Origin of the sequence: Staphylococcus sp. HMSC34G04 (genome assembly GCF_001838765.1) — a bacterium.
GTDB lineage: Bacteria > Bacillota > Bacilli > Staphylococcales > Staphylococcaceae > Staphylococcus > Staphylococcus epidermidis.
In genome coordinates this window covers 1-57,671 of the sequence record NZ_KV838685.1, presented here as the reverse complement: position 1 = coordinate 57,671, position 57,671 = coordinate 1, and the positions used below count along the sequence as shown (strand labels likewise).

Annotated in this window: 49 protein-coding genes, 1 pseudogene, 1 riboswitch and 1 other annotated feature; of the genes and pseudogenes, 8 read left to right on the top strand and 42 right to left on the bottom strand. The window is 33.3% G+C overall.

Going from position 1 to position 57,671, the window contains the following annotated elements; genetic code table 11:
* Positions 1-235: 235 nt before the first annotated feature.
* The 4 genes from sdrG to tadA form a co-directional block, all read right to left on the bottom strand.
* Complete coding sequence (sdrG, locus tag HMPREF3241_RS00255; protein WP_083324145.1) at positions 236-2,953, bottom strand: MSCRAMM family adhesin SdrG; 2,718 nt, start codon at positions 2,951-2,953, stop codon at positions 236-238.
* Positions 2,954-3,435: 482 nt separating this feature from the next.
* Positions 3,436-4,002 carry an NADPH-dependent FMN reductase gene (locus tag HMPREF3241_RS00250; protein ID WP_070853369.1) on the bottom strand — a complete coding sequence of 189 codons (567 nt, stop codon included), beginning with the start codon at positions 4,000-4,002 and terminating at the stop codon, positions 3,436-3,438.
* Between the two features lie 4 nt (positions 4,003-4,006).
* A complete protein-coding gene (locus HMPREF3241_RS00245) occupies positions 4,007-4,885 on the bottom strand; it encodes a Cof-type HAD-IIB family hydrolase (RefSeq protein WP_070853368.1) in 879 nt (292 codons plus the stop codon).
* A 167-nt stretch (positions 4,886-5,052) separates the two neighbouring features.
* Positions 5,053-5,559: a tRNA adenosine(34) deaminase TadA gene (gene tadA, locus HMPREF3241_RS00240; protein WP_002438711.1), complete on the bottom strand. Its 507-nt coding sequence runs from the start codon at positions 5,557-5,559 to the stop codon at positions 5,053-5,055.
* Positions 5,560-5,625: 66 nt separating this feature from the next.
* Here tadA and HMPREF3241_RS00235 point away from each other — a divergent pair, with 66 nt between their 5' ends.
* From HMPREF3241_RS00235 to HMPREF3241_RS00220, 4 genes are all read left to right on the top strand, one after another.
* Entirely contained in the window at positions 5,626-6,243 is a 618-nt protein-coding gene (locus HMPREF3241_RS00235) for a deoxynucleoside kinase (protein WP_002456016.1), read from the top strand.
* On the top strand, positions 6,236-6,898 hold the full coding sequence (locus HMPREF3241_RS00230; RefSeq protein ID WP_002438709.1) for a deoxynucleoside kinase: 663 nt from the start codon (positions 6,236-6,238) through the stop codon (positions 6,896-6,898). The genes HMPREF3241_RS00235 and HMPREF3241_RS00230 overlap by 8 nt, the downstream gene beginning before the upstream one ends.
* A 154-nt stretch (positions 6,899-7,052) precedes the next feature.
* A riboswitch (TPP riboswitch) is annotated at positions 7,053-7,152 on the top strand.
* Between the two features lie 101 nt (positions 7,153-7,253).
* Entirely contained in the window at positions 7,254-8,006 is a 753-nt protein-coding gene (locus HMPREF3241_RS00225) for a 3-oxoacyl-ACP reductase (protein WP_002456017.1), read from the top strand.
* Positions 8,007-8,054: 48 nt separating this feature from the next.
* Complete coding sequence (locus tag HMPREF3241_RS00220; protein WP_002438706.1) at positions 8,055-9,359, top strand: NtaA/DmoA family FMN-dependent monooxygenase; 1,305 nt, start codon at positions 8,055-8,057, stop codon at positions 9,357-9,359.
* An 89-nt stretch (positions 9,360-9,448) separates the two neighbouring features.
* Here HMPREF3241_RS00220 and HMPREF3241_RS00215 read toward each other — a convergent pair whose 3' ends face one another.
* The 6 genes and pseudogenes from HMPREF3241_RS00215 to HMPREF3241_RS00185 form a co-directional block, all read right to left on the bottom strand.
* Positions 9,449-10,144 carry an HAD family hydrolase gene (locus HMPREF3241_RS00215; protein ID WP_002438704.1) on the bottom strand — a complete coding sequence of 232 codons (696 nt, stop codon included), beginning with the start codon at positions 10,142-10,144 and terminating at the stop codon, positions 9,449-9,451.
* 368 nt (positions 10,145-10,512) lie between these two features.
* Positions 10,513-12,206, bottom strand: a pseudogene (locus tag HMPREF3241_RS00210) (CDP-glycerol glycerophosphotransferase family protein).
* A 16-nt stretch (positions 12,207-12,222) separates the two neighbouring features.
* A complete protein-coding gene (locus tag HMPREF3241_RS00200) occupies positions 12,223-13,254 on the bottom strand; it encodes an alcohol dehydrogenase catalytic domain-containing protein (RefSeq protein WP_002445745.1) in 1,032 nt (343 codons plus the stop codon).
* A complete protein-coding gene (locus HMPREF3241_RS00195) occupies positions 13,247-13,963 on the bottom strand; it encodes an IspD/TarI family cytidylyltransferase (protein WP_002445744.1) in 717 nt (238 codons plus the stop codon). Before HMPREF3241_RS00195 ends, HMPREF3241_RS00200 begins: the two co-directional genes overlap by 8 nt.
* Before the next feature lie 271 nt (positions 13,964-14,234).
* Positions 14,235-15,311 (bottom strand): branched-chain amino acid aminotransferase, encoded by a 1,077-nt coding sequence (locus HMPREF3241_RS00190; protein ID WP_002445743.1) that lies wholly within the window; start codon positions 15,309-15,311, stop codon positions 14,235-14,237.
* A gap of 458 nt (positions 15,312-15,769) precedes the next feature.
* Entirely contained in the window at positions 15,770-16,726 is a 957-nt protein-coding gene (locus HMPREF3241_RS00185; protein ID WP_002445742.1) for an NAD-dependent epimerase/dehydratase family protein, read from the bottom strand.
* A 260-nt stretch (positions 16,727-16,986) separates the two neighbouring features.
* On the opposite strand from HMPREF3241_RS00185, the gene HMPREF3241_RS00180 reads away from it, so the two are divergent.
* Positions 16,987-17,196, top strand: a complete 210-nt coding sequence (locus HMPREF3241_RS00180; RefSeq protein ID WP_002475516.1) for a hypothetical protein — start codon at positions 16,987-16,989, stop codon at positions 17,194-17,196.
* Positions 17,197-17,283: 87 nt separating this feature from the next.
* On the opposite strand, the gene HMPREF3241_RS00175 is transcribed toward HMPREF3241_RS00180, so the two are convergent.
* Positions 17,284-18,234, bottom strand: a complete 951-nt coding sequence (locus tag HMPREF3241_RS00175; protein WP_002475595.1) for an ornithine cyclodeaminase family protein — start codon at positions 18,232-18,234, stop codon at positions 17,284-17,286.
* A 253-nt stretch (positions 18,235-18,487) separates the two neighbouring features.
* Complete coding sequence (locus HMPREF3241_RS00170; protein WP_002445738.1) at positions 18,488-18,997, bottom strand: GNAT family N-acetyltransferase; 510 nt, start codon at positions 18,995-18,997, stop codon at positions 18,488-18,490.
* Positions 18,998-19,528: 531 nt separating this feature from the next.
* Between HMPREF3241_RS00170 and HMPREF3241_RS00165 the strand changes: the two genes are divergently transcribed.
* Positions 19,529-20,698 (top strand): M20 family metallopeptidase, encoded by a 1,170-nt coding sequence (locus tag HMPREF3241_RS00165; protein WP_002494717.1) that lies wholly within the window; start codon positions 19,529-19,531, stop codon positions 20,696-20,698.
* A 124-nt stretch (positions 20,699-20,822) separates the two neighbouring features.
* On the opposite strand, the gene tuf is transcribed toward HMPREF3241_RS00165, so the two are convergent.
* The 28 genes from tuf to HMPREF3241_RS00025 form a co-directional block, all read right to left on the bottom strand.
* Positions 20,823-22,007 carry an elongation factor Tu gene (gene tuf / locus HMPREF3241_RS00160; RefSeq protein ID WP_001832289.1) on the bottom strand — a complete coding sequence of 395 codons (1,185 nt, stop codon included), beginning with the start codon at positions 22,005-22,007 and terminating at the stop codon, positions 20,823-20,825.
* 218 nt (positions 22,008-22,225) lie between these two features.
* Positions 22,226-24,307 (bottom strand): elongation factor G, encoded by a 2,082-nt coding sequence (gene fusA, locus HMPREF3241_RS00155; RefSeq protein ID WP_001832287.1) that lies wholly within the window; start codon positions 24,305-24,307, stop codon positions 22,226-22,228.
* Positions 24,308-24,426: 119 nt separating this feature from the next.
* Entirely contained in the window at positions 24,427-24,897 is a 471-nt protein-coding gene (rpsG, locus tag HMPREF3241_RS00150; RefSeq protein WP_001137495.1) for a 30S ribosomal protein S7, read from the bottom strand.
* A gap of 70 nt (positions 24,898-24,967) precedes the next feature.
* The gene (gene rpsL / locus HMPREF3241_RS00145) at positions 24,968-25,381 is read right to left on the bottom strand and encodes a 30S ribosomal protein S12 (protein WP_001833079.1); all 414 of its coding nucleotides are present in this window, start codon (positions 25,379-25,381) and stop codon (positions 24,968-24,970) included.
* 90 nt (positions 25,382-25,471) lie between these two features.
* Positions 25,472-25,732 (bottom strand): ribosomal L7Ae/L30e/S12e/Gadd45 family protein, encoded by a 261-nt coding sequence (locus HMPREF3241_RS00140; protein ID WP_002475490.1) that lies wholly within the window; start codon positions 25,730-25,732, stop codon positions 25,472-25,474.
* Positions 25,733-26,059: 327 nt separating this feature from the next.
* Entirely contained in the window at positions 26,060-29,656 is a 3,597-nt protein-coding gene (rpoC, locus tag HMPREF3241_RS00135; protein WP_161801161.1) for a DNA-directed RNA polymerase subunit beta', read from the bottom strand.
* A 158-nt stretch (positions 29,657-29,814) separates the two neighbouring features.
* The gene (gene rpoB, locus HMPREF3241_RS00130) at positions 29,815-33,366 is read right to left on the bottom strand and encodes a DNA-directed RNA polymerase subunit beta (RefSeq protein WP_049371030.1); all 3,552 of its coding nucleotides are present in this window, start codon (positions 33,364-33,366) and stop codon (positions 29,815-29,817) included.
* A gap of 215 nt (positions 33,367-33,581) precedes the next feature.
* Entirely contained in the window at positions 33,582-34,190 is a 609-nt protein-coding gene (locus HMPREF3241_RS00125) for a class I SAM-dependent methyltransferase (RefSeq protein ID WP_002505637.1), read from the bottom strand.
* A 191-nt stretch (positions 34,191-34,381) separates the two neighbouring features.
* Entirely contained in the window at positions 34,382-34,750 is a 369-nt protein-coding gene (gene rplL / locus HMPREF3241_RS00120; RefSeq protein ID WP_002491456.1) for a 50S ribosomal protein L7/L12, read from the bottom strand.
* Positions 34,751-34,787: 37 nt separating this feature from the next.
* Entirely contained in the window at positions 34,788-35,288 is a 501-nt protein-coding gene (rplJ, locus tag HMPREF3241_RS00115) for a 50S ribosomal protein L10 (RefSeq protein WP_001832306.1), read from the bottom strand.
* Between the two features lie 39 nt (positions 35,289-35,327).
* Positions 35,328-35,475, bottom strand: a sequence feature (ribosomal protein L10 leader region).
* Between the two features lie 87 nt (positions 35,476-35,562).
* Complete coding sequence (gene rplA / locus HMPREF3241_RS00110) at positions 35,563-36,258, bottom strand: 50S ribosomal protein L1 (protein WP_001832314.1); 696 nt, start codon at positions 36,256-36,258, stop codon at positions 35,563-35,565.
* Positions 36,259-36,471: 213 nt separating this feature from the next.
* Positions 36,472-36,894, bottom strand: coding sequence for a 50S ribosomal protein L11 (gene rplK, locus HMPREF3241_RS00105; RefSeq protein WP_001832298.1), 423 nt, complete (start codon positions 36,892-36,894; stop codon positions 36,472-36,474).
* A 329-nt stretch (positions 36,895-37,223) separates the two neighbouring features.
* Positions 37,224-37,772 carry a transcription termination/antitermination protein NusG gene (nusG, locus tag HMPREF3241_RS00100; RefSeq protein WP_002458643.1) on the bottom strand — a complete coding sequence of 183 codons (549 nt, stop codon included), beginning with the start codon at positions 37,770-37,772 and terminating at the stop codon, positions 37,224-37,226.
* A 10-nt stretch (positions 37,773-37,782) separates the two neighbouring features.
* A complete protein-coding gene (secE, locus tag HMPREF3241_RS00095) occupies positions 37,783-37,965 on the bottom strand; it encodes a preprotein translocase subunit SecE (protein WP_002438679.1) in 183 nt (60 codons plus the stop codon).
* Between the two features lie 62 nt (positions 37,966-38,027).
* Positions 38,028-38,171, bottom strand: coding sequence for a 50S ribosomal protein L33 (rpmG, locus tag HMPREF3241_RS00090; RefSeq protein WP_001832285.1), 144 nt, complete (start codon positions 38,169-38,171; stop codon positions 38,028-38,030).
* Positions 38,172-38,294: 123 nt separating this feature from the next.
* A complete protein-coding gene (locus HMPREF3241_RS00085; protein ID WP_002458644.1) occupies positions 38,295-38,870 on the bottom strand; it encodes a sigma-70 family RNA polymerase sigma factor in 576 nt (191 codons plus the stop codon).
* A 69-nt stretch (positions 38,871-38,939) separates the two neighbouring features.
* The gene (locus HMPREF3241_RS00080) at positions 38,940-39,467 is read right to left on the bottom strand and encodes an NYN domain-containing protein (protein ID WP_001832317.1); all 528 of its coding nucleotides are present in this window, start codon (positions 39,465-39,467) and stop codon (positions 38,940-38,942) included.
* The gene (rlmB, locus tag HMPREF3241_RS00075) at positions 39,464-40,213 is read right to left on the bottom strand and encodes a 23S rRNA (guanosine(2251)-2'-O)-methyltransferase RlmB (RefSeq protein ID WP_002458646.1); all 750 of its coding nucleotides are present in this window, start codon (positions 40,211-40,213) and stop codon (positions 39,464-39,466) included. The genes HMPREF3241_RS00080 and rlmB overlap by 4 nt, the downstream gene beginning before the upstream one ends.
* 7 nt (positions 40,214-40,220) lie before the next feature.
* The gene (locus HMPREF3241_RS00070) at positions 40,221-40,607 is read right to left on the bottom strand and encodes a Mini-ribonuclease 3 (protein WP_002486691.1); all 387 of its coding nucleotides are present in this window, start codon (positions 40,605-40,607) and stop codon (positions 40,221-40,223) included.
* Positions 40,608-40,611: 4 nt separating this feature from the next.
* The gene (gene cysS, locus HMPREF3241_RS00065; protein WP_038813066.1) at positions 40,612-42,012 is read right to left on the bottom strand and encodes a cysteine--tRNA ligase; all 1,401 of its coding nucleotides are present in this window, start codon (positions 42,010-42,012) and stop codon (positions 40,612-40,614) included.
* Positions 41,996-42,625 (bottom strand): serine O-acetyltransferase, encoded by a 630-nt coding sequence (gene cysE / locus HMPREF3241_RS00060; protein ID WP_172952487.1) that lies wholly within the window; start codon positions 42,623-42,625, stop codon positions 41,996-41,998. Before cysE ends, cysS begins: the two co-directional genes overlap by 17 nt.
* Before the next feature lie 408 nt (positions 42,626-43,033).
* On the bottom strand, positions 43,034-44,488 hold the full coding sequence (gltX, locus tag HMPREF3241_RS00055) for a glutamate--tRNA ligase (RefSeq protein ID WP_038813067.1): 1,455 nt from the start codon (positions 44,486-44,488) through the stop codon (positions 43,034-43,036).
* A gap of 409 nt (positions 44,489-44,897) precedes the next feature.
* Positions 44,898-45,956, bottom strand: a complete 1,059-nt coding sequence (locus tag HMPREF3241_RS00050; RefSeq protein ID WP_002475537.1) for a PIN/TRAM domain-containing protein — start codon at positions 45,954-45,956, stop codon at positions 44,898-44,900.
* Between the two features lie 53 nt (positions 45,957-46,009).
* Entirely contained in the window at positions 46,010-47,383 is a 1,374-nt protein-coding gene (gene radA / locus HMPREF3241_RS00045) for a DNA repair protein RadA (RefSeq protein WP_002486697.1), read from the bottom strand.
* Positions 47,384-48,089: 706 nt separating this feature from the next.
* The gene (locus tag HMPREF3241_RS00040) at positions 48,090-50,543 is read right to left on the bottom strand and encodes an ATP-dependent Clp protease ATP-binding subunit (protein ID WP_002458652.1); all 2,454 of its coding nucleotides are present in this window, start codon (positions 50,541-50,543) and stop codon (positions 48,090-48,092) included.
* 13 nt (positions 50,544-50,556) lie between these two features.
* On the bottom strand, positions 50,557-51,564 hold the full coding sequence (locus tag HMPREF3241_RS00035) for a protein arginine kinase (protein WP_080035617.1): 1,008 nt from the start codon (positions 51,562-51,564) through the stop codon (positions 50,557-50,559).
* The gene (locus HMPREF3241_RS00030; RefSeq protein ID WP_002475503.1) at positions 51,554-52,117 is read right to left on the bottom strand and encodes a UvrB/UvrC motif-containing protein; all 564 of its coding nucleotides are present in this window, start codon (positions 52,115-52,117) and stop codon (positions 51,554-51,556) included. The genes HMPREF3241_RS00035 and HMPREF3241_RS00030 overlap by 11 nt, the downstream gene beginning before the upstream one ends.
* A 20-nt stretch (positions 52,118-52,137) precedes the next feature.
* Positions 52,138-52,599 carry a CtsR family transcriptional regulator gene (locus tag HMPREF3241_RS00025; RefSeq protein WP_001832288.1) on the bottom strand — a complete coding sequence of 154 codons (462 nt, stop codon included), beginning with the start codon at positions 52,597-52,599 and terminating at the stop codon, positions 52,138-52,140.
* Positions 52,600-52,755: 156 nt separating this feature from the next.
* Here HMPREF3241_RS00025 and HMPREF3241_RS00020 point away from each other — a divergent pair, with 156 nt between their 5' ends.
* Positions 52,756-53,970, top strand: coding sequence for a NupC/NupG family nucleoside CNT transporter (locus tag HMPREF3241_RS00020; protein WP_002458655.1), 1,215 nt, complete (start codon positions 52,756-52,758; stop codon positions 53,968-53,970).
* A 575-nt stretch (positions 53,971-54,545) separates the two neighbouring features.
* On the opposite strand, the gene pdxT is transcribed toward HMPREF3241_RS00020, so the two are convergent.
* Positions 54,546-55,103, bottom strand: a complete 558-nt coding sequence (gene pdxT, locus HMPREF3241_RS00015) for a pyridoxal 5'-phosphate synthase glutaminase subunit PdxT (RefSeq protein ID WP_032603020.1) — start codon at positions 55,101-55,103, stop codon at positions 54,546-54,548.
* 2 nt (positions 55,104-55,105) lie between these two features.
* Positions 55,106-55,993 carry a pyridoxal 5'-phosphate synthase lyase subunit PdxS gene (gene pdxS, locus HMPREF3241_RS00010; RefSeq protein ID WP_001830030.1) on the bottom strand — a complete coding sequence of 296 codons (888 nt, stop codon included), beginning with the start codon at positions 55,991-55,993 and terminating at the stop codon, positions 55,106-55,108.
* Positions 55,994-56,089: 96 nt separating this feature from the next.
* Here pdxS and HMPREF3241_RS00005 point away from each other — a divergent pair, with 96 nt between their 5' ends.
* The gene (locus HMPREF3241_RS00005; protein WP_038813070.1) at positions 56,090-57,454 is read left to right on the top strand and encodes a MocR-like pyridoxine biosynthesis transcription factor PdxR; all 1,365 of its coding nucleotides are present in this window, start codon (positions 56,090-56,092) and stop codon (positions 57,452-57,454) included.
* Positions 57,455-57,671: the final 217 nt, after the last annotated feature.

The window sequence follows — 57,671 nt, the reverse complement described above, 5'->3', positions numbered from 1 at the left end:
TCACGGTTCCTCTATTAAATCACTGTCAGATTGTGAGTTACATCTGTTGCTCTAAAAATTATACATTTCAGTCATTTTTAATAAAAATGACCTTGTTTGCATCGTCTTTTTCACAAGATATGATAAACGTGAAAGTTATATTATAGTTTTAATCAACACCTTATATTTGTTGGACTAAATATACTTTCTATTCAAATGTCGTATCTGCTTCTTTCACTAATTTCATTTGAATAATTTAATTTTTATTTTTTCTATTTTTGCGACGCTTCCCTAATAATAACGCTCCTAAACCTGCAAATAAAGCTCCAAGTAATGTGCCTTTAGAATCATGATCTTCATTAGCTCCTGTATCCGGTAATTTATCTTTTGTATTCTTATCTGAGCTATTGTCTAATCCTGAGTCACTGTCTGAGTCGGAATCGCTGTCTGAATCTGAATCACTATCTGAGTCTGAGTCACTGTCTGAATCTGAATCACTATCGGAATCTGAGTCGCTGTCTGAGTCGGAATCGCTATCGGAGTCTGAGTCGTCATCATAGTATCCGTTATCTATACTAAAGTCATCATGATCAGTAATTGTTACATGGACTTCTTCCCCATCAGCATCCTGTTCGTCATCATCACCAGAATCTGTTGTTGTTTGAGTCATACCTGAAGGTTTATCAAAATGAACAATATAATTACCACTATTTAAATTATCAAATTGATACTTTCCATTTTCATCAGTTGTTGTTGTACTAATGATATTTCCGTTTTCATCTTTTAACGTCACTTTTACTCCAGAGATTCCTTTTTCATCATCACCTTGAATACCATCTTTATTAGTGTCATACCATACATAGTTCCCTAAGCTATATTTAGGTGTTTGATAAAATCCGCTATCAATAGTCATATCGTCTTGTCCGTTAATAGTTACCCATACAGAATTGCCTTCTGAGTCTAGTGCAGGATTTGTTCCTGAATGTTTAAGCGTCGGCGTATATCCTTCCGGTGTTTCGAATGTAATTTTATAAGTCAATCCGTTTTTTAACCCATCAAATTGATATTTCCCCTCTTCATCTGTTCTGACTGATTTTGAAGTTCCATCAGGATACGTCAAAGTTACCAATACATTACTAAGCGGTTTTTCATTATCATTTGTATTTTGAATACCATCTTTATCTACATCTTCCCATACGTAATCTCCGATTTTATAAGTTTTTTCAGGAGGCAAGTCACCTTGTCCTTGACCTGAACTTGTAGAGAAAGCAATTGTATTATCATAGGATGCTGTTCTAAACTCACCAGTATACTCATTTATAGTCGTTTGCATTGTCACAGTTTGCTGTATCGTCGTGTAATCGTCCTTATTAGGGTCATATTTACTAATAACTTTAATAATATATGGTGAATCTATATTACCAAAATTAATATTCACGTCATTATTATTTCCTAATTGGGCATAATCATCATTTGTGACATCTTCATATTCACTGTAATCATAAATTCTGTTACTATCTGGTAAATTTTGATTATCTCCAACCTTATAAACTTTAATGATTGTACTATCGTCGATAATTGTTGAACCTTCATCGCCATTCCCTGAAATATTTACATTTGTTTCTTTGGCTGAATAACGAAGAGGGTTAATATAAATCGTTTGCTCAACTGTATGGTTTTTCGTATCTATGTTTGTGAACATACTTTGAAGGTTAGCAGTCCGATTTTCGTTAGGTTTTTGATATTCAACCGTAATTGTTTTATTTACTGATGAAAGGGCCGTCTTATATTCTACATCTAACTTAGTGTTATTATTTGGAACCTTTGATTTATCAATGTATGATGTTAATTTAAGGTGCGCTTTAATATTTTCATATTTATCTACATAATCTGTAAAAGTGTAGGTAATTTGTTTATTTGTGTTGTCATAAGTACCTGTAGCGATGATTTCTCCAGAATTATCTTTTATTTTTGGTATTGCAAAACTATCGGTTAAATCTGATGGAACTGTATTCTTATCTATATTCACTGTCATCGTATCACCAGATTTCACCTTATCATCTACTTCAAAAGTTACATCATAGATTAAGTTTTCAGCATCATGTGCTTTAATAATACCATCACTATCATCATATCCTTCAGTAATACTTTGATCAGTAACTTTAATTAAATGATTAACATTCGAACCTTGTTCTGCCGCTAATTGATTTACGGTTACACGCTTACTCGATGGTTGGGCAGATGTTGTAGATAACGGTCTAACCTTATTTTCATATTCATTTATTGGTAAATTTAATAACTCATCTTGATTTGAAATTTTTTCATCTATATTTTTATAGCTAGACGGTTGACTTGTTATTGAATCTTCTCTTACTTTGTTAGGTTGCTCTATAGTATTCTCTTCTTTATTGGATTCAGTGTTACTCTCTATTATTTTAGAGTTAGCAAAATCTGATACGCGGGAATTTTCTTCATTATCACTTGTTTGAATAGATGCTTCACTATTTATTGTTGTATGAGATGGTTGTTGGGCAGTATCCATTGATGAATTTGAGGATTCGACTGATGAGGGTTCTTTTACCACTTCTTCTTTAAGCTGAGTATTATCTTGAGGGGTCTTTTGTAAAAATGTTGCTTCGTTTTCATCTACATTTGTTGTTGACTGTGTTATATCTTTAGAGCGATTTTCTATGGCATCGTTGCTATTCGTTTCTTCTTTTTTTATTTGGTTATCATCATCGGTGTTTATTGACTGACTATTATTGATTACATCATTCTTTTCTTCATTACTGGACTGATCATTGCTATCTGATAATTCATCATCCATATTCGAATCTTTAACGTCTTGTACTGTATTCTCCTCAGCTTTGGCCTCATTATGACCTAAACCAAACAATAATGTTGCACCTATTACAATAGACGCTGTACCTACTGTGAATTTTCTAATTGCATATTTATTGGATTTATTTGCTATAGGTTTCTTTTTAGTTAGTAAATTATTTTTTTTTAATCATAAAAACTCCTTATCTTTGACTATTTCAATGTAATTTTCAAGTAAAAATCGTTTCTAGAGTAAAATACAATATAGTATATAAGTCTTTTTTGCAATATTTTTTAAATATGTTAACAAACATTTAATAAACAGTTAATTAATTCGCTCTACATTTCTTAAAATTCTAATAACATAAATAGTTGAAATTATTACTATATTCATCAAAAAAATTGTCACCAAACTATTTCGAATGATAAAAATATAAATAACCGCGGTGTTTCATATTAGTATTATGCACATCTCTGTCACAGTGTTTTATGGAATATTTTAAAGTTAAATCTCAAAAATCATGTATATGTTTTATTAAGGCAATAAATATAAAGACTCCCTTTAATGTTTACTAAAAACATCAAAGGGAGCTAATTTAATGATATTGCTTGATAAAAACAAATCATAAAATATGATTATTTTAAGTGTTCATATGGACTATTTGTTACGAAGGATACAATTTGATCAACAAACAATTTTGCACGTAGTTGAAATTCATTATCTTCTAAGTATAAGGTACCATCTTCTAATTTAGCATAATCAGAGTCATGTGTAGCAATTTGCGTTGGTACAGCAATACCAAGTAAACTACGTACGATGACTCTTAAGTGTGATAATGGCTCAGAACTTACTATTCCTCCACTATTGCAAATGAGTCCCACGGGTTTCATTTTGAAATGGTCCATATTAAGGTGGTCAAGTGCATTTTTAAGAATACCTGAAAACGATCCATGATAATTTGGCGTTCCTAAAATTAAGAAATCTGCTTCCATTGCTTTACTCTGTAAAGATTTGACATTGTTTTTAATTTCATCAACTGCTTGTGTTGTACCAGCAAAATCCAATTGATGAATGGGTTTCTCAGCTAGGTCAAAGATTTCCACCTCAACATCATGTTCGCCGAGTTGACCTTTTAAATATTTTGATAAAGTGTTCGTATGAGACCCTACTTGAGCACTCCCTATAATAATTAAACCTTTCATTATTTTACACCTCTAAATTATTTTCTTCTTTTAATATTTTCATGATTGCTTTTCCAACTCCACTATTTTCATTGGTGTCTGTGACATATTTAGCAATATGTTTAACTTCGTCTGTAGCATTATTCATTGCTACTGGATAACCTACACGTTCTAGCATTGAAATATCATTTAAATTATCTCCTATTGCTATCACATCTGTTAAATCTATACCCAATTGATAAGCAATAGCTGATAAGGCAATGCCTTTTTGAGCGTTTGAATGAGTGATTTCTAGATTACCTCTTGATGATGAAGATACTGCTAAATTTGGTGATGATGCTAACGCTTGACCTACTTGGTCGATTTTACTTAAATCTGCATCAAAAGCTAACACCTTCATAATAAGTTCTCCAGGAATATCTTCAATTGAATCATAATTATCTACAACTTTTAAAGTACCGTTATCTATGCGTTTTTGTATATTATTTCGTATCTTGTCTACATCTGCTTTTTGACCCGCACGTTCTGCAATATCTATATAGATTGCTAAATCACGTTTAGGATCTTCTGTATATATGCCACGGTTTGTGTAAATTTGATAATAAATATGATTATTTTTAAGTGCTGTAGTAATTTTGTGTACTAAATCATGATTAAGATGCGATGTACTCATTATATTAAATGATTCATCACGAACTTCTGCACCATTCAAACATATGTAAGGTACTTTTAAGTCTGTTTCAGCAACAGGTGTTTGTGCCTCATAAAATGCTCTACCAGTTGCAATAACTACTGTAATGCCGTTCGCTTGCGCAAATTTTATCGCTTCTTGATTCATAGTGGTGATTTCATGACCAGCGTTAAGTAATGTTCCATCCATATCAGTTGCTATTAGCTTTATCATTAGTTGACCTCGTTTCCACTTATTTTAAAGTGATGCTATATGAATTTTTTTAATTGATTTAAAATTAATGTGTGTAGCATGTGTCTTAACTTCATCATTGTTATATGTTATCACACAATCTTTAACGATTTACTGGACTTCAAAAATACGTTTATTTATGTACGACATCATTTTAACAAATTTATATCCTTTTGTATCTTCCCCTGTTTTTCTGCTTTTTTCTTTTCACGTATTTCCTTAAAAAAACTTCTCAATAGTTCTGCACACTCTTCTTCTAAAATTCCTTTTTCTACGATTGCCCTATGATTAAACTGCGGTTGTTCTAATAAATTCATAAGACTTCCTGAACATCCTCCTTTGGGATCAGTAGCACCATACACAACCTTTGGAATACGGCTCATAATAATAGTGCCCGCACACATGACACAGGGCTCTAATGTAACATACAACGTACATTCTTCTAATCTCCAACTGCCGACAACTTCTGACGCCCGTTCTATCGCTATGTGCTCTGCATGGGCAGTAGGTTGCTGCAATGTTTCCCTTAAATTATGTGCACGTGCAATGACTTGATCCTCTTTAACAATAACTGCTCCGATTGGAACTTCTCCTAATGCTTTGGCTTTGTGTGCTTCATTAATTGCTAAGCGCATGTAATCATGATTTTTTTTCATATGTGTTGGAATACCTCACTTATGGTACAATACTCATTGTCTATCTTAACATTTGGAGAAGTGATTATGAATAAACCATTTATTGCAATCGAAGGACCTATAGGTGTTGGTAAATCCTCTCTTGCTCACCGATTAAGCAAGACGTTTGGTTTTTATGAAGAGAAAGAAATTGTTGATGAAAATCCATTTCTATCTGATTTTTATGATGATATAGAAAAGTGGAGTTTTCAAACTGAAATGTTCTTTTTATGTAACAGATATAAACAGATTAGAGATATTGAGTCGCTAAATCAAGGTATAGTTAGCGATTATCATATTCATAAAAATAAAATTTTTGCTAAAAATACTTTAGATGCTAAAGAATTTGATAAATTCAGTCGTATTTTTGATATTTTAACTGAAGATATCGAAATGCCAAATACAATTATCTTTTTAGATGCTGATTTAGATGTATTAAAATCTAGAATTGCACAACGTAATCGTAGCTTTGAATCTCAAATAGAAGATGACTATTTACTTACTTTAAAAAAAGATTATCTTGCTTATTATGAATCATTAAAGAATGACGGTGCAAATGTCATTCGAATTGATACATCTCAACAAGATTTCGTTAAAAATGATTACGATTACCAAAATATTTTAAATTTAGTAAAACCTATGATTGGAGAAAATAAAGATGAATAATTATGGTATTCCTCAAAATGCAGTAATAACCATTGCTGGCACTGTAGGGGTTGGTAAATCTACGTTAACACAAGCACTTGCTGACAAGTTAAATTTTAAAACTTCCTTTGAGAATGTAGACCATAATCCTTATTTAGATAAATTTTATCATAATTTTGAACGTTGGAGCTTTCATCTTCAAATTTACTTTCTTGCTGAACGTTTTAAGGAACAAAAACGCATGTTTGAGTATGGTGGCGGATTCGTTCAAGATCGTTCAATTTATGAAGATGTGGATATTTTTGCAAAAATGCACGAAGAACAAGGAACAATGAGTGCTGACGACTACCACACGTATTACGAATTATTTAATGCAATGGTTATGACACCTTATTTTCCAAAGCCTGATGTTCTGATTTATCTAGAATGTGATTATGATGAAGTAATTGATCGTATTCAACAGCGGGGACGTGACATGGAAATCAATACAGATCCAGAATATTGGAAAAAACTATTTAAACGGTATGAAAATTGGATTAACAATTTTAATGCATGTCCTGTTGTTCGACTTAATATTAATGAATATGACATACACGAAGACGTAGACTCCCTTGATTCAGTCATTGATAAAATTGCTCAAGTTATTAAAGCATACCGACAAGTGGATACAAGATAATATATCTAATTGTAGAAAATTAGAGCTTATATTTATATACTTTCACAAGTTATTTCATATACCTTTTACTCAAATATTAAAATAACAGATATAGCTATTATTAAGAATGTTGACAATATTTTATAAAAATTCTATGTTTATACTATAACTGAATTATATGCACTAGGGGTGTTTTTTAACTGAGATGGATATCATCCAAACCCTTTGAACCTGAACTAGCTTATACTAGCGGAGGAAAGTGTTGAATCTCATCTAATTATCATTCTGTCTTTATATATTGATTTGGATGCACAACTTTTCTCATGAAGGTTGTGCATTTTTTCTTATACAAATAAAAATTATTGGGGGCATAAAGATGAAAAAAACTGCAATTATCACGGGAAGTAGTCGTGGATTAGGCGCTAAAATTGCAATAACTTTACTAGAAAAAGGCTACAATGTTGTTGTTAATTACAAACAAAATAAGGATAAAGCTGAAAAATTAATTAGAAATTATAATCAAAGTAGGGCTATAGCTATTCAAGCTGATGTGACAGACAGAAACGATGTGAATCGAATGATTCAAACTGCCACACAACATTTTGGAAAAATAGATATAGTCATTAATAATGCACTTGTTGGTTTTAAATTTGATCCAAATCAGCAAAAATCGTTTAAAGATTTAACTTGGGAAGATTATCAACAACAACTTAATGGTACTTTAAAAGGAGCATTTAATGTGACTCAAAGCGTCATACCACAATTTATAGAACAACAAAGTGGATGCATTGTTAGTATTGGAACCAATTTGTATCAAAATCCAGTCGTACCTTATCATGAGTATACAACAGCAAAGGCAGGTCTCATTGGCTTTACTCGTAATATTGCTGCAGAACTTGGACAATATGGTATTACAGCAAATGTTGTTTCTGGAGGATTACTCAAAACGACTGATGCAAGTGCAGTCACTACACCTGAAGTATTTGATTTAATTGCTCAAACTACACCTCTTAGAAAAGTAACATCACCTCAAGATGTAGCCAATATGGTCGTATATCTCGCTTCAGATGAAGCACGTGGCGTAACAGGTCAAAATATTACCGTTGACGGTGGTTTAACAATGAACTAATTGTTTGTGTATTTTTTACAAAAAGATAATAATTAATGAGGTGTTCATATGACAAATAATCACTTTCTTAACATAGGTGTGTTACTGTATGGATGTGGTCATCATCAAGCGGCATGGCGTATGAAAGATTCTAATATTGAGGATATCGGCAACATATCTTATTATCAGCATTTAGCTCAAATAGCTGAAAAAGGTCTTTTGGATATCGTCTTTTTTGCAGATAATCAAGCCTTTAATGCAAGTGATAATACTACTATGCCCGCTTTTTGGTTTGATCCTATAATTAACTTATCAGCTATTGCACAAGTTACATCACATATAGGATTAGTGCCAACAATATCGAGTACATTTTCAAATCCATTCACCGCTTCTCGTCAATTATTAAGTCTAGACTACTTATCTCATGGCCGTGTGGGTTGGAATTTAGTCACATCCATGACAGATATTGAAGCCCAAAATCACAGTCTTCAATACTTACCAGAAAGACATGAGCGCTACAAAAAAGCAGATGAATTTGCATCGGTAATGAATCAGCTATTCACTTCTTGGTCAACTGCATCTTATGTACCAGATAAAAACAACAACAAAATTATTGAGTCTAAAGATATTAAACCTTTTTATCATGAGGGAGACTATTTTCAAGTACGAGGACCACATACAACACCACAAAGTCCTCAAGGTAAACCAGTATCTATGCAAGCCGGTGCGTCAAAAGAAGGTATTGCATTAGCAGCAAAATATGCTGATGCTGTTTACTCTGTTTCATGGGATATCAAGCAAGCACGTAGTTATAAAAAGAAATTGTCTGATGCTATTTCTAAAACTCAACATCCAGATAGAAAAATTAAAATTTTCCCTGGTTTAGTAACTTATGTAGGTGAAACCCATGAAAAAGCATTATCAAAAAAAGCAGAACTTGATCAAAAATTACCCATTGAAGATGCTTTAAAGCAACTCAGTTTTTTTGTTCAACAAGATTGTTCAGATTGGGAATTAGATGAACCAGTTCCTCCCTTACCTCCTGCTAAAAATTTCAAAGGTCCGATTGGTCGATATGAAACAGTTTTAGCCATTATAAAAGATAAACAACCGACTGTAAGAGAATTATTAGGTTACTTAAGTGCCGGTGGTGGTCATCTTACTCTTATAGGTACACCTGAGGAGATAGTGGATGAGATGGAGCAGTGGTTTAATGAAGGCGTTGCAGACGGCTTTAATCTGATGCCACCTTCATTACCCCATAGCCTTGAAGATTTTTTAAAATACATTATACCAGAACTACAACGTCGTGCTTTATTTAAAAATTCTTATAATCAATCTACACTACGTACATTATTAAATCTCGACTCATAAAACCGATGTTTTTTATGTATTATTAAAAGAAAAAGGACGTAGACGTGCGAATCGACTCACACATCTACGTCTTACTCAATTTAAAAACTTTATTTTCCGTATTGCTCTATAACTTGTTTAACATCTTTTGCACTATTAATGATGACATCTGCGTCGTAGAGTTCCTCTTTTTTAGCCACGCCTGTTAGCACACCGATAGCTAATCCTAAATGAGCATTAATCGCGGTTTTCATATCGTTGGCCGTATCTCCTACTATTGCTACCTTTTCTGGTTTAACATCAAAAGCATTAAATAGTGGATCTAAAACTTTAGGATGTGGCTTTTCTTCTGCGTGTGTTTCTGTAGAAATTACTAAATCAAAGAGATTTCTAGTTTGCGTTTCCTCCAGAAATTGATCGACTCCTTTTTTAGTATCACTTGTTACTATACCTATGTGATATCCTTCATTTCTAAGAGCTTGAATAGTTTCTTGTACACCATCAATCCAATTGTTTTCAGGCACTCTTGAATCAATGAGTTCCTGACTCGTATCCTTTGTCCAATCTGATGTTTCTTTACCTGTTACACCATTAAAAGACTCTATAATTTCACCTAATGAACCCGATCCCATAACAGAATCTGGCTTAATTTTTTTATCGATAATGCCTAATTGGCGATGTGCCGCTTCCTTATCATGTACTGGAAAGGTTTCTAAAAGTTGATCAACGAGACGTACGCCAATTTTTTCCCAACTACTGTCAAACTCAATCAATGTACCATCTTTATCAAATAATATCCATTCCAATTTTAATTCTCTCCTGAAAATGATTTTTATATTAATTATAGTTACATAAACTATTGTATTATAGATTACATGACAATTATAGGAAACTGAACTTTATTTAAGTATAAAAACTAAAATTGGGTTCAAAATTAAAAATGGCTATTTTCTTTAGGTACTTTTATTAATTAATACATACTTTAAAAGACTCTATTCATAATACGTTTTGTACATCACTAATCTAGAACTTGCTAAAAACAAAATGACTTAACTATACTTTGAAAATTTACTAGACATGACTAGATTTAGAGTTGTTTCACTATGATATAAATTTTCTAACTTGTTATTTATCTATTGTTACAATTAGCATAAATTAGAACCTTTAAATTCTTTTACTGAAAAAATTTGTTAAATAAATCTTTAACTAATCGTTCACTCGATTTACCATCTTTATATTTAAAATTCTTATTTAAAAACGGCTTTACCTTTTCAAATTCAAAATCATTATTTTCTAACGCTAAAATAAGTTCATCAAAAGTTTTCACTATTTTACCAGGAACAAAGGTTTCATAAGGTTCATAAAAATCTCTCGTGTAAATATAATCTTCCAAATCAAAAGCATAAAAAAGCATTGGTTTTTTAAAAACTGAAAATTCATAGATTAAAGAAGAATAATCAGAGATTAAAATATCCGTAATGAACAATACATCATTTACTTCGCGGTAATTTGAAATATCTAAAAAATATTTATTATAAATTGCTGGGATATTTAATTTATTTCTAACAAAAGGATGCATTTTAAACAAAACAGTAGCTTGGTGTTCTTCACAATAACTAGCTAATCTTGCAAAATTAATTTTAAAGAAAGGATAGTGTGCTGTGCGATGCCCACTTCCTCTAAATGTAGGTGCAAAAAGAATGACTTTTTTATTTTTTATAATTGGTAATTTTGTTTCTAAACTTTGTTTAATGCGTGTTTTATAAGATTCATCGAACAAAACATCCGTACGTGGAACACCTGTTGGAATAACCTTATGTTCTTCAATTCCAAAAGCTTCAGCATAGTAAAGAATATCATTATTTGACGAAACATAAGCTTTACTATAATTCCTATGGCCAATAGAATCTATGAAAGGTCCTCCCTTTTTCCCAGTTCTACTAAATCCTACAGTCTTGAAAGCACCCACGGCATGCCATACTTGAACTATTTCTTGGTTTTCTCTAAATTGAAGTTTATATATCATCGGATGATAATCATCAACCAAAATATATTTAGATTTTCCTAAAAAATATGGGAATTTTAATTTATCAATAAACGATCTCCTATTTGCTATATTAGGTTTAAAAATGGAATGAATGACAAGTTTTTTGTCCAATTGTTGTTTAAGCATTTCTTCGTATATAAATTTAAAATTTCCTGACATATTTGCTCTAGAATCTGATGTAAACAAAACATGATTTTTATTATTCTTATATACTGTTTTGGAAATGTTAAATATCGACAAATAGATTTTATCTCTTACATTGAAACTAATTTTCCTCAAAGCTTTATGTAATATGAATGATAAATGCTTAAGTTTACTTATTTTATTTATTTCAGATTTATATTGAACTTTAAAAATAAACTCATTAATTTCTTGGGAAATTGCTGGAACAATGACGTAAGATTTAATCTCTTTGTTATTATACCTTTGAAAACTCTTACCATAATTTTTTAATAAATAACTTTTTTGTAACGATTGGGTCTCAAGTGAGTTGTAATCTCTTAACTCCTCTAAAGTCATTTGCTTTTTTTATCATTCAAAAATTTTGGATTAATTTGGCAGACGTATTCATCTTCTTGTCGGTTGATTAATATATAATTACCTGTACTTAAAAAATTGCCTTTTTCTAAAATAGCAATATTAAATCTTGCCTCAAAAGTTGATCCTTGAATATTAACACGATTAGCATTTAACAGCTTTGTTTCTGTTAGGTTTCTGAGAAGGAAATTTCTTGTAGGTTTTACTCCTTCAAAATGTCCTTTGACGTAGAGTTGGACACGTTCCCAATAAATGTCATCTATAAATATATTTTGCTTTGTCATAGTTGTTTCCTTTTCTTTAAATATTCCACTTTAAAACTGTTTTTCCCCATGCGTTAGAAATATCATATTCGAACGCTGTAATGAGGTCTTCTATGGTATTTATTTCAAATTCTTTACCTTTAAGTAATGCTAATTGATTAAGAACTTCAGGATATTTACGATACAATTCAATAGTTTTTTCAAAATCCTTTAAACCACTTCTGCTACTACCAATTATAGTTAAACCTTTTTCTAAAACCATTCTTGTATTCACTTGTATAGACAGTTCGCTCACTCCTAATAAAGCGATACTCCCTTCAGGATTAATAATATTGATAATTTGTTCAATAGCCTGCTGACTTCCTTTACCACCCACACATTCAAATGCATGATCAATTTTGATATGTTGAGGAATATTGTCAATTTGAATGATTTCATCTACAAATGAAAAACGGCTTAATTTATATAATGTTTTTCCAAAAACTATAATTTTAGTAGTAGGATATAGTTTTTTTAGTAAAACTGCAGTGATATATCCTAAATTACCGTCCCCCCATATCCCCAATGATTCAAATTGTGGTATTGCTTTTGCTTTAAAACGATCTATTGCATGAACACTAACTGTAACTAATTCAGTATACGACGCTACACTCAAATCAATTTCTTGTGGTAAAGTGACTACTCTATCAGGTTTCATGACTATATAATCTTGCATAAAACCATCATAACCACTTGACTTAAAATGACTAGAAGTTAAATAATTTTCTGCAATGATATTATGCGATTTAGACGGTGTATTGGGAATCATAACAACTTTAGTTCCATTTTTTAGTCGATGTTCAGAGTCGTATACAATTTCACCTACACTTTCATGAATCAATGACATAGGTAATTTCTTAGATAAAATTTTGCTATCTCTATTTCCACAATAATATCTCAAATCGGCTGCACAAATTGACAAATATAAGGGTCGAACAATAACTTTGCTATTATGATTATGTAAATCAATAGTTTTAAATGTTGCTTCAAATTGTCTTGGACTTACTAATTGATATACTTGATTAATCATTATCAACAGCTCCAGTAATAATTGAATTCGCAACTTTTAAATCATATGGTGTTGTAATTTTTATGTTAAATAACTCTCCTTTGACTAATTTTACTGGCTTACCCAATTCTACGAGTATTTTACACGCGTCAGTTAATATTTCCTTTTGAGATTGAGTTAACGATAAATAGCTATCCTTTAACTCTTTTATTTTAAAAGTTTGAGGCGTCTGTCCTTGATACATCTCACTTCTAATTGGAATCTCAGAAATAAATTGTGCATCATTTGAAGAAATGATAGTATCAACAGCATTAACAACCGTATCTACAGCGCCATATTGACTAGCATATTCCACATTCTCTCTAATAATTCGATTTGTTAGAAATGGTCTAACTGCATCATGGGTAACGATGATATCTTCATCATTTAATTTTTTATGTTGCTCAATGCTTTCTATAATATTCATTATAGTGTGATTTCTGTCGTCGCCGCCTTGTATTACTTTTATTTTCTTATCGTCTAATCGATAATTGTTTAGCAAATCGTGCATATAATTGATCCACTTTTGAGGCGTGGCAATAATGATTTCATCAAAGTCCTTATACATTAAAAATTTTTCTACTGTATGAATAATAATAGGTTTTCCTTGTAATAATAAAAATTGTTTGGGTAATGGAACATTTCCCATTCTAGAACCAATACCACCTGCTAATATACCCGCATAAATCATTTTATCTCTCCTTATTCTTAGTTGTGTAAATAAAAAAAGACAGAAAAAACATACGTTAAAAAAGTTTCTCTGTCTAAATTTAATTGATTTATATTCATTTTATATCAATTGTATTTTACCACACACAACAAAAATATGAAGTGATTAATTAATTAAAAAATATTTTTATATAAACGGATTTTAAAAAAGCAGATCGAAATTTAAAAAATCAATCTGCCAAATAATAAATATACTATAGATGATATTTAATAAATAATTGAAAACTCTATTGTTAATACTTAGGAACTTCTACTCTCCATCCGTATTTATCTTCCAATTTGCCACTTTGAATACCAGTATATGTGTCATATAATTTTTGAGTGATTTTACCAGGTTCATTGTTATTAATAACAATTTCTCTATCTTCATAGCGAAGTGTACCTACAGGAGAGATAACAGCTGCTGTACCTGAACCAAATACTTCTGTAAGTTCACCTTTATCATATGCGTTAAACAGCTCTTCTATAGAAACTCTTCTCTCTTCAACTTCATAACCTAAATCTTCAGCTAATTGAATAATTGACTTTCTAGTAATACCAGGCAAGATACTACCGTTTAATGCTGGCGTAACTACTTTGCCATTTTCTACGAAGAAAATATTCATACTACCAACTTCTTCAACATATTTTTGTTCAACACCATCAAGCCATAATACTTGGTCATAACCTAATTTATTAGCGTTTGTTTGTGCAAGTAAGCTGGCCGCATAGTTACCTGCAACTTTAGCGAAACCTACACCTCCGCGTACTGCACGTACATATTCATCTTCGACATAAATTTTAGTTGACTTTAATGTGTCACCACCATAATAAGCCCCTGACGGAGATAAAATAATTAGTAATTTATATTGATGTGAAGAACGTACACCCAAAATACCTTCAGTAGCAAATACAAAAGGACGAATATATAACGATTGACCTTCGCCTTCAGGTACCCAATCTCGTTCAACGTCGACAAGCTGCTTCAACCCTTCTAATAATGCTTCTTCATCAACTTCTGGCATTTCTAAACGTGCTAAAGAATTATTAATACGTTTAAAGTTTTGATCTGGACGGAATAATACAACTTCGCCATTATGTTTATAGGCTTTAAGGCCTTCAAAAACTGCTTGCCCATAATGTAACCCTTGCGCTGCTGGTGAAATTTCAAATGGTGCGTACGGCACAATCTTCATATCATGCCATCCTTGATCAGCGTCATAATCAACACTTAGCATATAGTCTGTGAAATATTGTCCAAATCCCAAGTTTGCTGTATCAGGCTTTTCTTTTAAAGACTCTCTTTTTTCGAATTTTATTTTTTCTGACATGACTGTTGCCTCCTAATATAATTCCAATTAAATAGATACACTAAATTATATCAATCGTGATTCTACTATTCAATGAATTTTCTAAATATTCAAAATAGATATTCACTTTATTATGTATACAGTATAAGTAAAACACTACATTTATTAAGTTACAAGTTATGTTATTATCAACACTTATTTTTTCGGTAATTAAATTTGTGTTCTAATCGAAAATTAGCTTCTTTAAAAGTAAACTTGGAACTAAGATAGAGTTTTCTTTACCCTATATCCTATCATTCACTTTGACCATTTGAATCTAAAAAAATATCTGTATGAGGGGATATATAAATCGGACAATTTGTGCAATGTAGTTACTCGACAAACTGATTCGAACTTCTCTTGTCATTCAATATTTTGAAGTAGTATCTTTTATTAAAGTTTTAAAAGATAGCTATATACTTTAAAAAGTACGTATGGGCTCAGCATTCTTTTTGTTTTTTCTCAATTGCCTCTAACATCACTTTAGTCATAGTTGGTAAATCATATTTAGGATCAAATCCCCACTCATCCTCAGCACAGCTCGTATCTATACTATCTGGCCAACTTAATGCAATATCTTGACGCTCTAAATCAATGTCATAGTCTAAGGTAAAATCTGGATAGTATACTTGTATAGCTTGTTTTAACATTTCAGGTTCAATACTCATTGCACTTAAGTTATAGCCATTTCTTGTTTTTAATTTAACACTGTCTTCTTCCATTAATTTGATAATCGCATCAATAGCGTCTTCCATGTACATCATATCCATATAAGTGTAACGATTAATATAGCTTGTATAATGTCCTTTTTTAACTGCCTTAAAATACATATCAACTGCATAATCCGTTGTGCCACCGCCAGGTTCTTTAACATGTGAAATTAACCCAGGAAATCTAACGCTACGTGTATCCACTCCAAATTTGACATAATAATACTGACATAATAATTCCCCAGTTACTTTGTTTATACCATACATAGTCGTTGGTTGTTGTATTGTTAATTGAGGTGTATTTACTTTAGGTGTCGAAATACCAAAAGCTCCTATTGAACTTGGCGTAAAAAATTTTAATTGATACCTTCTTGCTGCTTCGAGTGTATTTATAAGTCCCCCCATATTCAAATCCCAGGCAACTAGTGGTTTCTTTTCCGCTGTAGCAGAAAGCAGTGCGGCCATATGCATAAGTGTATCGGCATTGAAATATCTCACTGTTTCAAATAAACGATTTCTATCTGTAACATCTAAGATTTCAAAAGGACCGTCTTTAACTGGAGAGTGTGGTTCTGGCTTTCTTATATCAGTAGCTAATACATTTTCAGTTCCATATCTTTCTCTACACTTAATAACTAATTCAGTACCAATTTGACCGAGTGCTCCAGTGATTATTATTTTTTTCATAAACTAATCTCCTTATATTAAAATATAAAACACAGCCTTTGTAGAATGAACAATCCTTTTACTTAAATAAAATATAATAATATGACGGTAATTTCTTTATAAAATATGTCCTTTATTTGTAAAGTCACGCGTGCGTTAGTCTGACGTTTGTCTGAGGGTACAGTGACTGACGACTAAAAAGGTGGATTTGAACTTTGTTAGTAACATACGATAAAATACATACTAAAAGAATTGAATGATAGAGAGGATTTGTATTGTAGATGAAAAGAAGCTCATACATACGTCATCAATCAAATTTAATTATATCTATGATTATTTTCGTTATTTTTATAATTGTAGATATCAATGTACTTATTTATAAACATCAAGTTGCACCTTTGCTATTATCAAGTATCAGTTTAATTATTTTTATCATGTTATTTGTAGTTGCATTGTTCAAATGTATAACTAATTATAAACATCAATCTTAGATAAAAGTAATTGCCCTATCGTCAGATAAAAAATAAATAGAGCAGTTACGACTCTACCTGCTCTATTTTCACTAACATTGATTTAACCTAAGATTGTATTAATTTTTTATAAAAATATTGTGCCACAATGATATCCACAATTGCTAGACCGACCGATTTAAAGACTGTCACTTCTTCTTCAGTTTCGCGACCCACTTTTTCACCAGAAATAATGTCGCCTAATTCACTATGTAGCATATTTTTAGTTAATATTCCTTCTGATTGAGGAATTTTTAAATCACCTGTTTCTTCTAAAGCTGCTTCCATAGATTCAACAACAATTTTATTAGCAACAAGCATTGTTTCTGAAGGTATTTCTTGCATATCTGGTTTAAAGGATCCGACTGCATTTAAATGCACGCCTGGATGTAAAGAATGGGTATAAACGGGCTGACTTGCATTTGTTGCTGTAACTACAATATCTGCACTGTCTATCGCTTCATCTGCCGATTTAAATACACTCACTTTAATATTAAATCGATTTCGTATATTTTGAGCAAAATTTTCTGCTTTTTCAAACGTTCTACTAGCGATGTGAATGTTTTCAATATCCCTAACAGCAAGTATCGCTTCAATCAGACCTTCAGCTTGTACACCTGCCCCTATTACACTAAGTGTTTTAGCGTTTTCTTTTGCTAGATATTTAGTAGCTACACCTGAAATTGCACCTGTTCTTACTTTAGTAAGAAAACCACCATCTAATATAGACAATGTTTCTCCTGTTTCATAGTCACTTAAAATAACCGATCCAGTAATAGTCGCTTTCTCTTTTTTTGAATTTTCAGGTGCAAATGAGACTGTTTTAAGTCCAACGATATTTAATTCATCGGATAATGCTGGCATCACTAAATAACGATTTTGCTCATTAAATGGCAAAACATATCTTAATGGTGTTATCGTCTTATTCTCTGAAAAAGCTTGCAAAGCTTTTTCTACTTCTAAAATGACTTCATTCATGTTTAATAATTGAGCTTGTGTTTGCTCATCTATATATTTCATTATTATGAATCCTCCTACGCTTTTAATATATTATATAGGATTATTTAGATGATTAACTTTTTCTCAAAGTGTAATATAACCAGATGTTGTTAAATCATAATTCTCTATTAAAATTCTTTTGCTATAAATAAACTTAAAAGTCTAAGCTCCCATCTCAAATAATATTGACTTTAAAAAGCTCCATTTTGCTAATCATTTTAAAAATAAAAATCATATATTTAGCTTTATCACAATATCTTCTTAATAATCATGATTATTTTGTATTAGGTATATGATATCGATGAACAGGTTTACCATTTTTTTTAATATAGGATTCAATTTGATATCCACCACATTTCTTCATCACTGTTTGAGAAGCAAAATTAAGTGGATTACATGTCATAAGTACGACCTCTACATTTAATGTCTTAAGTTCATCTAAAGCCTTTTCTAGAAGGATAGTAGCGTAACCTTTCCCTCTATAAGATTTAGCTACACCGTATCCCACATGACCACCAATATTTGATAGTTTATCATTTAATTGATGTCTGATATCAACAGCACCTATAATAATTGAATCTTTAAAATAAAATAGTGTTGTAGTCGGTACAAAGCCCTCATCAACTTCACTAGAATTAAGCCGATCAACCATATTGTTAAATGAATTATAATTGGCAATGTCTGTATTCCCTGGTATCACTTTTTCCTCATTTTCATACCACTCTTGAATATAATAATAGTATGCCTCTTTATCTTGATAGGTTATTGGTCTGATTTCTTCCACTTAAATACCCCATATCTTATATTATTGATAACTATATTTTAATGTGACTAAGTATGAACATCAAAAATTATAACAAACTGTCTCATCATAATTTTCTTACTTTTTAATTTTTCCCACTCCTAATAAGCTATAATTACTAATTCTAATATTCCTTTAGCAAGATGTTCATATTATATTAAAATGTCTCATAGCAATTAAATTCTTAGAAATACGACTAATTCACATCACTTCTTAGTATTTTAGTATTCTACATATTTTTGAATACTTTTACATAAACATTATCTTTTATTGTAACAGTTGATAACAAAAACTTTATGGATGATTTATTCTTATTAATTTAAGTGTGGTTTTATGATTTGTGTTGTATTTTTATGAGGGCTATCCCTTTATATTTAATCATTTTAATGTTTCCAAATGTTATGAGATAGTGTGAAAAAATGTTAGATATCGTATTAACAAAACAAAGTCTATTTAAGCTAAAATAATAATGATATACTAATATCAATAATTAAGATGGAAGAAGTGATACATGTGTTTGATTGGTTTCAATTAGCAAGTAATAAAGAAAAGAGAATGGTGCAATTACGACGATATTTGCATCAATACCCAGAACTTTCTTTTGAGGAAAAACGCACGCATGATTTTATTGTAAATCAATTGAGCCAATTAGCATGCACAATAGAAACACCAGTTGGACGTAATGGAATAAAAGCAACTTTTAAAGGATCTGATTCAAATGGCCCAACGATTGCATTGCGAGCAGATTTCGATGCATTACCTGTTCAAGAATTAAATGATGTACCCTATCGTTCAAAAAATAAAGGGTGCATGCATGCTTGTGGACATGATGGCCATACAGCTATTTTACTTGGAGTAGCTGAAATTGTTCACGAACATCGTCATTTATTGAAAGGTAATGTTGTTTTTATATTCCAGTATGGTGAGGAAATTATGCCAGGTGGTTCTCAAGAAATGATTGATGATGGCTGTCTACAGAACGTCGATAAAATTTATGGCACACACTTATGGAGTGGTTATCCGTCTGGGACAATCTATTCTAGGCCTGGAGCAATAATGGCTTCACCAGATGAATTTAGTGTAACTATATATGGAAAGGGTGGTCATGGTGCGAAACCACACGAAACAATCGACCCTATTGTCATTATGGCTGAGTTTATTTTAAGTGCCCAAAAAATTATTTCTCGAACAATTGATCCAGTAAAGGAAGCTGTTCTTACTTTCGGAATGATTCAAGCAGGATCAACAGATAGTGTTATTCCAGATACAGCTTTTTGTAAAGGGACTGTACGTACTTTTGACACAAAATTACAAAGTCATGTTCAAAATAAAATGGATAAGCTCTTACAAGGTTTATCTTTATCAAACGATATTACTTATGAATTGGAATACATTAAAGGTTATTTACCAGTACACAATCATCAACAATCATATGATGTAGTCAAACAAGCTGCTAATGATTTACATTTAAGATTTAATGAGTCAGACTTAATGATGATTGGTGAGGATTTTTCACATTATCTTAAAGTACGACCTGGTGCATTCTTCTTAACTGGTTGTGGTAATAAAGACAAAGGCATTACTGCACCCCATCATAATCCTCATTTTGACATTGATGAATCTTCATTAAAATATGCAGCCAGTGAATTTTTAAAAATATTAGAAATTGAAAATGTTTTTTAATAAGAGGATAACTAAGTATATTAAATCATTTAAATAAAATAGCATAATGAACAATGAATGAATTATATTCAGATATATAACAAAAAAGACTCCCTAATGGGAGTCTTTTTTGATGAATAATATATTATTCAAAGATTTCAGTTACAACGCCTGATCCAACAGTACGTCCACCTTCACGAATTGAGAAACGAGTTCCGTCTTCGATAGCGATTGGAGCGATTAATTCAACTGTCATTTCAACGTTGTCGCCAGGCATAACCATTTCTGTACCTTCTGGTAAGTTTACAACACCAGTTACGTCAGTAGTACGGAAATAGAATTGTGGGCGATAGTTAGTGAAGAATGGAGTGTGACGTCCACCTTCATCTTTAGATAATACGTATACTTCAGCTTTGAATTTTGTGTGTGGTGTAATAGAACCAGGAGCAGCTAATACTTGACCACGTTGTACGTCTTCACGTGCAACACCACGTAATAAAGCACCGATGTTGTCACCAGCTTCAGCGTAGTCTAATAACTTACGGAACATTTCTACACCAGTAACAGTTGTTTTAGAAGTTTCATGCATACCGATGATTTCAACTTCTTCACCAACTTTGATTTGACCACGTTCAACACGGCCTGTAGCAACAGTACCACGACCAGTGATTGAGAATACGTCCTCAACTGGCATCATGAATGGTTTGTCAGAATCACGTTCTGGAGTTGGAATGTAATCATCAACTGCTTGCATTAAGTCTAAGATTTTTTGTTCGTATTCAGCATCGCCTTCTAATGCTTTTAATGCAGAACCAGCGATTACAGGTACATCGTCACCTGGGAAGTCATATTCGCTTAATAAGTCACGAACTTCCATTTCAACTAATTCTAATAATTCTTCGTCGTCTACCATGTCAACTTTGTTTAAGAATACAACTAATGCTGGTACACCAACGTTACGTGATAATAAGATGTGTTCACGAGTTTGTGGCATTGGACCGTCAGCAGCAGATACAACTAAGATACCGCCGTCCATTTGAGCTGCACCAGTGATCATGTTTTTAACATAGTCAGCGTGTCCTGGGCAGTCAACGTGAGCATAGTGACGTTTGTCAGTTTGGTATTCGATATGTGCAGTATTGATTGTAATACCACGTTCTTTTTCTTCTGGAGCGTTGTCAATCATATCGTATGATTGTGCAACAGTGTCACCATTTTTAGCTAATACAGTTGCGATAGCAGCTGTTAAAGTTGTTTTACCATGGTCAACGTGACCGATAGTACCAATATTGGCATGTTCTTTTGAGCGATCAAATTTTTCTTTTGCCATTATTAAATCTCTCCTATTCTTAATAAAAGTTATTTCAAATTTATCTCTCATGATAGTTTCTCACCATCATGAGAAGAAAATTGATTGAGTATAGCATAAAAGAATTTATAATTCTTTTATAATGCATTTACCCCTAAAAATCAAATCATAAAAATGTCAGCTTATAAATAAGCTCAACCTGTATTTTAACCTAGCTTAGCTAGTCTTAACAAGTTATATTATTCACCTTTATTTTTCTTGATGATTTCTTCAGCAATTGATTTAGGAACTTCTGCATAGTGGTCAAAGTACATTGTGTAAGTACCGCGACCTTGCGTGTTAGAACGTAATGAAGTTGCATAACCAAACATTTCTGAAAGTGGTACATATGCGTTAACAACTTGAGCATTACCACGTGGTTCCATACCGTCTACACGTCCACGACGAGCAGTTACGTCACCCATGATATCACCCATATACTCTTCAGGCATTTCGATAGTAACTTTCATCATTGGTTCTAAGATAACTGGATCACATTTTTTAGCAGCTTCTTTAAGCGCTAATGAAGCAGCAATTTTGAAGGCCATTTCAGATGAATCGACATCATGATAAGAACCATCAAATAATTTAGCTTTAACATCAATTAATGGATAACCAGCTAAGACACCATTTTCCATAGCATCTTTAAGACCTTGTTCAACTGATGGAATGTATTCACGAGGAACTACACCACCAACAATAGCGTTTTCGAATTCGAAACCGCCACCTGTTTCGTTAGGAGTGAATTCAATGTGAACATCACCATATTGACCACGACCACCAGATTGACGTGAGAATTTACCTTGAACTTGTGCAGGTTGTTTAAATGTTTCACGATAAGAAACCATTGGAGCACCTACGTTACATTCAACGTTGAATTCTTTCTTCATACGGTCAACTAAAATATCTAAGTGTAATTCACCCATACCACCGATGATAACTTGTCCAGTTTCTTCATCTGTGTGTGCATGGAATGTTGGGTCTTCTTCTTGTAATTTAACTAAAGCTTGAGTCATTTTATCTTGGTCAGCTTTAGATTTTGGTTCAACTGATAAGTGGATAACTGGTTCTGGGAATTCCATTGATTCCAAGATAATGTCATTTTTCTCTCCACATAAAGTATCACCAGTACCTGTTTCTTTAAGGCCAACTGCAGCTGCAATTTCACCTGAGTAAACAGTGTCAATTTCTTGACGTGAGTTCGCATGCATTTGTAATAAACGTCCAACACGTTCACGTTTATCTTTAGAAGAGTTCTTCACATATGACCCTGAAGACAATGTTCCAGAGTATACACGGAAGAATGTTAATTTACCAACATAAGGGTCAGTCATAACTTTAAATGCTAAAGCAGCAAATTCTGCTGAATCATCTGGTTTAGCAACAACTTCTTCATCAGGGTTGTTCGCACGATGACCAATAATTGGTTTAACATCTAATGGTGAAGGTAAATAATCAATTACTGCGTTAAGCATTAATTGAACACCTTTGTTTTTGAACGCTGTACCACAAAGTACTGGGTAGAATTCTACGTCAGTAGTAGCTTGGCGGATAGCATCTTTTAATTCATCAACTGAAATCTCTTCATCCCCAAGATATTTCTCCATTAAATCGTCGTTGTTTTCAGCAACAGCTTCAATTAATTGAGCACGAGCTTCTTCAGCTCTCTCTTTATGATCTTCTGGGATTTCGATTTCATCGATTTCTGTACCTAGGTCATTTGTATATTTAAAGCATTTCATTTCTACTAAGTCAATGATTGCTTCAAATTCATCTTCTGCACCAATAGGTAATTGGATAGGTGCTGCATTTGCTTGTAAACGATCATGTAAAGTGCTTACTGAATATTCAAAGTTCGCACCTAATTTGTCCATTTTGTTTACAAAAACAATACGAGGTACACCATAAGTTGTTGCTTGACGCCAAACTGTTTCAGTTTGAGGTTCTACCCCTGATTGTGCATCAAGTACAGTAACGGCACCATCAAGTACACGTAATGAACGTTCAACTTCAACTGTGAAGTCTACGTGTCCAGGAGTATCGATGATGTTTACACGGTGACCTTGCCATTGTGCAGTTGTAGCCGCAGATGTGATAGTAATACCACGGTCTTGCTCTTGTTCCATCCAGTCCATTTGTGAAGCACCTTCATGTGTTTCACCAATTTTATGGATACGACCTGTGTAGTAAAGAATACGTTCAGTCGTAGTTGTCTTACCAGCATCAATGTGAGCCATGATACCGATATTACGAGTATTTTTCAAAGAAAAGTCTCTTGCCATGTATTTTTTCTCCTTCCAGTATTTACTGAATAAGTACTATAGATATGGCGATGCCCTAAGCATGAGCCATTTATTGGTAAACCACATAACGGAACACACTCAGGGTAATAGCTTTAATCTTACCAGCGGTAGTGAGCAAATGCTTTGTTCGCTTCAGCCATTTTGTGAGTGTCTTCACGTTTTTTGACTGCACCACCTGTATTATTTGCAGCATCTAAGATTTCGTTAGCTAAACGATCTTCCATAGTTTTTTCACCACGAAGACGCGCATAGTTTACTAACCAACGTAATCCAAGAGTAGTACGACGTTCTGGGCGCACCTCAACTGGTACTTGGTAGTTAGAACCACCTACACGACGAGCTTTAACTTCTAATACTGGCATAATATTATTAATTGCTTCTTCGAACACTTCTAATGCATCACGACCACTACGTTGTTCAACAAGATCAAATGCAGAATAAAGAATTCTTTGAGCTGTTCCACGTTTACCGTCTAACATAATTTTGTTAATTAATTTAGTAACTAACTTAGAGTTATGAATTGGATCTGGTAATACATCTCTTTTAGGTACTGATCCTTTACGAGGCATAATCTAAATCCTCCCTTCCTATTATAGTATATTATTAAAAGATATATTTAAAATTTACGTAATCTTAAACTTAATTTTTTGGTTTTTTAGTTCCGTATAATGAACGTCCTTGTCTACGTCCATCAACACCTGAAGTATCAAGTGCACCACGTACGATATGGTAACGCACACCAGGTAAGTCTTTCACTCGTCCACCACGAACAAGTACAACACTGTGTTCTTGTAAGTTGTGTCCGATACCAGGAATGTATGCGTTAACTTCAATGTTATTTGATAAACGCACACGTGCATATTTACGTAACGCAGAGTTAGGTTTTTTAGGTGTCATTGTACCTACACGAGTACATACACCACGTTTTTGAGGTGAGTTTAAGTTAGTAAATTGTTTCTTTTTACTATTGAAACCTCTGTTTAAAGCTGGTGAATCTGATTGTTTCGTTTTGCTTTTTCTTGGTTTACGTACTAATTGGTTAATAGTTGGCATTGAATATGTCCTCCTCTCTTCGTTTTTTAATCCCACACATCCAGGTGGTTCATTTTAAGGTTAAATAAAATTTAGTAAGTAAAACACTTACTAATTCTCACTTATTAATGCAACTATTGTCGCATTAACATTAATACCTACATATTTTCCTAACGCATGTTGGCTAGAAAAAAATGAGACTGGTATGTTTTTATGATTGATATAGCTTAACACGCGAGTTAGTAAATGAACTTCAACGTCTTGAGCAATAATCAATGATGTAACTTGATCTTTCTTTAACGCTTTAAGCGTTTCTTTAAGACCAACTACATATTGTTGTTTGTTAAAGCGTGCAACTTTTTCATTAGACATCTACATATCCTCCAAAGTTCTGCTTGCATCAACCTTTAATATATTAACATTATTTGTTACTAATAGTCAACAACTTATATTTGCATTTATAAATAAAATACAAAGCACTTCAAAATTTCATAGTAATTATTACAACATCTATAATTTATAGCAAAAAGAAGAGAGTGGGACATAAATTAAGCTAAACGCATCGTCCCACTCTTGAATGATATCTCTAGCACAAATATTTTCGTCTGAAAATCTCTGTACTAGAATTTTATGGTTCATAATTTTCGGTCTAATGTATGATTTGTGATAATGTCATAAATCAAAGTCTAATTAGACTCATTAATCTATCGTTTCAACTTCTTCACTTGTTTCTGTTACTGGTGCAGTAGCTTTATCGTATTGAATATCACTATAACGTCTCATACCAGTACCAGCAGGAATTAACTTACCAATAATAACATTCTCTTTAAGACCAAGTAAATCATCACGTTTACCTTTAATAGCTGCATCAGTAAGCACACGTGTTGTTTCTTGGAATGAAGCTGCTGATAAGAAGCTTTCAGTTTCCAGAGAAGCTTTAGTAATACCAAGTAATACTGGTTTAGCTGTAGCTGGACGTTTACGATGTTTGAATGCATCTCTGTTAGCGTCAGTAAAGTTATGAATATCAACTAGTGAACCTGGTAATAATTTAGTGTCACCAGCTTCAATGATGCGAACTTTACGTAACATTTGTCTTACCATAACTTCAACGTGTTTGTCGTCAATTTCAACACCTTGCATACGGTAAACTTTTTGTACTTCTTTTAATAAGTAACTTTCAGTTGCATTTAGGCCTGCTACAGATAAATAGTTTTTAGGTTCAATTGAACCTTCTGTTAGAACTTCACCACGTTCAACAGATTGACCTATTTCAACTTTAAGTCTTGAAGTACCTGATGCTAGATAAGATCTAGTTTCATTAGCACCTTTAACAATTATTTCTTGTTGGCGATCTTTTGCTAATTTAATATCATCAATTACACCTTCGATTTCAGTAATCACAGCTTGACCTTTTGGATTACGTGCCTCAAAGATTTCTTGGATACGAGGAAGACCTTGAGTGATGTCACTTCCTGCTACACCACCAGTGTGGAATGTACGCATTGTAAGTTGGGTACCTGGTTCACCGATAGATTGAGCGGCAATTGTACCAACTGCTTCACCCACTTCAACTTTTTCACCAGTAGCAAGGTTTTTACCATAACATTTTTCACATACACCATGACGTGTGTTACATGTAAATGCTGAGCGTATATACATTTGCTCAATACCTGCATCAGTGATTTGTTTTGCAATATCTGGTGTAATTAATTCGTCTGGGCGAATAATTACTTCGTCTGTTTCAGGATGTCGAATTGTTTCTTTAGAATAACGACCTTCGATACGTTCGATAAATGGTTCAATCATTTCAGTTCCTTCTTTTATATCAGAAACTAATAAACCACGGTCTGTACCACAATCTTCTTCACGAACGATAACATCTTGTGCTACATCAACAAGACGACGAGTAAGGTAACCAGAATCAGCTGTTTTAAGTGCTGTATCGGCAAGACCTTTACGCGCACCGTGTGTAGAAATAAAGTATTCTAATACCGTTAAACCTTCACGGAATGAAGATGTGATTGGTAATTCAATAATCTTACCAGATGGTGCTGCCATTAATCCACGCATACCAGCTAATTGAGTGAAGTTTGATGCATTACCACGGGCACCAGAATCACTCATCATAAATATTGGGTTAGTTTTTTCAAGAGACTGCATTAATTCGCCTTGAATTTGGTCTTTTGCGTCAGTCCAAATTTCTACAACAGCATTGTAACGCTCGTCTTCAGTGATTAAACCACGATTATACTGTTTAGTCACACGTTCAACTAATTTTTCATGTTCATCTAAAATGTCTTGTTTATCTGGAAGTACAACAATGTCAGAAACACCAACAGTAATACCAGCTTTAGATGAGAATTTGAATCCTAAATCTTTCATTCTATCAAGCATCATTGAAGTATCAGTAATGCTAAATCTATTGAATACTTCTGCGATGATATTTCCTAAGAACTTTTTGTTGAAAGGTTCAATAAGTTCTGTATTATCAAAGTATTCTTTTAGTCCACCTTCACCTAATTGTGTAGGATCAACAAAGTATTTATCAGGTGTCGTTCTTTCTAGATTAGCTTGACTTGGTTCATTAATGTATGCAAATGAATCAGGAATAATTTCATTGAAAATAATTTTACCTACTGAAGTAGCTAAAATTTTGCTATTTTGCTCATCAGTAAACGTTGGATTATTAAATGAATTAGCATGAACACCTATACGAGTGTGTAGATGTACATAACCATTTGCATAAGCTTTTAAAACCTCATTAGTATCGTTAAAGATTGCACCAGTATTCACGGCATCTTTTCGCTCTAATGTTAGGTAATAGTTACCTAAAACCATATCTTGTGATGGTGTTACAACTGGCTTACCATCTTTAGGGTTTAGGATGTTTTGTGCTGCAAGCATAAGCATACGTGCTTCAGCTTGAGCTTCTTTTGATAATGGAACGTGAACAGCCATTTGGTCACCATCAAAGTCTGCATTATAAGCAGTTGTAACAAGAGGGTGAAGGCGAATTGCACGACCTTCTACTAGAGTAGGTTCAAATGCCTGAATACCTAGTCTGTGTAGTGTTGGAGCACGGTTTAATAGTACTGGATGTTCAGTTATAACATCTTCAAGCACATCCCAAACTTCATCGTCCATACGTTCAATTTTACTTTTAGCATTTTTAATGTTTGTAGCAATCTCACGTTGAACTAACTCTTTCATAACGAATGGTTTAAATAATTCAAGCGCCATTTCTTTTGGTAAACCACATTGATACATTTTCAAGCTTGGTCCAACTGCGATAACTGAACGCCCTGAATAGTCAACACGTTTACCTAGTAAGTTTTGACGGAAACGTCCTTGCTTACCTTTAAGCATATGTGAAAGAGATTTCAATGGACGGTTACCTGGTCCCGTTACAGGGCGACCACGACGACCATTGTCAATTAAAGCATCGACTGCTTCTTGTAACATACGTTTTTCATTTTGAACAATGATGCCTGGTGCTCCAAGGTCTAATAAACGTTTTAAACGGTTGTTACGATTGATAACACGACGATACAAGTCATTTAAATCACTTGTAGCGAAACGTCCACCGTCTAATTGAACCATCGGACGAATTTCAGGTGGTATAATAGGTAATACATCTAAAATCATCCAAGAAGGATTATTCCCAGAATTTCTAAATGACTCAACTACCTCTAAACGTTTAATCGCACGTGTTAATCTTTGACCTGTTGCAGATTCAAGCTCATCACGTAACTCTTTTAATTCTTCATCTAAATCAATTTCTTCTAATAGGTCTTTTATACCTTCTGCACCCATTTTGGCAACAAATTGATTTGGGTATTTATCATAATATTCTCTGAATTCAGCTTCAGATAATAATGTTTTCTTTTCAAGTCCAGTTGGTCCTGGATCAACTACAACATATGAAGCGAAGTATATTACTTCTTCTAATGCTCTAGGAGACATATCTAATAATAGCCCCATACGACTTGGAATTCCTTTGAAATACCAAATGTGAGATACGGGTGCTGCTAATTCAATATGACCCATTCTTTCACGACGCACTTTTGATTTCGTTACTTCAACGCCACATCTATCACATACCATACCTTTGTAGCGTACACGTTTGTACTTACCACAACTACATTCCCAATCTTTAGTAGGTCCGAAAATTCTTTCACAGAATAGACCATCTTTTTCAGGCTTAAGTGTACGGTAATTTATTGTTTCAGGTTTCTTAACTTCACCATAAGACCAAGAGCGAATTTTTTCAGGTGAAGCCAATCCTATTTTCATATAATGGAAATTATTTACATCAATCAAGGAGCCTACCTCCTTCAATTTAGATTAGCTGTGCTATTTGATTGATTACATTCATTGAAATTAAATACCTTAAAGAGGTTGAAATGACTAGCATTTCATACCTCTATGGTTTCAGTTATCTTAAGTGCTTATTAATCGGTAGTTTCTTTTTGTGATTCTGGAGCACTCTTTTGTTGTAAATCTACTTTGCGTTCTGCTGCATCTTCGTCATCAACATCGGCCATTTCGATTTCATTATCATGCTCATCCATCACTTTAACATCTAGACCTAAACTTTGTAGTTCTTTCATCAATACTCGGAATGATTCTGGAACACTAGGTCTAGAAATATTCTCACCTTTAACTATAGACTCGTAAGTTTTAACACGACCTACAGTATCATCAGATTTATAAGTTAAGATTTCTTGTAAAGTATAAGCAGCACCATAAGCTTCAAGTGCCCATACCTCCATCTCACCGAAACGTTGACCACCAAATTGTGCTTTACCACCTAATGGTTGTTGTGTAACAAGTGAGTATGGTCCAGTAGAACGTGCATGTAACTTATCATCTACCATGTGTGCAAGTTTAAGCATATACATGACACCAACTGAAATACGATTATCGAAAGGTTCACCAGTTCGTCCATCGTATAGGACAGTTTTACCATCACGCGCCATTCCAGCTTCTTCGATAGTTGACCAAACGTCATCATCGTTGGCACCATCAAACACTGGAGAAGCAACGTGGATTCCTAAGTTTTTAGCTGCCATACCTAAATGTAATTCTAATACTTGTCCAATGTTCATACGTGATGGTACACCTAATGGGTTTAACATAATGTCGATTGGTCGACCATCTGGTAAATATGGCATATCTTCTTCTGGAACAATCTTAGAAATAACACCTTTGTTACCGTGACGACCACACATTTTGTCACCAACATGTATTTTACGTTTTTGGACAATATATACACGTACTAATTGGTTAACTCCAGGAGATAAAGTATCGTCTCCTTCTTCACGATTAAAGACTTTAACATCTAAAACGATACCGCCAGCACCATGAGGTACACGTAATGATGTATCACGAACCTCACGTGCTTTTTCACCAAAGATAGCGTGTAATAATCTCTCTTCAGCTGTTAATTCTGTTACACCTTTAGGCGTTACTTTACCTACTAAGATGTCACCGTCTTTAACCTCTGCACCAACGTAAACGATACCACGATCATCTAAGTTCTTAAGTGCACTTTCAGATACGTTTGGAATATCACGTGTGATTTCCTCAGGTCCTAATTTCGTATCACGAGCTTCTGACTCATACTCTTCAATATGAATAGATGTATATACATCATCTTTAACTAGTCGTTCACTCATAATTACAGCATCCTCATAGTTGTAACCGTCCCATGTCATGAAACCAACAACTACATTTCGTCCTAATGCCATTTCTCCTAATTCCATTGAAGGACCGTCCGCTAAAATCTCATTATATTCAACAACATCTCCAATTGATACAATCGGACGTTGGTTATAACAAGTACCAGAGTTTGAACGCTTGAATTTCGCTAAAGGATAACGATCTAATTCACCTTCATGCTCAGTTCCATTTTCTTCAACTAAACGACGAACTAAAATTTCATTAGATTCAACATGTTCAACGCGCCCTCTATGCTTAGCAGTGATTGCAGCACCAGAGTCTCTTGCGGCTACATGTTCCATACCTGTACCCACAAATGGAGCTTCAGGATTCATTAAAGGCACTGCTTGACGTTGCATGTTTGCTCCCATTAACGCACGGTTAGAGTCGTCATTTTCTAAGAATGGAATACATGCTGTTGCTGCTGAAACAACTTGTTTTGGTGAAACGTCCATGTAATCCATTTTCTCTTTAGCCATAACAGTGTTATTACCACGGAAACGACAAACAACTTCATCATCTAAGAAACGTCCATTTTCATCAAGTCTAGAATTAGCCTGTGCAACAACGTAGCTATCCTCTTCATCAGCTGTCAAATAATCTATTTGATCGGTGATTGAGTTTGTATCTAAATCCACTTTACGATATGGCGTTTCAATAAAACCAAATTCATTCACTCTAGCATAACTTGACAATGAGTTTATTAAACCAATATTAGGACCCTCAGGTGTTTCAATTGGACACATACGCCCATAGTGAGAGTAGTGAACGTCACGCACTTCCATTTGAGCACGTTCACGTGTTAATCCACCAGGCCCTAAAGCAGATAAACGACGTTTGTGCGTTAACTCTGCTAACGGGTTAGCTTGGTCCATGAATTGAGATAATTGTGAACTACCAAAGAATTCTTTGATTGATGCAATAACTGGTCTGATATTAATCAGTTGTTGTGGCGTAATAGAATCTGTATCTTGTATTGACATTCTTTCACGAACAACACGTTCCATTCTTGATAAACCGATACGGAATTGATTTTGTAATAGCTCGCCGACAGAACGTAAACGACGATTACCTAAATGATCAATATCATCTGTATAACCAATGCCATTCAATAAGTTGAAGAAATAACTCATTGAGGCAACAATATCTGCTGGAGTAATACATTTAACTTCAGAATCAGGTAGTGCATTACCAATGACAGTAGTCGTACAACCTTCTTCATCGTTAGGCACATATACTTTAATAGATTGGATTTCTACAGGTTCGTCAATTACGCTACCTTCAAGTTCAAATACTTCGCTATTAGCGTTTGTTTCTAATACGTCCATGATTTCGTCAAGTTTACGACGATCTAAAACTGTTCCTTCGTCAACGACAATTTCACCAGTTTCACTGTTAACAATTGGCTCTGCTAATTTTTGATTGAACAAACGATGTTTTAGGTGTAATTTTTTGTTCGCTTTATAACGACCTACACTAGCTAAATCATAACGTTTAGGGTCGAAGAAACGAGAATATAATAAACTTTTAGCATTTTCTACTGTTGGTGGTTCGCCAGGACGTAAACGTTCATAAATCTCTAATAAAGCTTGTTCTGTATTTTCTGTCCCATCTTTTTCTAATGTATTACGTAAATACTCGCTGTCTCCTAATAAGTCAACAATTTCTTGATCAGTTGAGAAACCTAGCGCACGTAGTAATACAGTCAATGGTAATTTACGTGTTCTATCGATACGAACATATACAACATCTTTAGCATCTGTCTCATACTCTAACCAAGCACCACGGTTAGGAATGATTGTTGCATCATAGTTTTCACGTCCATTTTTATCGATTTTCTCGTTAAAATACACGGATGGTGAGCGAACTAATTGAGATACGATAACACGTTCAGCACCATTAATTACGAACGTACCTGTATCTGTCATCAGTGGAAAATCACCCATGAAGACTTCTTGTTCTTTAACTTCACCAGTTTCTTTAATAATAAGACGCACTTTCACACGAAGAGGTGCTGCATAAGTAGCGTCACGGTTTTTTGATTCTTCTAAATCATATTTAGGTTCACCTAATCTGTAATCTACAAATTCTAAAGATAGGTTGCCAGTGAAATCTTCAATTGGAGAAATATCTCTGAACATTTCTAATAAACCTTCTTTAAGGAACCAATCATAAGATTTTGTTTGAATTTCTATTAAGTTTGGTAATTCTAATACTTCTGAAATTCTCGCGTAATTTCTACGTTTACGATGTCTTCCATATTGGACAACTTGACCTGCCAAACAGATTCACCCCTCAAAAATTGTGTGTTCACCCTTACTTTTCAATTGAATATAATAAATAATATAAAAGACAAAAAGAAAACGGCAACACATATGATGACACCATTTTCGATTTCTATTTACACTTAATTAATTTATCCATTTTACGTAAAAGTACACACTTATTGAACATAAATTTTTACATTTTATAACTATATCAGAATACCATTTCGAAATCAACCTTTTATACTTTTCAAAATATAATATCCTTTACTCTTAGCTATAATTTCTACATTGCCAAATAGTTCTTCTATTTTCTTTTTAGCTGAAGGCATACCTTGCTTTTTTTGAATGACGACATAAAGTTCACCTGTAGTCTTGAGTCTGTCAAACGCTTGTTCAAAGATTCGATGAACAATGTCCTTACCAGCTCTAATAGGGGGATTAGTTAAAATGTAATCAAAGCACTGATGATTGACAGCAGATAAACAATTACTTTCCATAATCGTTACATTATCCACTTGATTTTTCGTCTTATTCATTTCTGCCAACGCCAAGGCTCTATTGTTAATATCCAACATTGTAATCTGATGGTGTGGAGATGCTTTTCCTATTGCTAAACCGATAGGACCATATCCACATCCTACATCCGCAATGGTTTTACTTGGACCTGGAGGATGTTCTTTTAAAAATGTTTTAATTAGTAAGTCTGATCCAAAATCCACACTATCTTTTGAAAACACTCCAGCGTCAGTAGTAAGTTCTAGTTGCACCTTTTTTATTTGATAACTAATTCTTTTTGGGTTACTTTTAACATCAGGTTGCTCATCGTAATAATGACTCATTTCTTCACCTCTATTTTTATCATTCAATCCAAAAGCATTTAGTATGCTTGTATTAATTAATTGAAAAACCCCGTTATAAGAATAACGGGGTTTTAACTTCTCAAAGAATTCAGGTTGCATTTGCATTGAAATCTATATTAAATAGGTTAAACATACATTTTCAACCTAACTATTTAATTAGAAAGTAGAAACTATTTTAATTCTACGCTAGCTCCAACTTCTTCTAATTGTTCTTTAAGTTTTTCAGCATCTTCTTTAGGCATAGCTTCTTTAATTACTTTAGGAGCTCCGTCTACTAATTCTTTAGCATCTTTTAATCCTAAGCCAGTTGCTTCTTTAACTGCTTTAACAACTTTAATTTTTGAAGATCCAGCTGAAGTTAATTCAACATCAAATTCAGTTTTTTCAGCTGCATCATCTCCGCCACCAGCTGCACCTGCTGCTGCTACTGGAGCTGCTGCAGTTACACCAAATTCTTCTTCAATTGCTTTTACTAAATCGTTTAATTCTAATACTGACATTTCTTTAATTGCTTCAATGATTTGTTCTTGATTAGCCATTTTATATTTCCTCCATTAATTTAATTTTTATGCGCAATTATTCAGCGCTTTCTTCTTTTTGTTCTCCAACAGCTTTAACTGCATAAGCGAAGTTGCGTACAGGTGCTTGTAATACAGATAAAAGCATAGATACAAGACCATCGTGTGAAGGTAATGAACCAACTGTTTTAACTTCTTCAGCAGAGATAACGTTACCTTCCATAACGCCTGTTTTAACTTCTAAAGCTTCATGTTCTTTTGCAAATCCCGCAATAACTTTTGCTGGTGCAACAACATCTTCAGTAGAAGTTGCGATTGCTGTAGGACCTGTTAAGAATTCATCCAAGCCTTCGATACCTGCTTGTTCAGCAGCACGACGAACCATAGTGTTTTTGTATACTTTATACTCAACACCAGCTTCACGTAATTGTGAACGTAATTCAGTAACTTCTGCTACAGTTAAACCACGGTAGTCAACGATAACTGTTGAAACTGAATTTTTAAGTTGTTCAGCGATAGTATCGACTTGTTGTTTTTTTGCTTCAATGATAGCAGACATTCAGACACCTCCATTTAAATTTATTGGGTGCTTTTTTTAATCACAATAAAAAAAGCACTTTCTACCCACGGCAAAAAGTGCTTGAAAGATCATTAATCATCACGTTCAAGTCAATTTTAGCCTCGGTAGGATATTGTTTTAAGTTATTAATAACTCCTACTGTCTTAGGTAAAATAATCACAAGTATTAATATAACTGCTTTAGTATAAAAAGTCAACAAAAAATTACAGACTAAAATTGATAGTTAGCCTGTAATTTGTTTTCTATTTAAAATTTATAGTTTGAAAGATGAAGTATCGACTTTCACTCCAGGACCCATTGTTGTTGTAACAGCAACAGATTTGAAGTAAGTACCCTTAGCAGAAGCTGGTTTAGCTTTCGCTAATACATCTTGTAAAGTTCTGAAGTTATCAACTAATTTTTCTTCATCGAATGACACTTTACCAATTGACGCATGTACAATACCTGCTTTTTCAGCACGATATTCTACCTTACCAGCTTTGATTTCTTCAACTGCTTTTTTAACATCCATTGTTACAGTGCCAGTTTTAGGGTTAGGCATTAAACCTTTAGGTCCTAATACTCGACCAAGTTTACCAACTTCACCCATCATGTCAGGTGTAGCTACAACTACGTCGAAATCAAACCAACCTTGTTGGATTTTTTGTACGTAATCTGCTTCACCTACATAATCTGCACCTGCTTCTTCAGCTTCAGTGATTTTATCGCCTTTAGCGAAAACGAGTACACGTTGTGATTTACCAGTACCGTGTGGTAATACTACTGCACCACGGATTTGTTGGTCATTTTTACGTGTATCAATTCCTAAACGGAATGCAACTTCAACAGAAGCATCGAAATTAGCAACGCTAGTTTCTTTAGCTAATTTGATTGCTTCTTCAACACTATAGTATTGAGTGCGGTCAACTTTACTAGCTGCTTCTTGATACTTTTTACCTTTTTTAGCCATTTATAGTTCCTCCTTTAGTGGTTTTAGCGGAATTTCCTCCCACATTCACTTGCGCCTTGCAAGTTAAGAGCAGATAACAGAGATGAACGTTAACATCACTACTTTGCAATGTTAGCAAACCAATAGACAATATTCATTGTATACCTATCTGTTACCTGCTTTTTATCGTCTAAATTAAGTTTATTTCAAATTAATTTAAAAAGTTTCGCTTTATTATTGTACAGTGATACCCATGCTACGTGCAGTACCTTCAATAATACGCATTGCCGCTTCTTCGTCTGCAGCATTTAAGTCTTGCATTTTTGTTTGAGCAATTTCGCGTACTTGATCTTTAGTTACTGTTGCAACTTTAGTTTTATTAGGTTCCCCAGAACCTTTTTCAACACCAGCTGCTTTTTTAAGTAGTACTGGAGCCGGCGGAGTTTTTGTAATGAATGTAAATGAACGGTCTTCATAAACACTGATTTCTACCGGAATGATTAAACCTGCTTGTTCTTGCGTACGAGCATTGAATTCTTTACAGAATCCCATAATGTTCACACCTGCTTGACCTAATGCTGGACCAACTGGTGGTGCTGGATTCGCTTTACCTGCAGGAATTTGCAATTTAACTACTTTTTCTACTTTTTTAGCCACGATGTGCACCTCCTTGATATCGTGATGTGGTCACAGGGCTTAGTTTTGCCCTCCCACTCTTAAACATTTCGTGACGAAATGAGCGCTATAAAAGCGCGACCACATTATTTTAACACTTATATTGATAAAAAATCAATAGTAAAATTTCATCTTTACTAACTACGCTATTATTATTTGTTTTATTTTATACATTCATATCGTTTGTTAATGTACATCCATCACTTATAAATAAAGGAATATACTTTTCTAACCTACAATTCTATTTTCTTTTAATGAATATTTTTTTAATCTATTCAAATGTGTTTTGAATAAATTTAAACAAAATGGTTTTATAATTTTTCAATTTGGTCAAATTCAACTTCTACAGGTGTTTCACGACCAAACATATCCACAAGTACAGTAAGCTTGAATTTATCCGCTTCAATCTCTTGTACTTCTCCAACTTGATTAGCAAAAGGACCTGATTGGATACGAACTTGTTCTCCAACATCGAGTTCAACATCTATTGTTTTCTCTTTAAGACCCATTTGCTTAAGAATGAAGCGTACTTCTTCAGGAAGTAGTGGGTTAGGTTTTGAGCCTGCACCTGCAGATCCGACAAATCCTGTAACTCCAGGAGTATTTCTAACTACATACCACGACTCATCTGTCATGATTAACTCAACTAACACATATCCAGGAAATGTTTTCTTCACAAGCTTTTTAGCTTTCCCGTCCTTAACTTGAGTTTCTTCCTCTTCTGGTATGACAACTCTGAAAATTTGTTCAGTCATATTCATAGATTCTACTCTTTTTTCTAAATTCTTTTTAACTTTATTTTCATATCCAGAATAGGTATGTACAGCATACCAACGCTTAGCGCCTACTTCTTCAGACATGTCTTCACTCCTAACCTAAAAATAATTGTTTTAATGCATTAATTCCTATGTCTAAGGCATAGAAAAAGACTAAGAAGAATATCACTGTAGATACAACTATTATTGTATATTTAAATAATTCTTCCTTAGTTGGCCAACTCGTCTTTTCCATTTCTGACTTAACACCTTTAAAGAAACTTTCTTTTTTAGCCATCATAAGACCTCCACACTCTATGACTTTCTAATGAAAGTCATATTCAATTAATTGATATCATCTTATTTTGATTCTTTATGAACTGTATGCGCGTTACATCTTGGACAGTATTTTTTTAAAGTAAGTCTCGTTGCTGAGCCTTCTTTTTTAGGAACATTGTAATTCCGATTGCCACAATTCTCACAATTCAAAGGTACTTTCTTCACAATTATTCACCTTTACTCATTATAATACCAATATACTATACATAAGTATTGTATTAAATGTCAAACTTATACGCCACGCTATAATTTCCTCACTATACAGTATACTCTTTACATATTATTTTCTTATTTAAAACTTCTTTTAAGTTTCCATTTACTACGTTGAATCGCATTATAAACAACTTTGGATTCTAAATTTAAAACCATGGCAATCTCTTTTGGCTTGTAATCATTAAGTAGTAATCGAATAATACGTCTTTCCATTCGACTGAGTTTGTCTTCGCTTCTTTTAAAAGCTAATGTTAATTCTTTTCTAATTATCGATCTTTCTATATCGTTTAATGCCAAAGTAGCATTATATTCAACAATACATTCATTAACAAGTAGCGGTTGACGTTTATAATTCGCTCTTACTTTTCTAAGATAGTCATATTTAACCGAACGAATTAAGAAGTAAATATAATGTTCTATTGGTACACCTTGTTGATGGTCGAATTTATGCAAGGCACGGTAGAATTTAATAACAATCTCTTGATACATGTCCTCAATGTCATACTTATTATGGGAGATATACCTTATTTTTTTGTAAATCAGTGGCTTTAGTTCTTCTATTAAAGACTCAAATAGTTCTTCAGAACATTTATTTTCTGTTTGCGATAGACACATTGCTGTATATTCTTGTTGCTGTTTATTCAGATTCATATATCTAACCTTTCGAGTAAGTTGAAATTAGTTTATATGAAATCTATCTAAAATCACAACAGAGCAAAATTAGTCTTTTTTCTGATTGCCACGTCTAATCTTTTCAAATTCTTCAAGTATCTCATTAGATAACGGAATTCTAATTCTTGGTTTCTTTTCGCTAAAATCATCAAGTGACTTGTTAACAACAACCTCATTTTCTTTTAATTCGCGCCACATTTCTCTTGAAGAAATACGATATGCACCTGAACCAAAAATAGCATGTTGTTCACTCATATCACTTGTTACAACGGTAATGTGTGTCGTGTGTTTATTATATAGTTCATACACGTAGCGTTCTATAAAACTATCTGCAGTTTCTTTTTCTTTAGTAAAGATTGTTTTGACGCCATGATAGAAGTATTCCCTTTCTATCCCTGACTGTTCATAGGCATCAAATACACAGACAATTTCATCTGCTATTAATGCATTGTAGTTGGCAATTGTGTCTAATAATTGCTCTCTAGCTTCTTCTAAATTCTCTTTAGCAACAGTGCTAAGTGTTGAGGATTGGCCAATCATATTGTAGCCATCTATAATTAAGTATCTTTTCTTCATGACTTTTCCTCTAACTGATGACGTTTACGATATACTTCATACATCATTAAACTTGCAGCCACAGAAGCGTTCAAGCTATTGACATGTCCAACCATTGGAATCTTAATATGAAAATCACACTTATCACTCACTAAACGACTCATACCTTGCCCCTCACTACCTATAACAATACCTAGTGACATATCTGCTTGTAAATCTCTATAATCCGTTGCATTACTAGCTTCTGTACCCGCAATCCAAAAGCCGCTGTCTTTTAATTCATCGATAGTTTTCGAAAGATTAGTAACTCTTATGACCGGAACATGCTGAATCGCTCCTGTAGAAGCTTTGGCAACGGTCTGTGTTAACGCAACTGATCGTCTTTTAGGTATAATAACCGCATCAACACCAGAAGCATCTGCTGTTCTTAATATAGAGCCAAGATTATGCGGATCTTCTAAACCATCTAAAATGATAACAGTTGAATAACGGTCTTTTTTCTTTTGTTTTTGTAAAAATTCATCGAAGTTTGCATATTCATATGGGGCTACTAAAGCAGCCACACCCTGGTGAGGTGCATTTGCTAAAAAATCTAATTTAGATTTTGGTACCGTTTGTACAATTAATTTTTGTGATTTTGCATTTTTTAAAATGTCGTTAATTTGTTGCTTTTTTATACCATCTTGAATCAAAATCTTATTTATGGCGTGACCTGATATAATTGCTTCTTTAACTGCGTGTCTACCTACTATCACTATATCTTCCACATTCACACTACCTTTCATCCACTATCCTAACAATTGTTTCTAATAAGTTTTCTAATCGTTCTGATTGATGATCTAAATATAAAAATCCGATAACAGCTTCTAACGCTGAACTTTTACGATAAGTTTGAATGTCAGTATTTTTAGCCTTTGTATAACTTTTAGCGTTACGTCCTCGTTTTAAAACACTTAGCTCTTCCTCTGTAAACCAGTCAATCTCTAACAAATACTCTAAAGTCTCAGCTTGACTTTTCGCTGAAACGTAACTTTTCGATACTTGGTGCAAACGATGAGGTTTACTTTGTAATTTTAGCACGATATATTCACGCACATGTTGATCAAGTACTGCATCACCCATATATGCCAATGTTAAAGGATTAAGAAGTTTTACATTCATATGTTTAGCCACGTTTAAATCTTACACCTTGTGGGGTATCTTCTAAAATGATATGACGTGTTTTTAACATATCTCTAATTTCATCTGCTCGTGCGAAATCTTTATTTTTACGTGCTTCATTACGCTCCTCAATCAATTGTTCAATGTCTTCATCTAGTAACTCTTCTGTTTCTTTACTCTTAAGTGGTACACCAAGAACGTCACTAAAAATGCTATACACTTCTTTAAATCTATTTAAAACTTTTGTTGAAGTTGTGTTTTCTAATACATATTTATTTGCAAGTTTAGCTAAGTCATACCATGCAGTTACTGCATTAGCAGTATTAAAGTCATCATCCATTACTGTTTCAAATTGATTTAGTATTTTATCTATTTGTTGTATATATTCTGATTGTTCTTCCAAATCTGTAGCAATTTCTTCTCTTTCCTCAATTAACTTGTAGCTATTACGTATACGTTCAAGACCACTTCGCGCCGCACCTACTAATTCTAAATTGTAGTTTATTGGGCTACGATAATGCACACTAATCATAAAGAATCGTAATACGTCTGGATCGACTTCTTTAATGATATCGTGAACTAAAATGAAATTTCCTAGAGACTTACTCATTTTCTCATTATCAATATTAATAAAACCATTATGCATCCAATAATTTGCGAAAGGAGCATGATTATGAGCCTCTGATTGAGCAATTTCATTTTCATGATGCGGAAATTGTAAATCTGAACCACCTGCGTGAATATCTATTGTAGGTCCTAGTTCATGATAAGCCATTACCGAACATTCAATGTGCCAACCTGGTCTACCTTTACCAAACGGACTATTCCAACTAATTTCCCCTGGCTTAGCTTTCTTCCATAAAGTAAAATCTAACGCATCTTCTTTTTGTTCTCCAGCTTCAATACGAGCGCCAACTTTCAAATCATCTAATGATTGATGACTTAACTTACCATATCCATCAAATTGACGTGTTCTAAAATAGACATCACCGTCACTTTCATATGCATAACCTTCATCTACTAATTCCTTGATAAAATCAATAATTTCACCCATATGGTGCATCACACGCGGATTAGATGTAGCCTTTTTCACATTCAAAGCACCAACGTCCTCATAAAAAGCTTTAATATACTTTTCAGCAATTTCAGGAACACTTTCATTGAGTTCTTTAGAGCGATTAATGAGTTTATCATCAACGTCTGTGAAATTAGAAACATAAATGACCTCATATCCCTTATATTCGAAATATCTTCTGACTACATCATAATTAATAGCTGGTCGTGCATTTCCAATATGAATATAATTGTAAACTGTCGGCCCACATACATACATTTTGACCTTACCTGGTTCAATGGGCTCAAACGTCTCTTTCCGACGTGTTAAGGTATTATATAATGTAATCATCTTGAATCTCTCCATTCTTAGCTTTTTCAAGCTGTCTTTCTAAGTGTTTAATTTGTTCAAAAAGTGGATCAGGTAAGTTACGGTGATCAAATGTTTTACCAATACGTCTACCTTCTTGTTTAACAATGTGACCTGGTATACCTACTACAGTTGTATAACTAGGAACTGACTGTAATACTACAGAATTAGCTCCAATATTCACATTTGATTCAATTTTTATATTACCTAATATCTTAGATCCAGCTGCTATCAACACATTATCACCAATATCAGGATGGCGCTTTCCTTTTTCTTTACCTGTACCACCTAAAGTAACTCCTTGATAAATAGTGACATTATCACCAATTGTACATGTTTCTCCAATAACTACACCCATGCCATGGTCGATAAATAAACGCTTACCAATTTTTGCACCTGGATGTATTTCGATTCCGGTGAAAAAACGTGATAATTGAGAAATCATTCTGGCTGCTACATAACGTCTATTTTTATATAATTTATGGGCAATTAAGTGACTCCAAACTGCATGTAATCCAGCGTAAGTAGTTATTACTTCTAAAGTCGAGCGCGCTGCAGGATCCTGTTCAAACACCATCTTTATATCGTCTCTCATTCTTTTTAACACGAACGTCTCCCCCTTAGTCTAATCAAATTAATTTCAACACGTTTAAATCACTACACGGAATATCACTGATAGCATAGTTTAAAAATATGAAAAGAGCACCTCTAACATTTGTTGCTAGAGGCGCTCTCGCACGGTTCCACTCTTCATTTAATAGCAATACTCATATTTGATTTATTACTATTCTCATCTCAATTATTTATTTTTATTAACAAAGGTGCATTCATTAATATTTATGATGTGCTCACAGCTCCTGCACACTCTCTGACACATAAACATTTAACTACTAATCCTTTGAATCATTTTATATTTATAATCATATGTTGTCACTTGTAAAATTTCAAGTCGTAAACACTTTATGACTTAATATTTATTAAATAAATAACTAATCCTATTTATTTAAACAAGTTTTTTTAAGCGTGACAATACTTTATCTTTGCCTAATACTTCAATTGTGTTAGGTAATTCAGGACCATGCATTTGTCCAGTAACAGCAACACGAATAGGCATAAATAATTGTTTACCTTTAATACCAGTTTCTTTTTGAACTTCTTTAATCATTTTTTTAATTTCAGTTGCCTCAAATGATTCTAAAGATTCTAATTTACCATATAAATGGTTCATTAGTTCTGGCACTTGTTCTCCTTGTAATACCTCTTGTTCATCTTTTCCTAGTTCCGGCATTTCATGGAAGAACATTTCTGATAATGGAACAATTTCACCAGCGTAACTCATTTCTTTTTGATACAACGCTATTAATTTACGTCCCCATTCTCTATCCTTTTCTGATGGGTTTTCAGGTATAAGATTAGCCTTGATTAAATGAGGTAATGCAAGTTCAAATACTGTTTCTGTATCTTTTGTTTTCATATACTGGTTGTTAACCCAAGCAAGTTTTTGTCTATCGAACATAGCTGGAGACTTAGACAAGCGTTTTTCATCAAAAATCTTTATAAATTCTTCTTTAGAAAAGATTTCCTCTTCACCTTCAGGTGACCAACCTAATAATGTAATAAAGTTAAATAATGCTTCTGGAAGATATCCTAAATCACGATATTGCTCGATAAATTGTAGGATTTGACCATCCCGCTTGCTTAACTTTTTACGCTCTTCATTAACAATGAGTGACATATGACCAAAACGAGGTGCTTCCCATCCAAATGCTTCATATATCATTAACTGCTTAGGTGTATTCGAAACATGGTCATCACCACGTATAACATCTGATATTTGCATATAATGATCATCTACGGCAACTGCAAAATTATAAGTCGGAACACCATCTTTTTTTACAATTACCCAGTCTCCGATATTGTCAGATTCAAAGGAAATTTCTCCTTTAACCATGTCATTGAACGTATATGTTTGATCTTTAGGCACACGGAAACGAATTGATGGTTTACGCCCTTCCGCTTCGTACTGTTGACGCTGTTCTTCTGTTAAGTGCGCATGTTGTCCACCATATCTTGGCATCTCTCCACGGGCAATTTGAGCTTCACGCTCTGCTTCTAACTCTTCTTCAGTCATATAACATTTATATGCTTTGTCTTCCTCTAATAGCTGTTGAATTAGTGGATTATAGATTTCTGCACGTTCAGATTGACGATAAGGTCCAAAACCTTTATCTTTATCGACGGATTCATCCCAATCCAAACCTAACCATTTTAGATTATCGAATTGTGAAGATTCACCATCTTTTAAATTACGTTTACTATCTGTATCTTCGATGCGAACAACAAAATCACCATTATAATGTTTAGCAAATAAATAATTGAATAATGCTGTTCTTGCATTACCAATATGCAAATATCCTGTTGGACTTGGCGCATATCTTACTCTGATACGTTCACTCATTATTTTCACTCCTACTATTAATTGTGTGGATAATAAATAGCCAAATATTAATTAAAATACTTTGCAAATTATACATCAATAAAATGATAACTATGACCACTAACAAAATATGCAAATAAATGCAGTAGTTTATTGTAAGTCGTTTAATTTTAAAAAAGTTATTCAAACGATAAGGATACGCTAAAGTATACCTTGATGAATAACTTGATTAAATATTGAATATTCTAATCCACCTAACATTTCAATAATATTGTAGCACTTAAAGGCCTCTTTGATAAGTCACATGTTTAATATGTATAACCTGTTAAATAAAACCAATTTGAAATATTTCAATTAAATATAGCACCTAAATTCGTAAGGTACGTTTCACATGAAACCCTTATTCTAACAAAGATAATCTATTAAATTTTCAGTCAACAAATTTCGCAAAAACAATTCTTCCTGATGATGTTTGTAACAAACTTAAGACCTCTAAATCAACCTGTTGACCAATGTAACTCTTCGCGTTATCAACAACCACCATTGTACCATCATCTAAATATCCTACGCCTTGTCCTGGCTCTTTACCTATCTTCGTTAATAAAATACTTAACTGGTCGCCTTGATGTACATTAGGTTTGATTGCTTCCGATAAATCATTAACGTTGAGTGCAGTAATTCCTTGAACATGACATACTTTATTTAAATTAAAATCAGTCGTAATCACATGTGCGTGATACTGTTGTGCTAATTTAATTAATAATGTATCTATATCACTATGGGATTGAGTTGGATGTATAACGCGTGTAGGGTAATCTAAATCATAAAGTTGATTCAAAATATCTAATCCTCTTTGACCTTTTTCACGTTTCACGCTATCTTTAGCATCCGCTATAACTTGTAATTCATTTATAACGCCTTGTGGTATTAATATATCACCATCGATAAATCCGCAACGTATAATATCTAATATCCTTCCATCGATAATTGCACTTGTATCTACAATCTTAGGTGTCGCTCTTCGTGTATTATTAGACATCGAACGTGCCATATTCTCTGGTAAAAACATAAGCATTTCATCTCTTTTTTTCAGACCAAATTGAAAGCCTAAATAACATAAAATAATAGTGATAATCATAGGTACAAAGTGATTTAATATGGAATTACCTATCATTTCTAAGATAAAAGAAACCATCACTGAAATAAATAAACCAATAATTAAACCAATTGTAGCAAATAATATTTCTACCGCACTGCGTCTCATGATTAATTGTTCAAATTGTTTAAAAGCATATGTTACTTTATTAATGAATAATCCAAATATAATAAAAAATATAATAATGCCTATGAAACTATCTACATAATAATTAGTGATAACCGCATGGTGATGAATGCCAAGATCTTTAACAACTTCAGGTATAATTATAACACCAAGAGCTGCACCAACAATGATATAGATTGCTACAACAATTGCTTTTGTTATATTCAATTTATATCCTCCTTCCATTGATGTTATATCGTAGTATGGCTTAATAATACGGCTTATCTCGGTTTTGAATGTAATGCATATTTTAAAGCTTCATGTACTGATGAAACACCAACGACTTGGATGCCTTCTGGGAATGTCCAACCTCCAATATTTGTCTGTGGAATAATAGCTCTTTTAAACCCTAGTTTGGCCGCTTCTTGAACACGTTGCTCTATGCGAGATACTCTGCGTACTTCACCTGTTAATCCAACTTCACCCACAAAACAATCTAATCCATCAACAGCTTGATCTTTAAAACTTGATGCTGTCGCAACAATAATACTTAAATCAACAGCAGGTTCTGTTAATTTGACGCCACCTGCTACTTTAATATAGGCATCTTGTTGTTGGAGTAAATAGTTTTCCTTTTTTTCTAGAACCGCCATAAGTAAACTTAATCGATTATGATCTATACCTGTAGCCATTCGTCTAGGATTATTAAATGTAGTTGGTGTAACAAGCGCTTGGACTTCAATGAGTAGTGGTCTTGTTCCTTCCATAGTGGGGACGATTGTAGAGCCCGGAACATTTGTAGAACGTTCCTCTAAAAACATTTCAGAAGGATTAAGTACACCTTTTAATCCACTTTGCTTCATTTCGAAAATCCCCATCTCATTTGTAGAACCAAATCTATTTTTTACTGCTCTAAGGATACGATAAGCGTGATGCTCGTCTCCTTCAAAATAAAGAACTGTATCAACCATATGTTCCAATAATCTTGGTCCGGCGATTTGTCCTTCTTTTGTTACGTGTCCCACAATAAATGTGGCAATATTCATCTGTTTAGCAATGTTCATTAAACTTTGTGTACTCTCTCTTACTTGTGATACCGATCCAGGTGCAGAACTAATTTCCGGATGATAGATTGTTTGAATCGAATCAACAACAAGTAAGTCAGGTCTCTCTTCTTTTACAGCTTGATGTATCACTTCTAAATCAGTTTCGGCTAAAACATTAAGATGACTAGAATCTTCTTCCAAACGATCAGCGCGCAACTTAGTTTGATTAATAGATTCCTCACCAGTAATATATAAAACATTCTTATTTTGTGACAGCGCAGCACAAATTTGTAGCAATAAAGTCGACTTACCAATACCTGGGTCTCCACCTATTAGTACTAATGAACCACTTACAATACCTCCACCTAAAACGCGGTTAAATTCCTTTGATTCTGTAAGTAGTCTAGGGGTAGCTTCATGCTTAACACTATTTAACTTTTGTACCTTACCTGCTGTTTCTTTTGTTTTTACACCATGTTTAGGATGAGCAACCTTTTCTACTATTTCTTCCATTTGATTCCACGCGCCGCAGTTAGGGCACTTACCCATCCACTTAGGAGATTGATAGCCACATGCCATACATTCGAATATTACTTTTTTCTTGGCCATTGAGACACCTCCGATTTAATATGAACAAATCTATTTTAAACTGACAAGTTGAATCTGACAAATTAAAAATAAATAATGATGTTGATAACACTTATAAGTCTATAACCCTTTCATAATATTTCTATAATGAACCTATAACATTTATCATATGCTTATCTGTTTATACATTCTGGCAATTACCTTAATGATGATTCAGCAAAAATATAAGTGAATTTTTAAATAAAAACTAGGAACCTTTGATTTAGCGGTCTATTAATTTTATAAAAAAGCAATATTATAAAGATAATCATGTCATCGATAATTAATAAGAAATAAAACAATAACCTATGAAAAATCTCATAATACTGTTTTCATTTAATATGTGAACCAATGATTAAAAGCGATTCATTATTTAGTAATGAACTAAAATATTATGATTAACAAATATTGTTAAGTACATCATTAAAAATTTCAAATTGATTTCCCTCATTCTGTGTTACTTATCTTAGTAAATAAAATGCCTGAGACAACGATTGTCCCAGGCATTTTATTTATTGGCAATTGACAACCGAGTTTTACTTAGTCTAATCTCAATTTTCAACTCTAGTCCTCATTGCCAAGTGAGACAGCGAATTACTTAAGCTTTCTATCTCACTCTTTTTAATTTAATATTTAACGTTATAATTGTAGTAATTCAATATGTGAAATTAAAGTTATAAAAATTTAATTATGATTCTGTTGTTTCTTTTTTGGTTGTACTTTCATGAATATCATACTTAAATTCTTTACCATCATGATCAATTGTTACTTCTTTACCTTCAATTTTATTTCCATCTAAAATCAATTCACTTAAATTATCTTCAACCGTTTTTTGAATTGCTCTAATGAGTGGTCTAGCACCATATTCAGGATCATATCCTTCTTCTGCAATTTTTTCTTTCGCTTTATCAGTAACAACAATATTAATATTTTGCTCTGAAAGACGGTGTGTAAGTTTATTTACCATCATTGTAACAATTTCTTTTAATTCATCTTTTGTAAGTTTATGGAAGACAATAATGTCATCAACACGGTTTAAGAATTCTGGTCGGAATGAATTTTTTAATTCTTTCATCATTGTTTTTCTGACAGTTTCGTAGTCACTACCTTCTGAAGCACCTCCGAAACCAGCAAAGCGTTGGTCTTGTAATTCTTGAGCTCCCACATTAGAAGTCATAATAATCACAGTATTACGGAAGTCCACAGTACGACCTTTAGTATCTGTTAAATGACCATCATCTAAAACTTGTAGAAGAATATTAAAAACGTCAGGATGTGCTTTCTCAATTTCATCAAATAAAATGACAGAGTATGGTTTACGTCTAACTTTTTCAGTCAATTGACCGCCGTCATCATGTCCTACATATCCTGGAGGTGCACCAACTAATCGACTGACAGCATGTTTCTCCATAAATTCACTCATATCTACGCGAATCATTGCATCATCTTCACCAAACATAGATTCAGCTAAAGCACGTGCTAATTCAGTTTTACCGACACCTGTAGGTCCTAAGAAAATAAAACTACCGATTGGACGTTTTGGATCTTTAAGACCAGCACGAGCTCTTCGAACAGCTTTACTAATTGAATTGACAGCATCGTTTTGTCCAATGACACGTTTATGAAGTGTATCTTCAAGATTCAATAAACGATCTGATTCAGTTTCATTAATTTTAGTTAGAGGAATACCCGTCCAACCAGCTATTACTTCAGCGATATTTTCTTCAGATAAGGCAGTATCTAAACCACCTTGTGCATTTTTCCATTCATTTTTAGCATCTTCATATTGCTTTTCAAGTTTAGATTGCTTATCTCTTAAATTAGCGGCATTTTCAAATTCTTGGGCATGAACTGCAGCATCTTTTTCATTTTTTACTTTATCAATTTCTTGTTCAATCTCTTTTAAATTACTTGGAGTTGTATGACTTTTAAGTCTAACTTTTGAACTTGCCTCATCAATTAAGTCAATGGCTTTATCGGGCAAGAAACGATCTGAAACATAGCGATCACTCAATTTAGCAGCCGCTTCTAAAGCTTCATCTGAAATATTAATTCTGTGATGAGCCTCATAACGGTCACGTAATCCTTTTAAGATTTCAATCGTGTCTTCAACTGTAGGTTCATCCACTTGAATTGGTTGGAAACGACGTTCTAGTGCAGCGTCTTTTTCTATATTTTTACGATATTCATCTAATGTTGTGGCACCTATACATTGCAATTCTCCGCGAGCTAAAGCAGGTTTTAAAATATTAGATGCATCAATTGCTCCTTCTGCGCCACCAGCACCAACTAAAGTATGAAGTTCATCGATAAATAGAATAACATTACCAGCTTGATGAATTTCCTCCATTACTTTTTTCAATCTTTCTTCAAATTCACCACGATATTTAGTGCCAGCTACGACTGTACCCATATCTAATGACATTACACGTTTGTCTTTTAAAGTTTCTGGTACTTCATTTTTAACAATTGCTTGCGCAAGTCCCTCAGCAATTGCTGTTTTACCAACACCGGGTTCACCAATTAGCACAGGATTATTTTTAGTACGACGACTTAAAACTTCAATTACACGAGTAATCTCTTTATCTCGTCCTACAACTGGATCTAACGTTCCATCTTTAGCAATAACAGTTAAATCTCTAGCTAATCCATCTAATGTAGGCGTGTTATTAGACTTATTAGCTTGCGCATTTTTATTACTCATTTCTGGACTTCCTAAAGCTTTTACAACTTGGGCACGTGCTTTAGTAATATTTAAATCTAGGTTTGCAAACACACGTGCTGCAACACCTTCATTTTCTCTAATTAAACCTAATAGAATATGCTCTGTTCCTACAAAGTTATGATGTAGCTTTCGAGCTTCATCCATAGACAGTTCAATTACTTTTTTTGCTCTCGGTGTATAATGTAGTGTGCCCATTTGCTCTTGACCGTGACCGATAAGTTTTTCAACTTCTTCGATGACTTTATCTTCAGTAATATTAAAACTTTCTAATACCTTTGCAGCTATACCTTCTGGCTCTTTCATTAAACCAAGCAAAAGATGTTCTGTTCCAATATTAGAATGGTTCAAACGAATTGCTTCTTCTTGTGCATGTGCCAACACACGTTGTGCACGCTCTGTCAATCTACCAAATAACATGTATAAATACCTCCTATTTTATATGCTCTCTTAATAAATCAGCTCTTTTTTCATTTACTGTTCTATTATCTTCGTCATCTATTAAAAATGGCGACTGTATTGCTACCATTAATTCATTAAATTTAAAATTTTCAAGCAAAATATAATTCAAATCAATACCTAGTTTCACTTCGCTTAAACGATATGAGGCTTCTTCCATAGAAATAATTCTACTGTTTTGTAGTACACCTAATGATCGATAAACTCTATCTAGTGTCTCTACAGGATTGTGTTTATCAAGTCTTTCTCTTATTTGCTTTTCTTCATTTATAATTTGATTTACGACTTCAGTTAAGTTATCGATGATGGCTTCTTCTGTTTTCCCTAATGTAAGTTGATTTGAAACCTGATAAATATGACCATATACTTGTGACCCTTCTCCGTATATACCTCGAATTGTAAATCCAAAACGGTTAATTGTTTGTGCAATTCTGTTCATTCTTTTCATAATGGAGAGTCCAGGTAAATGTAACATCACACTTGCACGCATTCCTGTACCAATATTAGTAGGACAGGTAGTTAAATATCCTAAATGCTCATCATAACTAATGTCTAACGCTTTATCTAATTCATCATCAATTTTAGAAGCACGTTGATATAAATCCTTTAGCGATAAATCAGTTCCTAGAGCCTGTATTCGTATATGATCTTCTTCGTTTATCATGACACTTACCGATTCATCATCATTTAACATTACTGCTGAAGCAGGTTGTTTCACTAGTTCAGGACTTACAAGATGTTTCGCAACCAATTTCATTTTACTTTGTTGATCCATCGTATCTAAACGATTTAAAGTTAAGTTGGGAAGCACATCTTGAACTTCATTAATCACTCGATATCCTTCTTGCTCTGAAGGGAACATAAGTGGATGGACATGATTTTCAAGATTTCTAGCTAATCGAATTCTAGAAGAAATAATAACAGGTGTCTCCTCAGACATCTTCATCCACTCACTAATATTAGTATGGATATTACTCATCATGAGACACCTCGCTTTCACTTTTTAAAGCTTTAATTTCATCACGAACAATCGCTGCCTCTTCAAACTCTTGATCATTTATCAATTTATTTAGATATTTTGATTTTTCTTCAATTTGCTTTTTTATTGCAAGTTTCTTATACGATGATTGTGGTGTTTTTCCTACATGCTCAAATTGACCACCTTGAACACGTTGAACTATATCAATGATGTCTTCTTTAAACGTAGCATAACAATCAGCACACCCAAACTTACCAACATGTGCAATATCCTTAAGTGTCATCTGACATGTTGGGCATCTTTTTTCTTCTTTAAATGCCATCTCATGAAAATTAATACCATGTTTTGCAGCAAGGTGTTGAAGTATCTGCTTCACCACAAATGCTTCTTCTATATCGTCTTGGTGTGTATGATACGTATTATCATCGTTAGAATGTAACCAGGGATTTTCTCCTTGGGCACATACTGAACATACCCATTTTTCATGCGTACTATCTATACCTTTAACAGTAAGTTTAACTTCCGCTTCATTAAAATGGCAATTTTCACAAAGCAATTTTAAACACCTCACCTAACCTAGTAATAATTAATAACTGGTAGTAATCGTTTTAAGATATTAGCTCTTATAATATCGCGTGCAACAACATCCATTTTTAAAGTTTCTCTATCGATAATGGTCTGTATCATTTTAGCTTCTCTTTCATTAATCAAACCTTTATCTAACAAACCATCTATGACATAATACCCTTGTTGTTGAGAAATAGATGGACCTATTAATTGTAGTAAGTGATTAATATAACCTGTTGCATCTTTATTTTCAATTTTAGTGATTCGAATGTAGCCACCGCCACCACGTTTACTTTCAATTTCATAACCATGTTCATTGGTGAAACGTGTCTTAATAACATAGTTAAGTTGAGAAGGAACACAATCGAAACGTTGAGCAATATGAGCGCGTTGTATTTCTACAACATCTTCATCTGCTTCTTCAAATAACCGCTTAATGTATTGTTCTATGATGTCAGACATATTGTGCATAGATATCACCTCTTTTTTGACCTTCTTTGACTATATTATATGACCATCTTTGACCTTTTTCAACCAATTTGATTTTAAAATTTCAAATTAATGATGTTAGCGTGTTCATTTTGTTGTATGATAGAAAATAGAAAAAATTTAAAGGAATGAAAAAATATGCATATTGTGATTGGGATATTAGGAATCATTTTCTTTTTAGCACTAGCAGTTTTATTTAGTTCAGACAGAAAAAATATTCGCTGGCGATATGTTGGATTACTATTAGTAATTCAATTAATATTTGCATTTATATTACTCAAAACTAATTTGGGAATTTCAGTTATTGGGGGTATTTCAGATGGTTTTAATTATTTATTAGCTAAAGCAGCGGTCGGTGTCAATTTTGTATTTGGTGGCTTTAAATTTGTTGATCCTAAACAACCACCATTCTTCTTTAGCGTTTTGTTACCTATTGTTTTTATTTCAGCATTGATAGGTATATTACAATATACACGAATACTGCCACTAATTATTAACTTACTGGGATTTTTAATTTCAAAGATTAATGGAATGGGCCGTTTAGAATCTTACAATGCGGTCGCAGCAGCAATTCTAGGACAATCTGAAGTCTTTATCTCATTAAAAAAACAATTACCTTACATACCTAAACAACGCTTATATACATTAACTGCTTCAGCGATGTCAACAGTATCAGCATCAATTATAGGCGCTTATTTTACACTTATTGAACCAAAATATGTTGTGACTGCAGTAGTGCTTAACTTGTTTGGTGGTTTTATCATTGCATCTATCATTAATCCTTATAAAGTCAATGAGGAAGACGACAAATTATTAATTGATGAGAACGAAACAAAAAAACAATCTTTCTTTGAAATGCTTGGGGAGTATATACTAGATGGATTTAAAGTAGCAGTTATTGTAGGCGCTATGCTAATAGGTTATATTGCAATTATTGCTTTATTAAATGGAATGGTGAGTGGAATCTTAAGCTTTGTGTCTGGCGGTGCTATTAAATGGAACTTCCAAACGCTTATTGGATTTATTTTTGCACCTTTCGCTTTTTTAACTGGAATACCATGGCAAGATGCAGTTCAATCTGGTTCAGTAATGGCTACAAAATTACTATCTAATGAATTTGTAGCAATGCAAGATTTAGGTAAAGCGACTGGATTATCGGAACATGCTAAAGGAATTACCTCTGTCTTCTTAGTATCATTCGCAAACTTTAGTTCAATTGGTATTATTTCAGGAGCTATTAAATCATTGAATGATGAAAAAGGTGACGTTGTTGCTCGTTTCGGAATAAAATTATTATTTGGTGCAACACTTGTTTCGTTTATATCAGCGGCTATTGCAGGATTCTTCATCTAATAACATACGTAGATTTAAGCAAGAGTAACGTTTTGTTTCTCTTGCTTTTATTTTAATTCAAATCGTAAAGATACATTTTTCTAAATTCCGAGCTTCTTCAATGACACTCAATCTGTCAATGTATTGAAAAAGCCTGAGACAAGTGTTTGTCCCAGACTTCTTCCTACGATTAGTCAAGTACTTATAATTAAAATAAGCATTACTTTACTTAACCTTTCTCATTTCATTTTCCTATACACGGTTTTAGGAACCCAACATACTACAAACGAATTTCAAAAGGCGAGAGTAAAGCTGACTTGTTTTTTATACGGATTTAAAATCCAAGAGTCTGGACAGTCTACTCCTCTCTATAACTATAAAAAATAGCTATGAAAAAATCTATCGTCATAGATTTCTTCATAGCTAATCTTAGTATGTTTTAAATGATTTAAATATTAGAATTTTGACAAATAATTAGAACAATCAATCGTTATCGCATACGTAGAGTAAAATAATCTACAATTTATAAAACTTCTTTCAAAATAAATTGTTAAATTTGATAGAAAGTAATTTGAAAATCAAATATTACAAAATGATTAGTGTTTAATCATATGTTCAATAAAATACTTAGTGATACGATAATCATCAGTTAGTTCTGGATGGAAAGAAACACCGAGATATTGTCCTTGTTTGACGGCTACTATTTTATCTCCAACTTTACTAAGTATTTCCACTCCGTTATCCACTTTAGCAATATGAGGTGCTCTAATAAATACTCCCTCAATATCATTTGCTATCCCTTTAATATCAAGTTCAGATTCAAAGCTATCGACTTGTCTACCGAATGAATTACGCTCAACAGTTATGTCTAATTTCTTTAAATAACCAGACTCATTTTCAACATTTTTTGCAAGAACGATTAATCCAGCACATGTTCCAAACATTGGCATATCTAAATGTTGTAACTTTTCTTTAAATCCATATAAATCCATTAAACGACGTAATGTTGTTGACTCGCCACCAGGTAATATTAGACCATCAATTTCATTTAGCTGCTCTACTCTTTTTATAGCAATGCCTTCATAACCACTTAATTCAATATGACGAATATGTTCACGTACAGCACCTTGTAAGGCTAAAACACCAATTTTAATCATTACCAACCACGCTCTTGCATTCTTTCTTCTAGTGAAATTTGATTAATATCTAGACCTTTCATAGCCGTACCTAGCTCACTTGCCAATTTTCCAATTAACTCATAATCTTGATAATGTGTAGTAGCTTGAACGATAGCTTTAGCAAATTTTTCAGGATCTTCAGATTTAAATATACCTGAACCAACAAATACACCATCTGCACCTAATTCCATCATTAGTGCTGCATCCTGAGGCGTAGCAACACCACCAGCTGCAAAATTAACTACAGGAAGACGTCCATTATCTTTAATTTGTTTTAATACTTCATAAGGTGCACCCAAATCTTTTGCAAATGTCATAATTTCATCATCGTTCATAACTGTTAAACGGCTAACTTCAGAATTAACACGTCGCATATGACGAACAGCTTCAACTATATTACCAGTACCAGGTTCACCTTTCGTACGCAACATCGCCGCACCTTCACCAATGCGTCGTGCTGCTTCACCTAAGTTACGACAGCCACACACAAAAGGAACTGTAAATTGATCTTTTCTTAAATGATATTCTTCGTCTGCAGGTGTTAGCACTTCAGACTCATCTATATAGTCAACACCCATCGATTCTAAAACTCTCGCTTCTGTAATATGACCAATTCTGGCTTTAGCCATAACAGGAATTGAAACAGCATTCATAACTTCTTCAACTATTTTAGGGTTTGCCATACGTGCAACACCACCAGCAGCACGAATATCTGATGGTACACGCTCTAATGCCATTACGGCAACAGCTCCGGCTTCTTCAGCAATTTTCGCTTGTTCTGCATTAACGACGTCCATAATGACACCGCCTTTTTGCATTTCAGCCATTCCTCTTTTCACTCGATCTGATCCTACTATTTTAGACATACTACTTACCCCTTTTCTTATTGATTAAATATATTTTACGAGATAAACTGATATTTAAAAAGGTTCAATTTGTACATAAAGATAGGGGTCAGTTAATTGAAAGTAAATCAACCACTTTATTTATCGTTATATGAAAAGTTAAAAAATCAAATTATCGAAGGTCAATATCAATCAAATGATAGATTTCCATCTAAACGACAGTTAAGTAACTATTTATCTGTTAGCCACACTACAATAGAACATGCATATCAATTACTTGTAGATGAAGGTTTCATTTATTCGAAACCTAGATCTGGATACTTCGTTTCCGATATAGAATCATTGCCAGTGATACATCGACAAACAAATCAATTAAACACTGATAACTTAGAAAAGAAGCAACGACAATATAAATATGCTTTTAATTTAGCTGAAATTGATTCTGAAAGTTTTCCTATGCATATTTTTAGAAAATATGCGAAAGACGTTTTTGAAGATCATCAGCTATCACTATTACAACGAGGTGAGCGTCAAGGAGAATATATTTTAAGGCAACAAATTTCACATTACTTATTTAATAGTCGTGGCGTCACTTGTCACCCAAATCAAGTTATTATTGGATCATCAACAAGCCAGTTACTCGATATGATAACCAATTTACTAAAAAAAGAAGAGTTTATTATTGAACAGCCAAGTTATCCACCAATTAAACATACGCTTGATAAAAAAGGTATAAGTTATATTCAGGTACCAGTTGAACAAAATGGAATACAAATCGATCCTATTTTACATACAAATAACAATATTTTATATATAACACCTTCTCATCAATTTCCAACTGGTTATGTCACCAATTTAAAAAAAAGAACGCAATTAATCAATTGGTCGCATCAAGCAAAGCAAAGATATATTATTGAAGATGATTATGATTCAGAATTTAGATATTTTGGCAAACCCATACCTGCATTACAAAGTTTAGACACAAAAGGAAAAGTCATTTATATTAGTACTTTCTCAAAATCTTTATATCCAAGCTGTAGGATTGCATATATTGTTTTGCCACAAAATTTAATGAACAAATATAATAATCAAAAATATAAAGAAGGAAATACAGTGCCAGTGCACATTCAACACATGGTTGCTCAATTCATGATAAGTGGGAAATTTGAAAGACATTTGAATAAAATGCGAAAGATTTATAGAGATAAACTTGATTATATTTTAAAACGATTAAAGCCATACAATACTCAAATAAAGATTGAAGGCGCACTAACTGGAATGCATTTTACAATAACTGTTAATAATGGATTGTCGATGAAACAATGTTTAAAAAATGCGAAAAAAAATAATTTAAAATTAAAACCTTATCATTACGAAAATTATTCTAAAGCTTATCCAAAATTTATTTTAGGATTTGGGGGGATAAAAAAAGAAGAATTAGAAGACCATGTTAATACATTAATTCATTCACTCGTTATATAAATACTAGACTTTAAGAAACTTTAAAATGCTTTAATTATTGTTACGATACATTACAGTAATTAAAGCATTTAAGGTTAGATATGCTACTTAACCTTTATAAGCCACAAATGAAATTACCTCTTATAAAAGTTATTAAGTAGCTAATTTATTTATCAATACTTTCTTTTTTAGAACTCTTTTCATATAAAAAAAGAGACCTTTCGGTCTCGATTAGGCT

What these genes read in the sequence shown, in the direction of transcription:
- HMPREF3241_RS00250 (WP_070853369.1), bottom strand. Translation starts at nt 4,002, where the DNA reads ATGAAAGGTTTAATTATTATAGGGAGTGCTCAAGTAGGGTCTCATACG.
- HMPREF3241_RS00245 (WP_070853368.1), bottom strand. Translation starts at nt 4,885, where the DNA reads ATGATAAAGCTAATAGCAACTGATATGGATGGAACATTACTTAACGCT.
- tadA (WP_002438711.1), bottom strand. Translation starts at nt 5,559, where the DNA reads ATGAAAAAAAATCATGATTACATGCGCTTAGCAATTAATGAAGCACAC.
- HMPREF3241_RS00235 (WP_002456016.1), top strand. Translation starts at nt 5,626, where the DNA reads ATGAATAAACCATTTATTGCAATCGAAGGACCTATAGGTGTTGGTAAA.
- HMPREF3241_RS00230 (WP_002438709.1), top strand. Translation starts at nt 6,236, where the DNA reads ATGAATAATTATGGTATTCCTCAAAATGCAGTAATAACCATTGCTGGC.
- HMPREF3241_RS00225 (WP_002456017.1), top strand. Translation starts at nt 7,254, where the DNA reads ATGAAAAAAACTGCAATTATCACGGGAAGTAGTCGTGGATTAGGCGCT.
- HMPREF3241_RS00220 (WP_002438706.1), top strand. Translation starts at nt 8,055, where the DNA reads ATGACAAATAATCACTTTCTTAACATAGGTGTGTTACTGTATGGATGT.
- HMPREF3241_RS00200 (WP_002445745.1), bottom strand. Translation starts at nt 13,254, where the DNA reads ATGATTAATCAAGTATATCAATTAGTAAGTCCAAGACAATTTGAAGCA.
- HMPREF3241_RS00195 (WP_002445744.1), bottom strand. Translation starts at nt 13,963, where the DNA reads ATGATTTATGCGGGTATATTAGCAGGTGGTATTGGTTCTAGAATGGGA.
- HMPREF3241_RS00190 (WP_002445743.1), bottom strand. Translation starts at nt 15,311, where the DNA reads ATGTCAGAAAAAATAAAATTCGAAAAAAGAGAGTCTTTAAAAGAAAAG.
- HMPREF3241_RS00185 (WP_002445742.1), bottom strand. Translation starts at nt 16,726, where the DNA reads ATGAAAAAAATAATAATCACTGGAGCACTCGGTCAAATTGGTACTGAA.
- HMPREF3241_RS00180 (WP_002475516.1), top strand. Translation starts at nt 16,987, where the DNA reads ATGAAAAGAAGCTCATACATACGTCATCAATCAAATTTAATTATATCT.
- HMPREF3241_RS00175 (WP_002475595.1), bottom strand. Translation starts at nt 18,234, where the DNA reads ATGAAATATATAGATGAGCAAACACAAGCTCAATTATTAAACATGAAT.
- tuf (WP_001832289.1), bottom strand. Translation starts at nt 22,007, where the DNA reads ATGGCAAAAGAAAAATTTGATCGCTCAAAAGAACATGCCAATATTGGT.
- fusA (WP_001832287.1), bottom strand. Translation starts at nt 24,307, where the DNA reads ATGGCAAGAGACTTTTCTTTGAAAAATACTCGTAATATCGGTATCATG.
- rpsG (WP_001137495.1), bottom strand. Translation starts at nt 24,897, where the DNA reads ATGCCTCGTAAAGGATCAGTACCTAAAAGAGATGTATTACCAGATCCA.
- rpsL (WP_001833079.1), bottom strand. Translation starts at nt 25,381, where the DNA reads ATGCCAACTATTAACCAATTAGTACGTAAACCAAGAAAAAGCAAAACG.
- HMPREF3241_RS00140 (WP_002475490.1), bottom strand. Translation starts at nt 25,732, where the DNA reads ATGTCTAATGAAAAAGTTGCACGCTTTAACAAACAACAATATGTAGTT.
- rpoC (WP_161801161.1), bottom strand. Translation starts at nt 29,656, where the DNA reads ATGAAAATAGGATTGGCTTCACCTGAAAAAATTCGCTCTTGGTCTTAT.
- HMPREF3241_RS00125 (WP_002505637.1), bottom strand. Translation starts at nt 34,190, where the DNA reads ATGAGTCATTATTACGATGAGCAACCTGATGTTAAAAGTAACCCAAAA.
- rplL (WP_002491456.1), bottom strand. Translation starts at nt 34,750, where the DNA reads ATGGCTAATCAAGAACAAATCATTGAAGCAATTAAAGAAATGTCAGTA.
- rplJ (WP_001832306.1), bottom strand. Translation starts at nt 35,288, where the DNA reads ATGTCTGCTATCATTGAAGCAAAAAAACAACAAGTCGATACTATCGCT.
- rplA (WP_001832314.1), bottom strand. Translation starts at nt 36,258, where the DNA reads ATGGCTAAAAAAGGTAAAAAGTATCAAGAAGCAGCTAGTAAAGTTGAC.
- nusG (WP_002458643.1), bottom strand. Translation starts at nt 37,772, where the DNA reads ATGTCTGAAGAAGTAGGCGCTAAGCGTTGGTATGCTGTACATACCTAT.
- secE (WP_002438679.1), bottom strand. Translation starts at nt 37,965, where the DNA reads ATGGCTAAAAAAGAAAGTTTCTTTAAAGGTGTTAAGTCAGAAATGGAA.
- HMPREF3241_RS00085 (WP_002458644.1), bottom strand. Translation starts at nt 38,870, where the DNA reads ATGAATCTGAATAAACAGCAACAAGAATATACAGCAATGTGTCTATCG.
- HMPREF3241_RS00080 (WP_001832317.1), bottom strand. Translation starts at nt 39,467, where the DNA reads ATGAAGAAAAGATACTTAATTATAGATGGCTACAATATGATTGGCCAA.
- HMPREF3241_RS00070 (WP_002486691.1), bottom strand. Translation starts at nt 40,607, where the DNA reads ATGAATGTAAAACTTCTTAATCCTTTAACATTGGCATATATGGGTGAT.
- cysS (WP_038813066.1), bottom strand. Translation starts at nt 42,012, where the DNA reads ATGATTACATTATATAATACCTTAACACGTCGGAAAGAGACGTTTGAG.
- cysE (WP_172952487.1), bottom strand. Translation starts at nt 42,625, where the DNA reads ATGAGAGACGATATAAAGATGGTGTTTGAACAGGATCCTGCAGCGCGC.
- gltX (WP_038813067.1), bottom strand. Translation starts at nt 44,488, where the DNA reads ATGAGTGAACGTATCAGAGTAAGATATGCGCCAAGTCCAACAGGATAT.
- radA (WP_002486697.1), bottom strand. Translation starts at nt 47,383, where the DNA reads ATGGCCAAGAAAAAAGTAATATTCGAATGTATGGCATGTGGCTATCAA.
- HMPREF3241_RS00040 (WP_002458652.1), bottom strand. Translation starts at nt 50,543, where the DNA reads ATGTTATTTGGTAGATTGACAGAGCGTGCACAACGTGTGTTGGCACAT.
- HMPREF3241_RS00035 (WP_080035617.1), bottom strand. Translation starts at nt 51,564, where the DNA reads ATGATGAGTAATATCCATACTAATATTAGTGAGTGGATGAAGATGTCT.
- HMPREF3241_RS00025 (WP_001832288.1), bottom strand. Translation starts at nt 52,599, where the DNA reads ATGCACAATATGTCTGACATCATAGAACAATACATTAAGCGGTTATTT.
- HMPREF3241_RS00020 (WP_002458655.1), top strand. Translation starts at nt 52,756, where the DNA reads ATGCATATTGTGATTGGGATATTAGGAATCATTTTCTTTTTAGCACTA.
- pdxS (WP_001830030.1), bottom strand. Translation starts at nt 55,993, where the DNA reads ATGTCTAAAATAGTAGGATCAGATCGAGTGAAAAGAGGAATGGCTGAA.